This window comes from Mesorhizobium sp. BR-1-1-10 (assembly GCF_020165595.1).
Classification (GTDB): Bacteria; Pseudomonadota; Alphaproteobacteria; order Rhizobiales; family Rhizobiaceae; genus Mesorhizobium; species Mesorhizobium australicum.
Genome location: NZ_JAIUIL010000001.1, coordinates 286427 through 343554, shown reverse-complemented (window position 1 = coordinate 343554; position 57128 = coordinate 286427). Strand labels below are relative to the sequence as shown.

The window sequence follows — 57128 nt, the reverse complement described above, 5'->3', positions numbered from 1 at the left end:
GGCATGGCTTGCCGACGCTCTCGCTCACATCGCCGACATGCCGATCTCCAGGCTGGAGCAATTGCTCCCGTGGAATTGGGTGGCATCGTCAGTAAAAGCCGTTGCTGCGTAGGCTCAGCTGATGGCTCACAAAACCGACAGAGATCAGGCTGACAAAAACCGAGCTCTTGTTCGCGATGTATTGCTTCGCGATTGGGATCCGATCGGCATATCTGGCATTCCCGAAGCTAAGGACGAATATGACGGCTATGCCGACGTCGTGTTCGGGATGCTGATCAACGAAAACGCGACGGCAGAAGACATCGCCGGCTATCTCTTCAAAACCGCCACAGAGGACATGGCGCTGTCCGATCGCAAGATGGCGAAGCTGTGCGATAGAGCCGCAGAAGCGGTCGTGGCGCTCCGATCAAACTTTTAGGAACAGGTTCAAGCTACCTGCGGTCTTCACCGGATGGGTACCACGCAGCCTGGCCTCGGCTAGTTCCAGTTCGAAATGTCCAACGCTTTGGTTCCAGTCCAGCCTGCGAGTTCAAAGAATGCCCCCAGAGACACACGCCAGTAGGCTCAGCCGGAACAATAGTGTAGGCGGCCCTACAAAGGTGATGTGTCGGACGAGGTACTGAAATCTATCGGGGAAATGACCCCAGGAGCTTCGCACACGCGCGGCCCTTCCGGCCGCTACCAACTGGTATGGCCAGGCCCAGTCAGCTTCGACTGCCGAGAGTTTCCAGCCTCACGTTGACCCTTGGCAAGAATCCCGATCCGCCGCCAATTGTGTCGTTATAATACGCACATTTTGGCACCAGTCTTGCACGGCCACTTCATCTTGGGAGAAGATGAGATGGCTCTATCCAATCAGCTGCTTGACAAAAACCTGACCTTCCAGTGTCCGAGCTGCAAAACACCACTGGTCAGGAAAGGCTCCTGGGTCAAGTCCGTAACGACGTTCACCTGCAAGCGATGCGGCGAAAGGGTAAGGCTCTCTTACAGCGAGAAGCTTGAAATTTTCAAGGTGGGTGCCGCTACGCGCGACACTTGAACCTAACGCCGCGTGTCTTCTTTTGCTCGTGTGTTTGAACGACGCCGGCCAATGGCCACGATGCTAATTTCTCATAAGCTGGCAACCGTTGCCAGTTAGGCTCGGCGGTTTGCCCTGCGAGATCATGCCACCGAGCCGCCCTGGTCAAATGGGCCTTTTCACGCGGGCTGCAACATCTGGCTCCGCCGATGTTCCGGAACACACGAGGAACATCGAACTTCGGCGATGCAGGTCGCAAGGAGCAGAGACGCTCCGTGCGATACTTCAATGCGGCAGCTCACATTGATCCGATCAGCCCGCCAGCAATGCTGGCGCAAGCCACGCAGCCACTGCTGTCGGCGAGAACCCGCACCCTGAGCGTCAATCCCGAAAGGTCCAAGCGGGCCTGAACACCGCCGCAAGGATGGCAGCTGGAGGGACCCCTAGCCAGCAACTCGTCGCGGTCGGGTCCCATGACGGCGATCTGTACGCGGGCAATTCCCGCTGCCACAAGTTCGTCTGCGACTTTGTCGCTGCTTCGGCACGGGAGTCAAAGAGTCGGCTAAATGTCGGCGTGGTCGGCTGCGTTCTCCGGCGAAAGATTGTCGACAAAGGAGGCCGCGATAAGATCGTCGCCATCGATACGGCCTAGTCCGTCCTCCATGATCGCGACGACTTTCTGGAAGGCCATCAATTCGTGTTCAGTGATCTCGGCCGCCTGCATTCGGGCTCGAAGGCTGGCGACGCGCATCCCCAAGGCAGGGGATGTGACAGTTCCACTTAGCATCATTCTATATCCTTTGGCTGGCGGCGGGGAGGGCGGCGTTGTAATCGAACGCCGTGACGTGAACAGGCATCACTACGATGCAATCTGGCGGCTAGCGTGCTGAGCCTCAAGCACTGCCTCCTGCTCATGTTTGGCGAAGAGCGTGAGTTTGTCGGTATAGGTGATCCGAAACTGCTTTTGACATCCCTCGCAGCGGTGCGAGGAAACGACCTGAAACCAACTGCCTGCCCTTTTCAAAGCGAACCGCAATGAGGACATTCGAACGTCATGTTGCACATCAGCAATCGTCGAGAGAGTGCCATCTTCCACAAACACCGCACGTGACAAATTTTTTGGGCTCCGACCCAACATCACGCACAATCGAAAGTTCCGGATGCTGGTCTTCGGTCGGAAGCAACCCGGACCAAAGTCCGGTTTAGAATGCGCACGCTAATGCTCAAGCCTGTCCCAACAAACCCGATGGTCTAGTCGGAAAGGCTGTCGAATCTCGGGCCATCTGACGCGCTCGGCTTGTCCTTTCCACAACTTGATGGCGGTGGCGAGCAGTTCCCGCGAAGCTGGACATTTTCTCCATGTCCTTTGTTCGTGAGCACCGCGATGGCGCAGAAGAATGCTCCCTTTCAGATGAGTGCCGGTCCGGCGGCTCTCGCGGGCAGGTCAGCCGCGTTCCCGGAAACCATTGCCATCGACGATCGAACTGCCCGAAGAGCAGGGCGACCGACGCCGGTTGGGGGGGCGGGGAAACGTCGGTCGCCATCAAGGACAGGGACCATGGATTCAGCAAACTGCGTTGCGACTGGTCCTTGGAAGAGGAGAGCAGATTCGGACAGGAATAGCAACTGGCCCGTAGTGTTCACTGGAGCGGGATCCTCGTCGCGGCTCCCCGGGTGGCACAGCCAGGATGGTCATTCCCACCCTCCGCTCATGTCACTTGCGGTCATTGTGCCGTGCGTCGGACACTGTTCACGCAATAGTTCTGCACCTGAGTGAAGCGCGGCTGGAATTAGCTCGTTCCATCCACGTAAGCGGTATTGATTTGTACTCTTCGGGCTATGGCACATCGAGGCGATCCTGGGCGCGGCCGCTGCGGGTGCGCTGACGTGAGCGGCAGAGCGACGATTAAGCGTTTTCCCGAACTGGTGCCCGAGAAGATCACCGCACAAGCGCATTTTAAAGACCAGAGCACGCGGTTTGCGCGTATCGAGGAGCTTGGCGACTATGACGTCAACGTCCCGTTCGCTGTCAGGTCGACGCCGCGACATCTCCCCATCTGTCCATCCCCGCTTTGTCCTTCTGCGACGCTCCGGATGTGGCCCCATGCAGTGTCGCGGCAGCGGGCGTTGTGATCCGACGCTTGCGGAGCATTTAGATATACAGTATGTATAGTGGAGCAGTCGGACGCCTGTAAAAGCCGCATGGCCCCGCATCGTGCTGAAGGTCGTGATTTTGAAATGGGCGGCGTAGCAAACTGCTCCCGCGCCCGTCACAGCGGGACCTGACGTGCGGAGGATCATGAATCAGGAAAGGCCGCAATGCCCGCTTTATTGAGCCCACGATCGACGGTGCTGGTCGTAGGAGCGGGCCCCACTGGGCTCGCCTTGGCGCTCAGCCTTGCAACGGCAGGAGTTCCGGTCCGCTTGGTCGACAGCAAGGCCGCCCCTTCGACCACCTCTCGTGCCATAGGTATTCAGGCCCGCACCTTAGAACTGCTCGACCTGTTCGGCTTGGCTGAAGCCTTCGTCTCACTCGGCCTTCGTGCACGTGCCGGCAACATCTACGCACAGTCGCGCCAACTCGTTCATCTCGACCTTAGCTGCCTGCAAAGCCGCTATCCCTTCATTCTCCTGCTCGAGCAGACGGAAACAGAGCGCCTCCTGACGGAGGCGCTCGTTCGAAAGGGCGTGCAGATCGAACGAGACGTCGCGTTGCTGTCGTTCAAGCAGGACGACGGCGGCGTCGATGTGCAGCTCTCTCAGAGCGGGGCCGGACCAGTGGCCAGCCGCTACGCCTATATGGTGGGGTGCGATGGTGCGCACAGTATTACGCGACATGGTCTAGATCTCGGCTTTTACGGGAAAACGCTGCGCCAGAAATTCGTGCTGGCAGACCTCGATGTGCGATGGCAGCTGCCAAACGACCAATTCCATATCTTTACGGCGCCAGAAGGTTTGATGGCGATTTTTCCTATGCGCAGCGGCCATCGGCTGGTCGCGGAAACGCTCAAAGAGCCCACGACCTCTGCCAACCGTCCTACGTTGTCGCAGCTCCAGGACCTTGCGGCACAGCGCACGGCGGTCGAGATGACCTTGTCCAATCTGCGATGGTCGTCTTTCTTCCAAGTGAACAGTCGCCTCGCGACGAGACTGCGACAAGGGCGCGTATTCCTTGCCGGTGATGCGGCGCACATCCACAGCCCGGCCGGCGCGCAGGGCATGAACACGGGCATACAGGACGCCTTGAACCTTGCCTGGAAGCTGGCGTTCGTTCTGCGCGGCGACGCCGCGCCGGAATTGCTCGATTCCTACCAGTCGGAGCGATATCCTGTGGAACAAGGCGTTCTGCGGAAAACGGAAATCCTCACCAAAATGGTATCGCTTCGAGCGCCGCCGTTGCGGTATGTCCGCGATTTAATCGTACCGCCGCTCGCTCGCACCCGCTTGGTACAAAGCGTCGCACGCAAAACAATAAGTCAGATCGGCATCAGCTATCGGCGCGGGCGCCTTCTGGAAGGATTGGGGGCCGGGGACCGGATGCCGGATGCCGAGGTCGAATTGGAAGCTGACGGAACCAGGCCGCTCTATTCCCTGCTGGATGGAGCGCATTTCAAGCTCCTTCTGGTTTCGTGCAACGATGTGAGCAGCTTGGGTGCGAGCATCGCAGCGCTTGTCCCTAACCAGATTGCCCAACTGATCTGCGCACGGTGTGTGCACTCCCACGAGCACCAGGACTTGAAGGGATCTTTCGTCCTGATCCGGCCTGACGCCTATGTCGCGCAGGTCGGGCCGATCTCGCGGGTCGCCGAAGCAATCGATTGGCTGAGTGCTCATCTCCAGGTGAAAAGCCATTGATGTTGATGTGAGGCGTGGCGCCGCCGCAAGCGTTACCATAGCCGCGTGCCGCTCGAACCTTCCCGAATCCCCTTTTCGCCCGAAGATTTCTGCATCAGCGAGCAAACCGCTGCGCAGAGCACCCACAAGCGCGCCGAGGGACCGGCGAGGCTGCCCAGATCGCGGCGATCATCGTAACGACCGCCAGGATATTTGGCGAACCCAATGTCGCTTGCGATTGGCGCGCGGGCAGGCTGCGGCGCCACGTTTCATCCCCAACGCGGACAGCGGAAACGTTCAGCGGCCCGTGCGTACAGCAGCGTGCACCAACTATCGCCCGCCGCACGAGTACGTACAGCACCAAGTGCCGAACATCCCGAAACTCGTTACCCGTCTGGATAAAGGAGGTAAGGGTGCCCAAGTGGGGAATATCATCCGATCAAGGCAATCTTCGTCTTGATGACGAACGAGCTGCCATCAGCCATGCCAAAATTCGGACCACCCCACGGAAATCATCATGGTCAGACTCGCGCGTGGAAGTTTTACCTGGTCGCAAGGGCGAGTTGCAAGCAAGCCCTCCGAACGCGGCCGCAAAGCCGCGCCGCATCCAGCGCTGAACGGCAAGATTCGAAACGATGTGACGGCGCAGGTAAGCGGCAAATACGCCGTAGGCCGCTAAGACGATCAAGGTCAGCGCCATGAAGACAAGGCTGAGCTTCAACATCAAGATGATCGGGCTAGCTTCACGGACCGCGATGAACTGGGGCAGGAGGCCAAGAAGAAGATCGACAGTTTCGGTTTGAGCAGGTTTATGAGGATGGCCGAGACGATTACTTGCTGGTCGCTTTTGGCGACGGGAGCGCCGTCGATGCGCAAAACGTCACGTTCGCGGAACATGGACCAGGCCAAATAAAGCAGATAGGCGACATCGAGCCATTTGAGAATCTGAAATGCGGCGATGCTGGCGTGGAGTAGCGCAGCGAGGCCGCTGACCGCGGCGACGATATGCGGCACTGTTCCCAGCGTGCAGCCGAAGGCCGCCACGAGGCTGGCTCGCACACCGCCGGACAGGCCTGCAGCGAACCTGTAAATGGCCCCTGTGCCGTGGAGAGGCGAGGATCACGAGTGTGGTCAGGAAAAACTCGATGCTCATGCCGCCACCACCTTGCTTGGCGTCCACGATGCGAGGAGCGCAGATTTCAACTCTGCTATTAGGGTCGTGAGATCTCCAACTGCCGTCGAGTGCAAAGCCTCCGCGACGATAAAGGCGGTAGCTGTATCGCTATGAACGGCGGAATAGCCGCTTTGCCGGTTTGTCCAGCGCCTGGTGTGTGCGCGGCCGCCGTTGTCCGCGAAAATTATCTCGCCCGGCTCTGGTTCTCTATCTCACCGGAAAACGTCTCGTAGACTTCCTCGCCGGTCGCGGGTCGGACTTCAAGCACGCCCTCGATCCTGGCGGTGTCGAAGACCGCGATTGGGATCGCGTAAGCAACGGACGCGGCGTTACACAGGTGGAGGAGGGGATGGAGGCGCGGCAGACGGCCTCTTACGGAACCGGCGCAACAGGGCTTCAGACGCGCATCTATATTGCCTCGACTTGATTGTTGTGAAGAAGCCCCTCAAGCATGAGAAATACACACTCTTCGGTCTGCATGTGCTGTGCGGTGCCGGAGCAGGCAGTCACGACGGAGAAAAGCGATCGATATCGGCCTGCTAAAGCCGTACCGCGAACGACGGGATGGGATAGCTCAAAGCCCCTAGCTCGACCCTCCGTCATGTCGTGGAAAATGTTAGAGACGGTCTGCGGCTCAAAATAGAGCATCCGCCAAGCCCGACCGCCATCGCCAATGGGAGCGCCGTCGTGCACTTCGCCGGGGTTGGCGGTGATGACGTCGCCTGTTTCCGCTTCGACGACGCCGCGACCGCTAGGCGAGATCTGCGCGCCGCGGTTATCAATCCCACACCCCTGCGACAGCTCGTGGCCATTCGCGGATGATCGCCATCTCTACCCGCGGCTCGCGATCCCAGCACGGCGCATCACTGAGTTCGGCCCTGCGAAGCGCTGGCTGCGGAGTGGCCGCAACCATGACGGCCCTGTCCGGCTGCCCTTACGTGAGCCTGGCTGCGATAGCAGCGTAGATCAACTCGAACTCTCGGCCCAGTGCCACCAATTCGTCATGACCATAGCGATCGAACAGTAGCCCGGGGTCGGGCCATCTCACGGTAACCGCGTTTGCATCCTCCATCACCACGATCTTCAAGGGCGCCTCCAAGAGCGCGGTCGGATCTGCACCGAGCAGGCGAACCATGTAACGCGGATGAAAGAAAAGGATCTGCCGGGTGCGCGCGATGATGTAGCCGCCATTCTTCAGCAGCATCTGCGGATCGATCTCGTGGATGATCCAGACATCCGCCTCGCGCAGCACCATGCGAATGGTCTCGAGGACCGTTTCAAACGGCGAGTTCGCGGCAACCGCGTAATGAAACGCATATCCCTCTCGCGGCTGACCGTACACGACTTTAACCAAACTTGACGGTCCGTCGCTCATCGAAGCGACTCGGCGGGAGCGGACCCGGACTTCACCGCGACAGCGTCGAGTACGCGGGCCGAGTAGACCATTGCTGCGCCCGCGCCGAGCGCGACCGCCACAGCGAGCGCCTCCGAAATCTCATCTGGCTCAGCTCCCGCCTTGAGAGCCGCATCGGCATGCACGACGATGCAGCCGTCACAGCGCGCGGTGACCGCAACGGCGAGTGCAATCAGCTCCCGCGTCTTTGCCGAAAGCTTCTGCGTCGTTTCACGGGCCGCGCTGAGCGTCCTGTAGCCCGTAAGTGTATCCGGCGAGTGCCTGCCCAATTCGCCGATGCGGCTCAGCAGCTGCTTGTGATAACCATTCCAGTCAATCATCACGACCAAGCTCCGTCGTTGGTGGAAGAGATGATCCACACAAGCGGAGGCGCTGCGCAAATGAAATTGCCGATCCTTGTTTAGCCCCTATGCATTTTTGTGGGGGCGACCGCCGGGATCGAGACCGCAGGATTTCTTCCGGATGGCGGCGGCAAGAATCCGGGCTGCCGCTTGGACGCGGGGCGTGTTGCGAACGTCCGCGTGCATGCCCATCCAGATCTCCCGCGCTGGTACGGACAGGGGCGTCTCCACCCGAGCAACGCCTATCGTGTTGTCACCGATATAGCGCGGTAGGCAGGCAAGGCCGGCGCCGGCAACCGCAGCATGCGCCTGAGCTTCGCGACTTTCCGTTCGTAGCACGGTGCCCGCCGCGTAGGCGTTCTTTTCGAGCCAAGCAAGATCGGCAATCGCGTCCAGCCCGCTCCGCATCGCGATGAGGGCATGACCTTTGCAGCCTGCTCCGATGTCCGGCTCACCATGCCGGCTGAGATAGACCGGCGCGGCGTAAAGGCCAAAGGCCAAGCCACCGAGTCGCCGCCGGAGGACCTCACGTTGTTCGAAACGAGCGAAGCGAAAAGCTATGTCCGCCTCGCCGCGCGCCAGATTGGCCCGACGCGTCTCGCCCAGGAGCTCTGTTGTGATGCCGGGATGGGCCTCGGACAGTTCCGCACAGATGGGAGCCAAAACGCGCGCACAGAACCATTCCGCCGCGCTGACCCGGACGACGCCCTCTGCTCCCGCATCGCGCCCGGAGATCGTTCGCTCGATCGCCAGTGCTTCGGTCTCAATACGCTCGAGCCTTTCCAGGATCGCAATGCCGGACTCGGTGAGCGCTAGTGACCCGGGCATGCGCCGAAAGATTTGCGTGCCAATGTCGGCTTCGAACGCAACAACGCGACGACCCACCGTAGGCTGCGTGGTCCGCAGATGCCGCGCAGCTGCAGAGAGTGAGCCGTGCTTAGCAACCGCGAGCACAAATCTCAAATCGTCCCAGTTCAATGAACCAGCCACCATTCCGGCCGGTCGCATTCCGATCGAAACGACTTCTCGTTGGTCATTGGGCTCAGCCCAACCTCCTTCTGCACCGTCGCATAATCAAATTATGGAGTGCGGCCCAAATACGTATGATATTCGTTCTCTAGATCGACGCTAGCCGAATACGCTCACCGTTGAAGAGGTGCCGGACAGGGCTCTCGGACCGGACGGGCTCATACCCGCGCCGGCCGGCCTCTTAGTCTGGCCCGTCAGCGCTTGCGTTCCTCTGGATGCCGGCCGTGAGGCACTTCAGGTTGAGAGGAGCCTTCAGGAGCCGGACCCTGCTCCCGGTTGGCGTGCATTTCTCGCCTGTTGCTCGGCGGCTTTGTTGGGTAGTGGCTCGGCACCACGCACCTGAGCAGATGGCCGGCTGATCCTGGGCAACACGTCGCCGCAGCTCGGGCCGGCAAGCTATGTCGGCGAGCAGATCGCCGGTGTGCAGCAGGCGCCGGACAGGTCAGAAACCGCCGAGGTGTTCCTCAACAACCGGTTCCCCGCGAAAATGATTGGCGGCCAAAGAACCCGTCATCACTGAATTTCGTGCGATGCTGCTGATGATCGACCGGCGAGGCCTAGCGGGTTGTTTGCGGTGTTCGCGATGCCGACTTTCGGCGCACCCGTAGCATTCATCAACCGGCCCATGATGATTGCCGGCGAGCACGACGCGGTGACGACACCCAGCGACAGGGAGCTGGTCGCCGCGACTGTACCCTGCGCGAGCTAGTTGTTGTGCCCGCGGTGCACCTGTCGAACGACGAAATACCCCGTCCGAGTTCACGGAAGTGATACAGCATTCCTGCGGTGAGGAATAAGATCGGCGGGCGCCATCAGGCCAACAGGGTTCACAATCCGAACCGCGGCGGCCCTTAGGGCTGACATATCCGAGCAAGGCTGCCGCAGGCCAGAGCTCGAACCCAGGAATTTGCGGTGGCGCGGTACCTGCGGGTTGAGAACCGGGGGTTGGGGCTCGGATCAAGCCGCGCCTATCAGCCGGTCGATGGCGTTGTTGCAGGCGCCCTTGATGATCCTCGCCACTGCCCTGCTCGATCGTCCCTTGCTGAGATGCTCGTACATCGCGCAACTCGTCAGGCCGAACATTAGGTCGATCGCCTCGGCACGCGCCGTTTTGGCGGTACCCCCGTCCAAGATGCGGCCCACCAGGGTGGCCAGATTACCTCGGCGACGCTCGTTTCTCTCAAGCAATGCCTGCGCGAACTCGTCGTCAATGGCCATTGCGGCGTGAAGGGACGCTAAGGCGGGATCACTGCCCCAGAAAGCGCAGAAGATGTCGACGAGCTGTTCGACGCCCTTGCGGCCGTCCGGATTACCGGTAGCGACGCTGAGACGCGACAAACCACCCCGCTTGGCGATCTCATCGAATGCGGCCTCGAGCAAGCCTCTCCGGGAACCGAAGTGATTGTAGACGGTGAGCCGCGTGACGCCCGCCGCTTTCGCCACCGAGTCCAGCGAAAAACCGGCAATGCCTGCCTCCCGCAGCTGGCGCTGAGCCGCCTCGACCACGTAATCGCGCTTCTGCGCCGCCGCAGCTGCGCGCAACTCACTCACATAGGGCCTTCTCGTCATTCGCCAGTCCAGCTCCCTATGGATTATCCAGTGTACATGTTGTAAATGCAATTAACAACGAAAGGACGTCCATGCACCTTGCGCTCACGATCGCCACCTCGACCCATGTTCTCGCCGTCGTTTTCTATCCGGGTTCCGGCTTTGATAGCACGCAATGGCGGCGTTGGTGCGGAGGGCCTGCTCCCGCCTCAAATGGGCGCTGCGGCCATCGTGATCTTAGTGGCGGGTAGTTTCGAAGGCGCTGCACGAGGGGGCGTGAGGCATGATGGAGAAGTTTTTTGAACTGGGCGCCGCATGTGCGGTTCTCGCCCTCACGGCATCAGCCCTTCGAACCTTGCCGGCGCAAGGCCCAGAAAAAGTCGCCCGGCCGTCTGCTTCTCGCCAACAGAATCGTAGCGATCCTGCTCGCCGCCGCGATCGTCGCCATGGGGCCGCGCGATACGCCTGACAGCGCCAGAGAGGTTGAAGGCGGTCCTGCAGAGGGAAAGGGAAGGATCGAACGTGATTATCGTCCATCGTTTGGGCGCTTATCTCGGGATGCCCGACGGAAGTCCCTTCGTAATGCGCGGGATACTTCAGCTGCGCCGTGCAAGGCTTGGACGACCGGCAACGATGACAACGCGGTTCGGCTAAAAAAGCGTGGACGGCCTACGCTGGCGCAAGCAGCGACCTTATTATTAGCGTTAAGCTCGCCTCATAAACGCAGCACCCGGTCTCGTCGCGGACCCAGACCGCAAAATCGTTGAGGTCTGCCGGCAAAGGATGATGTGCCACGATTGCAGGCAGAAGCCGCTTCGCTTCCTCGCGCATGTCGCACGGGCTCATGTCGACACCCAGATCATCGCGGGTGATCTGCCCATTCTCGATCGTGTCGAAGAAGTACAGCGGCATAACGTTGGTGAACCTGCCGGCTTGAGCTTGGTTCCATCATGGTATTCTCCGGCACTTACCGCTTCGTATCACCGTCCGCTAGGATTGTCGGGTTTCTGACGGCCCGGTATTCCGATTCCCAAGGCAGCACCTCGAATTCGGGCTGGTATCCAGACGCTCTGTAAACGTCCTGCGATAGGTAACTGCATCTGGTCCCCTCTCTCACGCACGCAATGCTGGGACGCCTGGGCACCGGTAAAGGCCAACGATATACGAAACGAAACTCTCCATAGGTGTAGGCTTTCATAGCCTGCCATTGCCGTCTCCATCTATTTTGATGAAGCCGTGGTTCGCATGCGTTGAACCGCATCGAAGAACCGGACAACCTCAGTGCGCGCCTGGTCTGCGTCATCGCCGCGTTCAATCGCGACTGACAACAGATGCTTAGCCGTTTCGTTCCAAAGCACGGCCGCTTCGTCGTTCGGAAGCCGAGCTATTGCGTCGGCGACGATTTTAACGGAGGGACGCTCTCGGCTGACGGGAAAGGCAGACAATGACATGTGGCTGAACCGTTCGGGCCTGACACACCCCGCGCGGGTATTTCAGGTGGCGGGAGCAGGCTAAAACAACAGTCTGTGCCAGAACACCTCAGCTCGACAACTATCCACCGCTTTTCATCAGCCCCCTGCCACTTGGAGGCCTCCTCATGCTCAGCAACCGCCAGGCCCGCACCGAAAGGCATGCAGCGGCCGCTAACCCAATCGGTCCAGCCGGGATCATCGGCAGGCGAAGCCCGTGCGCGGCGTGCAGGATGTAGCGCTCGCTTCGCACACGTCCACGGGCCGGGCGATCACCGTGCGCTAGTGAGTTCCTGGATCGTGTTGTGAATCTTGGTCAACGGCGTTGGAGTTCCCGACCGCGCGGCTTGTGGCTGATGGGCTCGGGTGCTCGGCCTCACCGAGCGAGGAGGGAGAGACTTGCGATTTCACGCAACCAAGTCAGTTTGCCAGCATTGTGTCTTGAAACGCCGGAGGAGGCTTATGCTACATTATAGCGTGCCCCTGGAATTTGAGATCGGTGACGAGGTCGCATTGACGGGCACCGTCACCTCGATACTGCCTAGCGGACGCGCCCAGATAAGCATTCCGTCGTATGGGCAGCCCTACTCGGTTGATCCGCCACCCAAAACCCACGCTGGAGATGAGATCGTTCTCGTGGGGGATATCATCCGCGTCGACCACGGAGCCGACAAGTTGACGGTGCGGATTGACTGTGGGGGCATAATCACTGTCCGACACTCTGCGATCACCAGGTTTAGAAGACACCGTCGGCCATCGTCGCGCTGACGCCCGCAAGCTGCAGAGTGCCCGCACGATGAGCCGCGCCGGGTGGATCTGCTGGAGCGCCACACCGCGGTAATTTTTCGTCCAGCGTGACGCTCCATGTCGCTTGCCCATCAGTGGCCTGAGGTGGCCGCAGTCTGCAAGGCTAACTTTGTTCGTAGGGCTCACCAGTCTGTGCGCTACCCGCCTCGGAGAAGGAGCGGCGTCGCGGTTGCACTGATGGTGAAAGACGGGCCTGCTCACGGCCTATTTGTTTGCCGAATTTGTAGGCCAGACATAGAGCACCGAATTGAACGAGCAAGCGTATCATGGAGGTCTCCTTTCTCGCCATCAAACCAGCCCTGTGCGTTTAGGTTCCAGTTCGGATTTGCGGAGGACGGCCTCGCCGCGCCATCCTTCGTTGCCTTGAATCGGTGTCGGTATTAACAAGCGGGATACATCGGCATTGGCGGCGGGTCCGAAACGGGCGTGCTTCCAGGTCGCGCGCGTGGTCACGTCGATAGTTCATAGCCTGGACTCCGTGCTCGCACCAGGAACGACAATCCCGCACTTTTGCGATCTTCGCCTCGTGTCGGGTCGCTCTGCGGCCGTCACTCAACCCGTTGAGGCCTCACCCAAGCCGGCTTCCGTGTTCCAAAGAGTAGGCGTGAGTGAATTCGGCACCGAGAAGAAAAATCAGCGAGGAGTAGTAGATCCAGAGCAGCACAATGATCAACGCGCTGGCGGCTCCGAATGAAGACCCCATGGCGCTGCTACCCAGGTACAGCCCGATCAGGCTCTTGCCAACCGTGAAAAGCGCGGCCGTCACAAACGCACCGAACCACACGTCGCGCCATTCCAGATGTCGGTCCGGCAGGACTTTATAGATGGTGGCGAAGAGCACTGCTATCAGCAGGTAGGAGATCAAGACATTCAGCCCTTCGATCAAGACGGATCCGAACGGCAAAAGCCGATTGATCGTGTCGCCTAGCGCAGTGATGGCGGCGCTCACAGCAAGCGAAACGATCAGCAGGAAACCGAGGGCGATCACCAGTCCCAAGCTGGCCGTGCGCGCACGGAGCAAGCGAGAGACCGAGCCTCCCTGGGGTTTGGCTTTCCAGATCTCATTCAAGGCCGTCTGCATCTCACCGAACACGCCCGATGCTGTCAACAACAACGTCACCAGGCCTACAATGGTAGCGATGGCACCAGACGATGGGTTGGATGCACTTTGCAGTGCGCTTTGTATCACATCGGCGCTTTTAGGGCCCATCAGGCCCGTCAATTGTCCCGCGACGGCATTGCGCGCCGCGCTCTGTCCAAATACCAGGCCTGCTACGGCCACGACCAACAACAGAATTGGACCCAGAGAGGTCACCGCGAAAAACGCCATTGCGGCGCCATGACTGAAAGAGCTGTCACCGATAAAGCCGGCCACACTCGATTTCGTAATTCGCCAGGTCTTGTCCAGCATCTTGTTTCCCGCTACCGAATACGAAACCCGAGTGATCAGAAGTTTCGCCCCGCTCGGTGACCGTCTCCAGGCCTCGACCACCTATGGATTTGTTCCGCGGCAGCGCCAGATGGTTAACCGCGATGGCCGTCAAACAAGAAGGTCGGTTGATTGTTCCTGGCGTTAGCCCAGTGCGGTTCAATGGCGCCGGAGAATCCCATGGAGGGCGATCACGCCGGCGCGTCCGCGGGAGTGATACGGCGAGGCGTAGCTGCCAGGTTTCGACATTTTGCCAGTTCGGCGCTGACAAGATCAGGTCTGCGAGCCACCAGTTTGGGAACGCAATTCGACGAGCGGGTTATCAGCGAACGCTGCCCAGCGCCGTGAGCTCTGAGAACTCACAAAATTTCGGTGGTGACGACCAAAACGATACCGATCGCTGCTACGGCCATGATCAAGATCATTGCGGCCTCGAAACTTCCTCCGACCCGGCTTATGTGGTCCATCATTTTGAGGCTCCGCTACGGCGGCCTCTTTCTGTTTGCGACAAGCACGGAAAGCTGCTCCAGCGGAATCACCAATGTTAGCGCCTACGAAAAATCGGGCCGCACACGACTTGGCACTCGCTCACCGCGATCTACCGATCTCTTCGGATAGGGACCACGCCCTGAAGCCACTTCCGCAATACTGTGGGTACATCATCGTGGAGCCGTTGCACTGGCTTTGGTGAACGCCGTGAGGGCAGCATTGCCGGCACTGAACTTCTGACCCTGCCATTTTGCCACCTGGCCGCCGACCGGAGAGGCAAGAACGCAAGCAGGAGGAATTCGTTTCGGCTATAATTCACGTCTCCCGCCACCGCCGTTGAGAGGGTTGGAAGCGGATCTGTGTAGGCGGCGGCTGTTCGCAAGCTGCAAGAGACACGACTGGGAACATAGCGGGTCGGTTCCAGCCGACGAGCCGCGGGGCCTGGGCTTGCCGCACCTCGAGCGCACCGGGGTACTCGGTGTCGGTGCCTATGTCAGTTCATAGTAGAAATCGCAGATCAGGTCCGCCACCTTGACGGCTTCAAAGTCCGTCATATGGGCGGTCGTCTCGATGGCGACCGTTTCAATGTCGTCCTGGTCGGCGGCAAGAAGGTCCAAAATCCTGGCGAACTTGAACTTGAGCGCGCGGTCGCCCGCGAATTCATCGAGCGTGACATGCAAAACATTCAGGTTTGCGTCGATCAATCGTGTTTGGATGGGATCGGAAGAGGCGGCTAGCGTGCGAACTGCCGCGAAAAAATGCTCACGCGCATTGGCGTATTTGTCGTCCATTTTTCAAACCTTAAGGTTAGTAGATGCGCTCTGGACGTGGGCGGGAAAGCCGGCTTACGCTTTGGCTCGAACTGAGTCAAATGAGGCAGCACGGTGCGCCCGTCACCGGCAGACGCCGGTGGTGACCGCGCATGCGCGAACGAGGTCGGCTACCGCTCCACAGCATTCCCCGGGGTGTCACCGCTGTCCTCAAACCAGCCCGATGGCGGCAACCGAGTAGCGGAGCCCGGGTGCGCCGACGGAACGGGTGGCGGCTTCGTGTGTTCTTACTGACGGCAGACAAGGAGCGATGTCATGGCGGCACCCCGCGCGGTTTGGAAAGGCTTTCTGAAGGTCGGGTCGGTTTCGTGCGGCGTGAAGATCGTCGGTGCAACCAGCGAGGCCTCCAAGATCCATTTCAAGATACTGAACCGGAAAGATGGGCTGCCCGTCAAAAGCGCGTATGTCGACGAAGAAACCGGCGATATCGTCGAGGGCGAGGACCAGGTTAAGGGATACGAGGTGGACAAGGACCATTTCATCAAGGTCGAGCCGGATGAGATCAAGAAACTCAAGCTGACATCGGCCCACACACTTGAGGTGGATTCATTTGTCGCAATTGAGGAGGTTGACACTCGATATCTGGAAAAGCCCTATTATCTGATCCCGGCGGACGGCGCCTCGCTCGAAGCCTTTTCGGTTCTTCGTGACGCGATGGCGAACAAGCGCGTGGCCGCGCGCTCTTGCGTGGTGCTCTACCAGCGCGGGCGCGAGGTGCTGATCCAACCCTTCCAGAAGGGGATGCTGCTGACCGAGCTGCGCACTCACAACGAGATGACGTCGGAAAAGACGGTGTTCAATGGCCTGGAAAGCCCCAAATACGATGAAGACCTTCTTGAGATAGCCGGGCTGCTGATCGACAAGAAAGTCACCAAGTTCGATCCGTCAAAGTTCGAAGATACATACGAGGATGCGTTGATTGCCATGATCGACGCCAAGCGCAAGGGCAAAGCACCGCCCGAGCCGGCGCCGGCGCCAAAAGAAAACGTCATCGACTTGGCCTCGGTGCTTCGCAAGAGCCTTGCCAAGGAAGGCATTAAGGGCGGCACCAAATCCAAGGGCCGAAAATCGGGTAGGGATGCTGCGTAACGTGCGTAGCCGATCTGCTCTGTTGCCGTAGAACCTCGCAGGCCACCTACGGAACCGGGTCTGCCGCGGCACACGACAGACATTCGTCCGGCTCCAGTCATACGCGCCCCGAGCGACATTTTCATGGGACGGGTTCCTGCCGTGCGGAAGAGCGCGTCCGGATCAAAAGGCGAGCCGGTGGCCAACTCCGCCCGGAAGGCGACAATTTCAATCGCCGTCTTGTTCGGCCGGCCTCTCTCCGTGGGCTGTGCGGCGCAAAAGCTCGTGACTGGCGCTTATTCCATGTCTGACATCGGCGATGACGAAGAGGGTTGTGGCCGTAGTCGCCCAATGCAGGGTCCGCATCTCGGCTTCAGGCAATCACGCCGACATGCTTCGAGGCGAGCGCCTTGGCGATCCTAATCACCCGCTCCTCGCTTCGCTGATCAGTCGGGCCGTAACCGTGAACAGTTCTCATCCAGTCCGCGGTCGAATGCCACGACAACGATGAGTTTCGGCTCTTTCTGAGAAGGCGGATCGCAGTCGGACATCAATCCAACAACTCGATCGCCGCCTTTTTGGCATCATCCATATCCTCGTCCTGCACGGGAGCTTGATCGTCGTGACAGCACGCATCGCCCCAGTTTTGAACCGCGGACATCCCATTGCTCGGAGGAGATGCGCGCCGCCGCAAACATAGCTTAGCGGCCTCGATGGCGCGCGGCTCCACTGTTGAGGAACCTCCTTCGATCTCCAGCTGAAGCCTCATCGTTCGCCTTCCTGTCGCAATTGGGCCAGCAGTGAACGAAATAGGAACAAAAAGTCAGGATGGGCCTTGACGAGACAGGAATATATTCCTTATTGCTGGAAGCAGATGAGCAGGAGAGGCTTGTGCCGGGCGCCAAAAACGGCGGCGGCGAGGCTAGTTCGAAAGACGTGGTCGTTCGGACCGGAACTCCACCCTCCGGAACCCCACAGGATGTTCAACATGCACGACCTGATCGCCTTCTTCCAAACGAATGCCGCATTGGTCATCGGCAACGCCATAGCGTTTGCCACCTTTTCAGTGCTGTTCGGGAGCGGAGGATTCGTCGCCGGCCGCTACTTTCTGACCGAGCGCATCGCGAACTTGGAAAGCCGCATCACGAGGCGCGATGAAGAAATCGCAGCGCTGAAAACTGGAGATAGGAAAAAGGCTGAAGAGCCGTCGCTCATCCCAATAATTGGCACGTCGGTGATTGAGAGCGATGCAACGCCGCTGCTGGGAAAATGGCCGGACCGGCGCCAATCAGGGAAACTATCAGCGCCGCCACGGGAACGTCGTGCCTAACAATCTGGCTGATTAGGGCCCGTTTTAGATCAACGTTCAACCAGCGAGAAACCATGTCTCACTTCGTGAGACAGCCCGCCGCCGTTCCGCCGCAATGCCGCAGCACTTGGCGCGATCGGCCCTCGCGGCCTCAAGGAGGTTCCTCAGATGAGACTCAACAAAGCGGTTTTGGCTGTCCTGATGACGGCAGCTCTGGCAGGCTGCGAAACGCAGACGGAAGGCCAGCAGCGGGCAACTACGGGCGCTCTGCTCGGCGGCGCCGGCGGCGCCCTGGTCGGCCAGGCTATTGGCGGCAACACGAAGAGCACCGTGATCGGCGCGGCCGGCGGCGCGTTGCTAGGAGCAGTGGTCGGCTCCGCCACCACCCCGCAGCGTCGTGAGGATCAGCTCTGCCGGTACCAGGACCGCTACGGCCGAATTTACACCGCGCCGTGCGATGACCGGTACTACAACGGCAATTATTGAGAAGGCGCGGTAGGCTCGCTCGATGGTATGTTAATGCGCCACGCATCTGTGGCGGATGAACAGAGACACCGCTATGCCTATACAGGAGGGGCACATGCGAGGCGGTTGACTGGATATCTGGTGGGGATTTGCTTGGCCATTGTGAGCCAATCAGGTCCTGGGCCAATGCGATGTTACGATTTGCGCAAGGGGCCAGATCGAACTGAATCGGGACAACTCCGACGTCGGACGCCGGCCCGAGACCGTTCAGCGCCCGTCCCCGCCAGGTGAGGTCAGCAGCCAGGTGTTCGGCAAGCCATGGCGAAGGATTTCGAGGTGATGCCGGATCCCGCTTCCTGGCAGGCCGACGGGTTATGACAAAGTCCGTACCTGCTCGATGGCCTGGCGCAGACGTCGGATTCCCGCTTCGCTGTCGGCCTTGTTGCAGGCGGCATAGCCAAGCACGAGGCCATTCCCGGAGGATGACCAGTAATATTTCGAAAGCGGCGATGCGTTGACACCGAGTTTGTCGGCGCATTGCACGACCGCCCGATCGTCGCAACTTCCGTGAAGCGAAGCAACGACCTGGATTCCGGCTTCCGCCGCCGAAAGGGTCATGTGATCGGCCAGTTCGGTCTGGCACAATTCGTAGAAAAGCTTGCGGCGCTCGGCGTAGATGCGCCGCATGCGCTTCAGATGGCGGGTCATGTGGCCTTCATCGATGAAATCGGCCAGTGCTGCCTGCAGCAGGAGGGGCGCGAACTGCCCAGTGGTGCTCAGCGCATGCGGAATGCCCTCGCACAAGGCGGCGGGCAGGACCATGAACCCCAGCCTGAGCGCCGGAAACAGCAACTTGGCAAACGTACCGACATAGATGACCCGGTCCGCGCAATCCATGCTCTGTATGGCGGGCACCGGCCTTCCTTGAAATCTGTACTCACCGTCGAAATCATCTTCAATGATCCAGGAATTGTTGCGCTCGGCGATTTCGAACAGCCGCAGCCGCTGGTCCATGCGCATCGTGATTCCCAAGGGGTGCTGGCAGGCGGGCGTCACATAGATCAGGCGCGGTGAAATCTCGGGCTGGCTCATTTGCCATCCATCGCGGTCGACAACAAGCGGCACAATGTTGGCGCCAGCGACGGTGAAGGTTGCCTTGGCCGCGTAGTAGCCCGGTTCCTCCAGCCAGACTGTGTCGCCCGGATCGAGCAGCAGACGCGCCAGCAGATCGAACGCCGCCTGCGCCCCCGTCGTTACGACGATCTGTTCGGGAGAACATCGCACCCCTCTGGCCGAGGTCAGGTAGCCGGCAATTGCCTCCTTGAGCGCCGGCAGGCCGGTCACATGATAGGTGCCGAACAACATGTCGGCGCCAAACGTTGCCCGGCGTGCGAGCAGCCTGCCCCAGACGCCAAACGGGAAGTTTTGTGGGTCCGGCATGCCCGGATGAAAGGCGAAGCGCCCTGGCGCTCCATGATGGAAGGGTTGCTGCATCAGGCTCTCGCCGCGCCTCGAAAGCGGGCGGCGGATCGCCACGGCAGTGGGTTTGCCACCTTGATCGGTCGAGTTCACGGGCAGGTTGATGACCACCGGTCGCGCGCCCTGCCGGTTCGTAAGATAACCTTCCGTCGCCAGTTGGTCATACGCAGCCAAGATAGTATTGCGGGCGAGGCCCAGATCCTCAGCCAGCGCGCGCGTCGACGGCAATTCCGATCCCGGTGCCAGACGACGCTCACGGATCATCGCGGCAATCTGCCGGTAGAGCTGGCGATGAATCGGTTCATACACAGTCCGATTGATCATCAGCGCGTCCATCGGAAAGCCTTGGCGCTTACGCCTCGATAGCTGCATTGGAAAAGCCTCGCGGGATGAGAGCGGATCGAGCTTAGACGAGCGCCGCGCGAAGTGAAACTGGCACCCTCACTTCTCACCGAACTGGCTCTCGCGATGGAGACAGATCGGCGCTTAAATGAAAGGAAGAGGGAACAACGGGCCCAGACACCACGAGCCGACGCCTTCACCGACCTGGTTGGTTTTGATGAGGCACCGCCAGCAAATGGCCCGGCCTGTCCGATGAGGAACGATGATGGCTGTCTGCATAGGCATAAATCCGATTACCTGGAGCAATGACGACGTGCCCGAGCTGGGCGGGGATACCCCACTCGAGGTCTGCCTTTCCGAAACGGCCGAAGCCGGCTACGCGGGAACGGAACTCGGCGGCAAGTTCCCGCGTGCCAGCAAGGACCTCGCCGTGGCTCTCGCGACCCATGGTCTTAGACTGGTCTCCGGCTGGTACGATGGCCGGATCTGCGAAAAGGAGGTCGAGGAGGAATTCGACGCCATCCTGCCGCATCTGACGCTGCTGCGCGACCTCGGCGCCAAGCACGTCGTCTACGCCGATACCTCGCGTGGCCGCCATGGCGCCATTCACGATCCGATCTCGCAGCGTCCCAAGCTCGCCGACGACGAGTGGAGATCCTACGGCAAGAAGATAACGCGACTGGCTGAACGGTTCGCCGATTTTGGCGTTGGCATGGCCTTTCACCACCACATGGGGACAATCGTCGAGACGGATCACGAGATCGGCAGGCTGATGGCCGGTTCAGGGCAAGCCGTTGGCCTCCTCTATGACACCGGCCATTGCCTGTTTTCCGGCGGCGATCCCGAGACGTTGCTGCGGCGCCACATCGGTCGCGTCGTTCACGTGCATTGCAAGGATGTGCGGCCCGATGTGCTGAAGCGCGCTCGCGCCCTGGATATGAGTTTCATGGGCGCGGTGATGGAAGGCATCTTCACTGTGCCCGGCGATGGGTCCATCGACTATCCGACGCTTTTAGGGGTGCTGGCTGACAATGGCTATACCGGCTGGCTGGTGGTCGAGGCCGAACAGGATCCGAGTAAGGCCCATCCCCTTACCTATGCGACGATGGGCTATCGCAACCTGCACGACCTGGCCCTCAGAGCCGGTTTCGAGGTCAAGGAACGGGAGAACTGATACGCTTAGGGCGCGCTGGGTAGCGGCAATGAGTTCTGTCCTGTACCAAAGTGTGGTCAAGAACTACGGCGCGCTGAACGTCTTGCGCTCGCTTGACCTCGCAGTCCCCGACCACATGTTCCTGGCCCTGCTCGGTCCTTCGGGTTGCGGCAAGACGACGGCGTTGCGCATCCTTGCCGGTCTCGACATGCCGAGCGCCGGCAAGCTCTTCATCGGTGAGCGTGACGTGACCCGGCTGCAGCCGCGCGACCGCGACATCGCCATGGTCTTCCAGAGCTATGCGCTCTATCCGCAGATGACCGTCGCTGAGAACATCGGCTATCCTCTATGGATTCGCGGCATGCCGGATGCCTCGCGCCGCGCCAAGGTCGACGAAGTCGCCACGGTCCTCGAGATCGGCCACCTGCTCGATCGCCGGCCGCGCCAGCTTTCGGGCGGGCAGAGGCAGCGCGTGGCGCTTGCGCGCGCCATTGTTCGCGATCCGGCCGCTTTCCTGATGGACGAGCCGCTGTCGAACCTTGACGCACGCCTGCGCCTGACCATGCGCGGCGAGATCAAGCGGCTTTGCCAGCGGCTTGGCGCAACAACCCTCTACGTCACGCACGATCAGGTCGAGGCCTTGACCATGGCCGACCTCGTCGCGGTCATGCACGCCGGTGAACTGCAGCAGATGGCGCCGCCGGCCGATATCTACGACCGCCCGGCCAACCGTTTCGTTGCCACCTTCGTCGGCAACCCGCCGATGAACATTCTGCCGGTCGCGCTTGCTGAACAATGCATCGCAGTCGGCGGAGCAATGGTTCCGATACAGGCGCCCCGGCTGGCGACATGCCGCGCTGCCCGCGCGGTCGAGATCGGGCTGCGGCCCGAAGACATGAGTGTTGCAGCACCCGGCACGCGGGCCACGTTGCCCGGCGAGATCTATGTCGTCGAACCGATGGGCAACGAGACCTTGGTCAATGTCCGCATCGCCAGCGGCAATGTCTCGGTTCGTGCCGGCCGCGACTTCCGGGGGGCGGTGGGCGCCAACATCGGGCTCACTTTCGATGTGTCGAATGCATGCTTCTTCAATTCCGCCGGCCTGACGGCCGTCCACAGGGTCAACAGTGATGGAGAGTGAAATGACGCAGTCCAGCATTAGCAGACTTACTCGCCGTACCGTGCTCAAGGGGGGAATTGGCCTTGCACTTGCCACGACGGCCCTTACCGCACTGGGCCTGCCTGTCCCGGCGAGCGCCGCCGGGAAGAAGGTGATCATTGGGGCCTTCGCCGATGGCGGCCTGACGCCGTTCAAACAGAAGATCATCCCACTGGCCAAGGATGCCGGCTTCGACATTGAATTTCTCGAGGATGAATATGGCGTAACGCTGGAGAAGTGGTTCGCCGACGCCAAGAACAGCGCCGGCCAGTACGACCTCTATCTTCTCGATGATCCATGGGTGCCGCAGTTCGGCGCCGCCAATGTGCTCGAGGATCTTGGAGCGGCCGGCATCGATGGCGGCGACAAGGACTGGATCGGCTCGATGATCGACATGGGCTACTGGCCGCCTCAGAAAGGCCCGCGCGTGAAGGGTTTTGAAACCGCCGCGCCGGCGCTCATCTGCGTGCCGTTCGTCGGTGATCTGCAGACGCTGACTTACCGCAACGATGTCTACACAGGCGGCGCGCCGAAAACCTGGGACGAGGTGATCGCAAAGGGCAAGGAAGGCGTGGCGGCGGGCAAAATCAAATATCCGGTCGTCTTCCGTGGCGTTTCCGGTAATCCGATCGTGACCAGTTGGTACCCGGTCTTCCTGTCGTTCGGTGGTTCCTTCTTCGACGACAAATGGAACCCGGTCTTCAATTCCGCCGAAGGCAAAGCCTCGGCCGAATTCTTCGTCGGCACCATGAAGCAAAACGCGCCGAGCGGCGTCGTCGAGTTCGACTCGGACCAGGAAGGCGCGGCGATCCTCGGCGGCGAAGCAGGTGCTATCATCCAATATTCCGGCAATGCGCTGAAGGCCGACGATCCGACGCAGACAAAGGTGGCTGGCAAGCTCGACTTCGGAGTCGTGCCGAAGCAGACTGCGGCGATTGCCCAGATGGGTATCTTCATTGCCGGCATTCCGAAATCGGCGCCCAACAAGGCCAACTCGGTCGAGTTCCTGAAATGGTATGTCAGCGCCGGCGTCCAGGCCAAGCTGTCGGAAGCAGGCTCCATCCCGGTCAAACGGAGCGCCTTCGGCGTCGCCAAGCCCGGCAACCGGCTGATCCCCGTCGCCTTGCAGCAGCTCGACGCTGGCGCGCTGCCGAGGCCGCGCACGCCAGATTGGGCCAAGGTTGAGGAACTGCTCGGCATCGAGCTCAACAAGGCGCTCCAGGCTGGCTCGGGTGGTGGGGCCGCATTGGACACCGCCGCCAAGCAGGTCAAGGATTACCTGTCTTCGGTCGGCTATTACTGATGCCAAACGGCGGGACGCAGAATCGCAAATACCGTCTGCAGGGGGCGGGGCTCGACCTCGCCCTCCCTTATCTCATGCTGGCGCCAGGCCTGCTGATCGTGCTCGGCGTGCTCGTCTATCCCTTGTGGGACGGCCTGCGCGCCAGCACCAAGGCCTATCGTTATGGCTCGGTAGTCGCCGATGTCGGCATGGGGAACTACATCAAACTGTGGAGCGATCCCCAGTTTTTGAATTCGCTGTTGGTGACGGTTAAATTCGTCGCCCTGTCGGTCACCTTCGAGGCAATTCTGGGCTTTGCCCTGGCGCTGTTTTGCCTGCGCGAATTTCGCGGCATCCGCCTGCTGAGAACCATCTTGATCATCCCAATGGTGATAACGCCGGTCGTGGTCGCCATCGTCTTCCGGCTGATCTATGCCAGCGACGCGGGCATGCTGACGGCAGTCTCCGAGTGGATGGGCGGCGGCCAGGTGCAAATTCTCGGAAACCCCGTCAAGGCCTTCCTCGGCCTTGTCGTGCTCGATGTCTGGGAATGGACGCCACTGATGTTCCTGATCCTTTTGGCCGGCCTGCAGTCGCTGCCGCATGAACCCTTCGAGGCCGCTCGCGTCGACGGCGCCGGCATCTGGCGGGTGTTTGCCGATCTTACCTTTCCTATGATGCGGCCCGTGCTGGCGATCGCCATCGTGCTGCGAACGATCGACGCCTTCGGCACGTTCGACCAGGTGTTCGTGCTCACCCGGGGCGGACCGGGCGAGGCGACGCGGCTCGTCTCGATCTATGGCTACGACACCGCCTTCAAATTCCAGCAGACGGGCTATGCGGCCGCGCTGTTCGTCACGATCGGGCTGGTCGTGCTTGCGCTGGCCTTGAGCGCCGTGCGGCTTCTGCGCAGGGTCGATGCATCATGAACAATCGTCTGGCGCGGATCGGGTTCATGAGCGCCGTATTGGCCATCGTGCTCCTGCCCGTCTACTGGCTTGTCTCGACATCGCTTAAGTCCAATCGCGAAATCACCCAGGAAGGCACGCTCTATCCACATGTTCCGACGCTGGATAATTATATCAGGTTGTTCACGGAAAAGCAGTTCGGCGCCTATCTGACCAACTCGCTGGTGGTGACGTTCTTCTCCGTGACGATCGCCTTGGTCGGTGGCGCCCTGGGCGCCTATGCGATCGCCCGCTTTCGCTTGCCTTTCATGATGGAGCGCAAGGTCGGCTTGTTCCTGCTGACGCTGCGCATCGTGCCGCCGGTCGTGATCCTGATCCCTGTCTATTTGCTGATGCTCAAGCTCGGCCTGCTCGACAGCTGGTTGGGTTTGATCGCCACCTACACCGCCTTCAACATCACCTTCTGCGTCTGGATGATGGAGAGCTTCTTTCGGGAAATCCCCGTCGATCTGGAGGAAGCCGCCATGGTCGATGGCGATTCCCGCTTCGGTGCGTTCTGGCGCATCACGCTGCCGCTGGCAGCTCCCGGCCTCGCGGCGACCGTTATCTTTGCCGTGCTTGTCACCTTCAACGAATTCCTTTTCGCTCTGGCGCTGACAGCCACGCCCCGGGCGATGACGATGCCACGCGGCACCGCCACGCTGATCGGCCGCATCGACACCGACTGGGCTTCGATGTCGGCCGCCGGCGTTATCGGCGCGTTGCCGATCGTCGTCTTCGCGCTGCTGGTGCAGCGCCATCTGGTGCGCGGACTCACCATGGGAGCCGTGAAATGACGACCTGGCTGGGCAGCCGCTCACGTCAATCAGTCGCTGTCCCGGCCAGGCTAACGGCCGCCCCGGCACCATGCTGCCTTTTAGGAAAATCAAAGAGATGATCGATGTCTGTCTGTTCGGAGCGGGCCTTATCGGCCAGGTACATGCGGCCAACCTCGCGCGCCACCCGCGCGTGCGCCTGCGCTACATCGTCGATCCGAACCCCGAGGCTGCATCGAAGGTTTCGGCCCTGACAGGGGCCGAAATCGCCGACACCCAGACCGTAATGAATGACCTATCGATCGGCATGGTGTTCATTGCTTCGGCAACGAGAACGCATGCCGACCTGGCCATGGCCGCGGCCGCCAAGGGCAAGGCGATTTTCTGCGAAAAGCCGATCGATCTCGATCTCCAGCGCACCGATCAATGTCTGGCGGCTGTCGAGAAGTCAGCTGTGCCCTTTCAGATCGGATTCAACCGTCGGTTCGACCCGAGCTTTCGGGCGCTGAAGGCGCGACTTGCGCAAGGCGAGATCGGTGCCGTCGAACAGGTCATCATCACCAGCCGGGATCCGGAGCCGGAAACCGAGCAAGCGCTGGCGGGAGGAGGGGGGGTCTTCCGGGAGATGACCATTCACGACTTCGACATGGCGCGAAACCTGTTGGGCGAGGAACCGGTCGAGCTCTTCGCGACCGGGTCGTCGCTTGTCGCGCCGCAATATGCCAAGCTGGGGGACTACGATACCGCGATGTTCGTGCTGCGCACGGCGTCGGGCCGGCAATGTCACATCAATAACAGCGTCAGGGCCGCCTACGGCTACGACCAGCGCATCGAGGTGCATGGCGCCGACGGGATGCTGCGGGCCGGCAACAGGGTGCCGACATCGGTCGAAATGTCAGGCGCGAAGGCGATATCGCACGACAAGCCCTATTACTTCTTCGTCGAGCGCTATGCCGAGTCCTACGCGGCCGAGATCGATCATTTCATTACCTGCGTCGAAACGGGGCGACGGCCCGACGTCACGGCAAGCGACGGCCGCAAAGCGATGATCCTATGCGAGGCAGCGCTTGCCTCCGCCAAGTCGGGCAGGTTCGAGACCGTCAGGTTTTAGATCAACCAAAATGAGGAGCTTCCGATGAAGATCGGCATGATTACGGACAGCCTCGGCGACCTCTCATTCGACGAGATGTTAGCCGCCTCCGCCGAGCTTGGGCTTCAGACATTGGAGTTCGCGTGCGGAAACTGGTCGTCGGCGCCCCACATCGACCTTCAGGCCATGCTCGCGAGCGCTGCCGCGCGCAAGGAGTTCGTCGCCAAGATCCGGGATCACGGGCTGACGATTGCAGCGCTCAATTGCTCGGGCAATCCGCTGCACCCAGGCCCGCAGGGGAAGGTCCATCATGGAGTGACACAGGACACAATTCGCTTGGCCGGCCTGATGGAGATCGACCGTGTCGTCATGATGTCAGGCCTGCCGGGCGGACCGGGTGACGCCAACCCGAACTGGATCGTCACCGATTGGCCGCCGGAATGCCTCAAGATCCAGCGCTATCAGTGGGAGGAGCGCATCATTCCGTACTGGCGCGACCTCGTGGCTTTTTCAAACAACCTTGGCATTCACAAGCTATGCGTGGAACTGCATGGCCACCAGGCCGTGTACAACGTCCAGACATTGTTCAAGCTGCGTGACGCTGTCGGAGAGACGGTCGGGGCCAACTATGATCCCAGTCACCCGCTGTGGATGGGGGCGGATCCGATTGCCGGCATTCGCACGCTCGGCTCGGCCATCTACTATGTCCACGCCAAGGATATCCGGGTCGAGCCCATCGTCGCAGCCATGGACGGCACACTGGACCCGCGCCCACCACACCTCTATGCCGAACGAGCCTGGAATTACATCACACTCGGATACGGTCACGGTGAGACCTGGTGGCGGCAGTTCTGTACCGCGCTCAAGCAGGTTGGCTACGACGACGTCTTGTCAATTGAGCACGAGGACATGATGCTGACCCCTATGGAGGGTATGCGAAAATCCGTTGCGCTGCTGCGCAACGTCGCAATCAACCTGTCCTAATCGGCGACTTGCCGAAGTTGGCTGCAAGCGCATCGGGCGCGACCTCGTCATTGGAACTGACCGCGATGGCAGCTTCCACGGCCGCGATTATGTCATCGGGGTTGGATGGCTTGCCGAACGCAATGCCGCGACTGAATACTTCATCCTGGCCCAAGGGGTCACTGCCGGTGTGGACAATGAACGGCACGCCGCGAGCTAACGAGCGTCTTTGCCAAGGCGGAGCATTCTCCGTCCTTCAACGAGACATCCAGCACGGCGGCGTCTGGTCTGGCTGCCGCCAAAAAAGTTTCACCTTCTGCGCATGACGCAGCACAACCGCGCTGAAGCCACCGTCATTCAGCGCGGACTCGAGATCCAAAGCGATAAGGGCCTCATCTTCCAGGATGAGGACGACGGGTTTTTCCGAAGGCATCCGTATCAGGCAGGCAGGGATTGGTTAATCGAGTTCTGCACAGTCTTGGTTGCCATTTTTCCCGCATAATCCCCATAACAAATGTTAGTATCCAGTTCTCCCGCAGACAAGGAAGATGGTTGTTCGTTTCCAGCCGAGCGCGGCTGCGGGAACCATCGGGCCAATGCACTTGGGGGGTTATCGCCGACCGCTCTGGCAGGGCATCGCTTGCACCAGCCTTGCAGCCGTGCGGACCGGTCAATGATAATTGCCGCGTAGAGGCCGCTCCGGCAGTGCTCGGCACCCGTGCGACCTCATGCGTGACCGAAGCGGCACGATTCCTTACCGCGCCGGAATCGAGGCGGCCAGGGCAGCAAAATCGGACAGCACTGCCACAGCATGCCGCACTGGCTTCACCTCAGGCTGCTTTCCTGACGACTGCCTTGAACGGGTGATCCATGGTGAAGGCGTCTGGACGCACCCCCCGTTCAACCTGGCCCCATGTCACAGGGTGTGCGATGGGAAATCCGAGGCGTGCTCGTGGAGAGAACGCGCCCACGGCCGTGTTGCCTCTCCCGTTGCGAAGATAATCGATGAAAATACGTCCCGTTCTCGCCGCCGGGGCTGCAGACAGGAGGTAGCGGTCGGGATGAGCGTCAGCGAGGCACCGGGCAAGCGATTTGGCGAGTTGCCGGGCGTTGTCGTGGGTCATCTTTGTCTCAAGAGGGGCCATCAAATGGATGCCCTTGCCACCGGTGACCTTGGGCCAACTCTTCAGACCTGAAGCCTCCAGGATATCGCGAAGCGCCAGCGCCGCTTCAATCACCTGCTCCCACTCGACGCCCTCGCCGGGGTCGAGGTCCAGCACGACGCGGTCGGCCCGCTCGATGTCATCTATGGTGGCGTTCCACGGATGAAGTTCGACAGCATCCATCTCGACCAGCCCGAGCAAACCGGCGAGATCATCCACCCACACCCGCACGCCCTCCCCACCCTCGCGCTTCTGGACGCGCAGCTGATGCACGGCGCGCGGAATATCGGGCAAGGGACCCTTGTGATAGAAAGTGGTCCCGCTCGCGTGGCGGACCAGCTTCAGTGGTCGGTGGCAGAGATGGATCAGCGCCTGCTCGGCAACCTGTCCCCAGTAGCGCATAAGGGCTTCCTTGGAAGGCGAGATCGCGTCCGGCAGCAGCTGAAGAACGTTCTCACGGGGCACTGCGTGTCCCTCGGCCCTGTTCCGCCGCTTCGATGCGGCGGGCGGCTTTGCGGGGATCGTGACGAGATCTTCACGAAGGCCCTTGAATACCGCTTCGCGCAAGATGCCACGGTCGGTGGCGCTGCTGAACTGCACCTCGGCCAGAACCTCCGGCCTAACCCAGGTGGCCTTCGGCTTGTCGATCGGCTCCGACAATGGCGAGTTGTCGACAATCAGCGGGTCCAGTCGCTCCCGGACCTGTCGCGCGATGCTCAAGCTGAAGCCACTCTGGGCTTTGCCGGCATAAAGCAGCCGGTCGCCTTCGCGCCTGCCGATGTACAGCGAGGCGATCCGGCGCGGCCGAGCGCCAAGCTTCTCGACGAAAGCCACCACAGGAAAGGTGTCGCTCTTGATGCATTTGACCTTGACCCAGCTTGTCTGGACGCCGGAGCGATAGGGGGAATCGGCGCGCTTTGACACTATGCCTTCCAAGCCCATGCGGCAGGCGTGGGCGAACATCTCCATGCCGCTCACCTCGAGATGTTCTGCATAGGTCAGCGTCGCCGCTGAATTCATGAGCAGCTTCTCCAAGGCAGCCTTGCGTTCCAAAAGCGGTTGCTGCCGAAGATCGCTGCCGTTGAGGTGAAGCAGGTCGAACGCATAGAAGATGAGCCTCGGCGAACGCGGATTGCCCAGCTCCCGTTCCAACGCTTGGTAGTCCGGAAGGCCTGTCTCGCCCAGAACAACAGCCTCGCCATCAATGATCGCGGACTTTGCCGGCAAGCTCGCCGCGGCCTCAACGATTCTCTTATACCGATGTGACCAATCGTAACCCCGGCGCGTGAAGGCTCGCGCTGTTCCGCCCTCCACAATGAGTTGGGTCCGGTATCCGTCATACTTGATCTCGTGAAGCCAGTTGCCGCCGTCAGGAGCTTTCTCGACCAGCGTTGGCGATTGGAACTCGATGAACGGCAGCCGGTATTCGGTCTTGCTCATGCGCACGCGAACTCCTGGAATCGGGAGTCAAAACGTGGGACGGCGATCAGTTCCGATAATTTTAGCGAAATTGCATATACCCGCGGTGGCGATGCGTCCGCTGAGAGACAGGTTGGGCGTCTAACCTAGCCCCGCAGTTTCACCAGGCGCTTGTCCCGATCGACGAACCGAGACGCGGATCGGTCGATCTGAAAAGCTGTTGACATTGTGGTCTCAGATGCCTGCCCGTGGCTGCCGCCGCATCGTCCAGCTCTCGCCGGTTTTCATCCTAGGCGTCGCCGGCCTGACGCGTCGGCTCCGCGGCGATACAGCGACCCCGGACAAGCCTGCCGGGCAGGGCACGCGCGGGCCCTTGTCGCGCAGGGCCTTTTAACGGTCCAGAAGTGTTCATCGCTTATAGCGATCTCATGAAACTGCTGCGACATTTTGCCGAACCGACCCGTCGTCTCTTCCTGATGCGAACGGCTTTGCCCGTCATTGGGCTGACACTGCTCATTGCAGCAGCCGCGGCAGGTCTATTGCTTTGGTCCACGATCCAGACTGACCGCGTTGCCGCGGCGCGGCAGAAAAGTCTGGTTGGACTGATCACGTCAAAGCTGGAGAGCGCAGTAGCGCACGACCAGGAGAGCGTCACGGTTTGGGACGACGCGGTCAACGCACTGCGCAGCGGCGATGCGAAATGGCTCGATACCAACCTCGGCAGCTGGATGCACACCTATTTCGGTCACGACCAGGCTTATATTCTCGATGCCAATGATGCGCCGGTCTACGCGTTCACCGATGGGTCGACGGCTGACCCGGGCAGCTACCGCGCCATACGCGCGACCACCACGCCCCTGGTCCAGACTTTGAGGGCAAGGTTGAAGCGAGGCGATACCGAAGGTGTGACGGAACAGGTGCTCACCATAGGCGCCTCCGATCTGGCCGTTGTCGCCGGCCATCCCGCGGTCGTCAGCATCAAACCCGTGGTTTCCGACAGTGGCCACATCGCGCAGGTGCCAGGCCAGGAATTCCTGCATGTGGCGGTTCGCTATCTCGACGGCAGTTTCCTCACCGCCTTGCGGCAGGACTATCTGCTCGATGGCGCCCGATTCTCCTGGGACAGTAACCTTGCTTCCGGCGAGGCTTCGTATCCCGTTGTCGACCGATCTGGACCTATCGGCTTCTTCGTTTGGCGGCCATACCGGCCCGGAGCATTTGTCCTCTTTCAACTCGTGCCCGTTCTCGTCCCTCTGTTCGGCCTGGTGCTGGCGGGCGTCATCATGGCCCTCGTCGGCTTTCGCAGGCGGACACTAAAGCTGATCGAAACCGAGGATCGGATCTACCACCTCGCTCATAACGATCTGCTTACCGCTCTGCCCAATCGCGGTCAGTTCAACGAGCGTCTGGCAGATGCGCTGGCGCGCCTGCCGTCGACGGACGAGCAGCTCGCGATTCTTTACCTCGACCTCGACCGCTTCAAGCAGGTTAATGACAGTTTTGGCCATCCGGCGGGTGACGAGCTGCTCAGGGAGTTCGCGGACCGGCTAAGACGGCTCACGACTGAAGCCGACACCGTGGCGCGTCTCGGTGGCGATGAATTCATCATCATCCGACGCTCGGTTGGCGGCGAGAATGACGTCAAGGCGCTATGCGAGCATTTGATCGAGTCTGCCCGTCGGCCCTTCGAGGTCGCCGGGGTGCAAGTCTTTGTCGGCGTAAGTGTCGGGGTAGCGGTTGCACCCAAGGACGGGGTGGACACGGTCGAGTTGGTGCGGAAAGCCGACGTGGCGCTCTACCATGCCAAAGCGGGCGGCCGGAGCAGCTACGCCTTCTTTGGGCATGAGATGGATCTGACGCTGGCGATGCGCAAAGGCATGGAACAGGACCTGCGCAACGCGCTGAATGCAACCGGTCGAATCCAGGTCCACTATCAGCCGCTATACGACGCTGACACAAACCGGATGACGGGTGTCGAAGCGCTGGCCCGCTGGTCTGATCCGGAGCGGGGCTGGGTTGCACCGGATTTGTTCATACCGCTATCGGAGGAAACAGGTCTGATTGAAAAGCTTGGCGAACTGGTTCTCAGGCAGGCGTGCCTTGACGCGGCGGACTGGCCCATCGAGACCGTGGCGGTGAATGTGTCGGCCCTGCAGCTGAACAATCCCAGTTTCGCCATGCGGGTGACCAGTATCTTGTTGGAGACGCACATGGACCCGCGGCGGCTCGAAATCGAAGTTACCGAAAGCGCTCTGTCGGAGCGCCGGAGCGAATGCCGAAACAACATCGAGGCTCTGCGCAGCATCGGGGTGCGCTTTGCACTCGACGATTTCGGCACCGGATTCTCCTCCTTGGGAAGACTGCAGACGCTGGAAGTGGACAGGATCAAGATCGATCGCAGCTTCGTGCAGGGCTTTGGCCGCTCCAATGGCGACGAGGCCATCGTTCAGGCGATTATCACCCTGGCTCGTGCGACGGGACTTAGCACCACTGCCGAAGGGGTCGAGACCGAAAGCCAATGCGATTACCTGCGCAAGCTCGGCTGTGACCAGCTCCAAGGCTTTCTACTGTCAAGGCCACTGCCCAAGGGGGAGCTTCAAGAGCTTCTCGGGGTCGTCTCAGCGCGCGCCTCTGCCTAGGAGCCTAGCCGGGCCGAGCCATAGAAGCTGCACCCAGCGGCTGGATGTCTGACCAACGCGCAGCTTAGCGTTCGTTCCAGCAATCGAAACGGCACTCTTCGCCGGGGGTAGTCTGTCCCGCGTCCCGCCTGCGGCGGCGCCCTGCTGACGCTCCTTAGGCTACCCTTTTAACCGGTCTCGTCGTTGCAGTCGGTCCCGCGTCGCGCCTGCGGCGCCGCAAGGGCTGACGCTCCTACGGCTGCCCTTGCATCCGGTGGCCGCTGGCGAGCCCGAGGTGATCGACCTCGCTGGACCCCGCTGGCAGCGCGTAGCCGATCCGCTTGAGCTTGAGCAGCGGCCGAGGCGTCAGTGCTGCGCATTGCGACGGAACAACCAGGTCGCTGACGTTCTGCATGGTTCAACACAGAAGCGAGCCGCCTGTGTCCTAAACCCAATTCGGCTGGCGCGCCAATGTAACCGGCCCTCAGCAGCCCTGGACCTTCAGTGATTTGACCATGCGAATGATAAGCGGATCATAAGGAACCTTCTCGGTGCGAGCATAGTTGACGGTAAACAATGCAGCTCTGTTCCCGCAAATCGCGATAGCCCGGACATAAAGGATCTGACCCTCCTTCACTCCTGAATAGCTGGCCCATTGCGGCGTCACTCGCTTATAGGTCACCTTCCATCCGTCGTTCTCGTTCACGGCAATGCGATGCTCGATCTCGGTGCGAAAGCTTGCCTTGCCGAGTTGCGCCCCCCAGACGGCAAGAAATGCTTTGTGTCGGCCTTCGAAGGCTGCCCCTTGATCGGTGCGTTGGGCAAGTACAAACCCCGGGGGAACGTCGAATACGAATCCGAGATGCTTGATGCCAAAGCCCTCCCATTGTGCCGCACCCAGCAGTGTTGTGGGGATCATCATGGCGCCGAAACTGAGCAGAAAAAGGGGGAGACGTTTCATGGGTGTAATCCTGTCGTCGTGTGGCCTGCGCCTGACGGCGCACCCCGGCCGGCCCTGGCGGAGGGCAGCCACCCGCGGCTCCAAAGCCAGCGGACCTTTTCAAATCTGACTTGGCGCTCTTTGTTCCATTAGGAATCAAGAATATGCCGGGCAGCCGCGTCGGCCCTAATGGGGCGCGTCTACAGGGTAGCGCTGCGCGCCAGCACCCGGTAGCGCGAGGATAGGGCCGGGTTGCCGCGCTACGCCAAGGTGGCCGCTCAGGAGCCACGGATCGCACTGCGGCGAAAACAGACATCGCCAGTCAGTGTGCAGCGGTTGCTGACCAGGAGTGCTGCCGAAATCATTGGTCATCGCTGCCGCTTGCGTGCTGCGCCCGGCAAGGGAAGCGGCGCCGCGGTCTCGTCTGCCTCGCAAACCCGGCACAAATGCGCATCACGCCCGCGCCCTTGCCTGCCTTGCTCTTCGCGGCCTCCGGTCCCTGTCCAGAGAATATTGGGCGGACTCGAAACAGGGAGCGCGACAAGGTGCGCGAGCGAAGATGGAAAAAGTAAAGCTTGAAGAGCTGAAGGACAAGGTGCCCTGCGCCGCCGTGCTTGAACACGCGGGCTTCGCCCTCGATCTCAAGGAAAGCACGCGCAAGGCGATGAAATATCGCCGCGACGCATCGATAATCATTGTGATCCACGAGGGCAAGGGCTGGTTCGACCCGCTCTCGGATGCCAAGGGAGATGTCTTCGGCCTGCTTGAGCATCTCGAGGGCATCCCCTTCGTCAAGGCGATCAACGAAGTCGCGGACCTCGTTGGTGTCGCGGCTACCACACCGGTGTGGCAGCGCAGCTTCCGTCAGCGGCAGCCCGAACCGTCGATAGCGGATCGCTGGCAGGCCCGGCGCAAGCCATGGCTCGGATCGGCGACTTGGCGCTACCTGCGAGACCGTCGCCATCTCCCCGAGCCGATTCTGCGCGGCGCGATCATCGCCGGTCTCCTGCGCGAGGGGCCGCATGGCAGCATGTGGGCGGCGCACACTGATGCAGACGGCTCCGTCACCGGCTGGGAAGAACGGGGACCGCACTGGCGCGGCTTTGCCACCGCCGGGGCCAAGGTACTGTTCCGCTTCGGCCGCCCGGAGGCGTCCCGCCTCTGCGTCACCGAGGCGGCTATCGACGCCCTAAGTCTCGCTGCGCTGGAACAGCTTCGTCCCGACACCCTGTACCTCAGCACGGCCGGTGGCTGGTCGCCGGGCACGCACGCAGCGATCCACGCGCTTGCTGTTAGGGCAGGTGTCAAACTCGTCGCCGCCACCGACAACAATGCCCAGGGCGAGGTCTATGCCGGCAGGGTTCTAGCGCTCGCCGAGGCGGTCGGATGCAGCGCCGAGCGGCTGCGCCCGGAATTAGACGACTGGAATGCCGACCTGACATGAAGGCGCAAAAGGAGGGGAGGAGCGGTCTTGACCCCTCCGGTCGCGGTGGCAGCCGCAGGAAGCTGTCCGGAAGGGCCGAAGAAGATGGTGAGCCATAGGGGATGTGCCTGCATGAAGCCGGCCATGAGCCGCGGAGTCGTCGCGATCCGGGTCCGCCGCACTGTTCGCCAGGCCCAGCTCTGCGCTCCACCGCCATCGAGCGCCCCGAGATCGATGCGGGTCTTCGACCGGCCCGGCGACTATGTCGAACTCGTTCATATCGGCCCCGCGTCGCGCAGCCGCCAAGCATGGCTTTGGAGCTTGGCTATCCGATTGTGTGACCACAGCGTCTCGTCGGATTAGGCCCGCCGTCGAGGCGGCGTTGCGCGCCCCGTTCACACCCTTCCTGGCGGAGCGGCAGCCGGAGCTTGACGCGTTGCCGCGGCTAGCTGCGCGGCGGACAAGCAATCGCCAAGAGTTGTCGACCTGCAGGGCGAGGCGGCGATATCTGCGAGCAGGTGGGGCGATGCTGTTCTTAGCGCGAGCCCGTGCTCGCTGCCAGCGATACCGCATCCGTCAAGCACACCGGCACCGTCTTGGTAAGGGTGACCGCGTCAACGATGGGACAGGTCCAGTCCGCTGGTCTGGCAAATGGTCTTGCGCGCCTGTCCTTCCCTTTCCGTTTCGATAACCAGGCCCGTGCCGGTCCTCCCCGGGCTTGAGGCGGTCCTGAACCGGCGGTCGTTCACTTCAAGGCCGCGTTCCGCGCCGCCCCGCGGCCGGGCCGATCCAGTCTCGGCATAGCAGCCCCGCGTCCCGCGCGAGGGCTGGGAAGGAGCCCTGCTTGGCCGCAAACCTGCCCTGCTCGCCTCGGTCCCCCCGGACCTTGAAGCGAACGTCGCTCGGCCGGTTCTGTGGGTCCGCGCCCGAGGGCGGGCCGGCACGGAGCCGGTCTGCGCTTCGGAAACCGAAGAAAGGACGTGTCATGATCAAGAAAGCTGCCAATCCTCGCTCTACCGCTCGCGTGGTGCCGCTGCGCAAGGCAACCACCTTGCAGATGGTGCGGTTCGCCTGCCCCGATGCCGCGCAGTGCTCTCTCGTTTCCGAGAGCTTCGGCCTGCCTGTCCTCGACAGCGACGGCATCCGCGACCTGCACGAAAAGCTGATCGTCGACACCGCAGCAGCGCTGGACGAGGGGCTTGGCGAGCGCGCCATGCAGATCCACCTGCAGCGCGTCGTCGGGGCCTTCGTCGGGTCCGCCTACGGCTCCGGCCAGTTCTACAGCCGGGCGGTCTCCCAAGCTCGCGACGCAACAGCCAAGTCCGCCTGTGACGATCGGGACGAAGATGTCGGTGGTCCCGTTGGTTTCGACAGCGCCGCCCAGCGCCAGCGGGAGTTCGCTGCGGACATGGCACTCCAGGCCCACGCTTTGCGCATGGCCGCCGAGGGGGCCATCATCGCCTACGAGCACGTTGTTGGCGAGGTCTGGAAGCCTTTCGAGCGGTCGGTCGAGAACTCTGGCCCCACAGTCGACCGCAAGGCGGCCGAGCTGCAGATGGCAGCTCTCGGGTAGGCGCCTTCAGGGCGGGGCTCTGCCCCGCTCGTCGCTTGCCGCGCCCCAACTTCTCCCGCCTGCCTCGGCGGGGGAGGTCTACTGAACCCGGGACCCGCCAACTCAACGGATGGTCCTAGGGCGACCCGTTGGCTCGAGTGTTGGTGGCGCATGCGGATTTGCCTCAAGGATCGATAAAGATGGGTCAGGCACTACACAGCCGTTGAGAGATCACGTTGCCGCCGCAATCCCAACGCTGCTCAGCTTGGGTCCGGCAGGTCTCCCGGCCGCGCCAAATGTCCGACAGAATGGCCGCCGCGGTCACGCTGCCGATCCATGGAGCCGCCTTCAGGCCAGTGACATCGGATGCGACCGAGCACTGCCGGCCCGGACTTGAGCAATCCAATCCCGCTCTTTCGTGATGGCTTTCCTGGTGCGGCGCGGTCTTCCACGATCAACCCGCAAGGGGTCCGCTAGCAAGCTGCGGCCGCTCGGCTGTCGCCTTCGCGATGATCGCGCCCGCCGCCGCACCCCGACGCAGCCATTGAGCGGGGATTGGCCCGCTCCAAGATGGAGCCCTCAGATGTCGCACGATCTCACTCTTGCCCAGAAGGCCGCCTGGCACCTCGCCCGCACCCTCATGGCCCCAGTCGTTCTCTTCCAGGTCGACGCCGAATTCGGCATCCTGCCCGCCGACGAGCTCGATGACGCAGAGGTCGAAATCCTCTGCGAATACGATCCCTACCGGGGCGGCCGTGCGATTCGCTGAGCCGACCCTTCTTGCGAGACGTATCGAGGCGGCGCCCAGCGCCGCCTCTTTCGCGCCCCGTCTTTCCCCGCGGTCCTGGCGCAGCAAGACAGTCAGCGCAACGGCTGCGCCGTCCTTCGCTGGCGCTATGGCCCTGCGGGTGCGCTGCCCGTCTTCCTTCGCCACCGGCGGACCGTGACGGGGCCGCGATCGGCGCGGCCTCCAAAACCAGAGGTTCAGAGAGATGAGCAGAAAAGAAGGAAGAGGGCCGCGCGTCGACATCTATGCGCGGATCACCGATCGGATTGTCGCCGATCTCGAGAGGGGCGTCCGCCCCTGGATGCAGCCATGGCACTGCGCCACCGCCGTCGGTCGGGTGACCCGACCGGTACGGCATAACGGCATGCCCTACAACGGCATGAACGTGTTGTTGCTGTGGTCAGAGGCAATTGCGCGGGGCTTCTCCAGCCCGATGTGGATGACCTTCAAGCAGGCGCTCGAGCTCGGCGGGGCGGTGCGCAAGGGAGAGTCGGGCACCCTGGTGGTCTTCGCAGGCCGCCTCACCAAGACGCAAATCGACGCCTCGGGCGAGGAGTTCGACCGCGAGATCCCGTTTCTCAAAGCCTACAGCGTCTTCAACGCCGGCCAGATCGAGGGTCTGTCCGACCACCTTTATGAGCGGGTTGAGCCGGTTCGTGAGCCGGTCGAGCGTATCGTTCACGCCGACCGCTTCTTTGCCAACACCGGTGCGGTCATCCGACACGGCGGCGATCGCGCTTACTTTTCGCCTGCGACCGACCATATCCAGATGCCGCCGCTCCAAGCCTTCCGCGATGCGGCGGCCTATGTCGCCACGCTCAGCCACGAGGCCACACATTGGACATCGGCGCCGCAACGGGTGAACCGCGACCTCAGCCGATATGTCAAGGATCGCAGCGAGCGGGCGCGGGAAGAGCTCATTGCCGAACTTGGCAGCTGCTTCCTGTGCGCGGATCTGGGCATCGCGCCGGAACTCGAGCCGCGGCCGGATCACGCGAGCTACCTCGCCTCCTGGCTTCAGGTCCTTGCCAACGACAAGCGGGCGATCTTTTCCGCTGCCGGTCATGCACAGCGAGCCGCCGCCTTCCTGCACGATCTTCAGCCCGCGCCCTCAATGCCACCGGACTGAGCCATCCCTTCGCGGCCCCTCCGAGAGACCCGCATTTATCACCGCGACACTTGCCGGGGCCTCACGATCGCGCCTGGACATAGGACATCGCATCGCCAGCGGCGGCTTTGGCCTCGCCGAGGGTCCTCTGCTCCACGCAGTTACCAGAGGAGCGCCCACTACGGCCTTTCTTGGTGGCGTATCTCACACCGCGTCCAGCTGCTGCGCAGCCCGACTTCGATCCCGCAACAGCCCATGCCGACCTTCTTCCCCGCCGTGCTGCGCGCGGCTTCCTCGCGCGCCAAGAAGCTCGGCCCTGCGCTGCCTTCCACCCGCGTTCCAGCCCTACGGGTGCGGGCCGGTCGCGCGGTGCCCTGCGACCGCCATCAAGGCCGCGATGGTCGCGACCTGATACAGCAAGGAGAAAACCCATGGCTCAGATCGGCACTTTCACTCGCAACGAAGACGGTTCGTTTGCCGGTGTTATCAAGACGCTCAACCTCAACATCAAGGCCCGCCTGATCGCGGCCGAGAAGGAGAGCGATAAGTCGCCCGACCTTCGGGCCTTCGCAGGGACCATCGAGATTGGCGCCGGCTGGAAGAAGACGGCCAAGGAAACCAGCCGAGAATACCACTCCGTCAAGCTTGATGATCCAAGCTTCCCCGGTCCGATCTACGCGAGCCTGGTCGAGAATGACGAGGGATACGCTCTCATCTGGTCGCGCTGAGGCGGCCAGGCGTTGGACGCGGCGCTCCCCGGGGCGCCGCGATCCTGCGAAGGGACAAGGCGAGAACTCCGGCGGCGATGATCAAGCTCGACCGCAAGCCTGCTCATCCGACGGGTCGCGAGCCCTTTGTCGGCGAAGGGTCACCCACGGCGCTCAAGCCAACAGGGTCCCCGACGATCCGGGGCGTCAAGCTCAACGATCGTCGCTTCAGCGGCCCAATGCGCCAACCTGTTGGGGACAAGGACGGTAAAGGTTTTCCCTGTTCCGTTCTCAATGGCTGGCACGGCAACCGACCGCGCAGCGCCCCCCGAACAGGCCGGGGCGCTTGGCGCAAAGGCGAGGCATGAGGTCATCTGGAATTGCGCGCAGCATCGATGCGCCACGCCTGCATACTTATTTCCTGCCGGGGGTCGTGGTGATCACCTGTGATCCCTTTCCGGCAAACGGCACCGGCTGGCACGCCGGATCGGGCGCACCTGCCGGGGAAACCTCACGGGGATTGCCCGAATATCCCCGATTGGACTTTTGCGCGGCCAGCCGCCACAGCGCCGCTGCTGCTTGCAGCCATCGTCGAAAAATTCCACTTTCTGACGCCCACGTGTGCCAATGCGGCCCCATTGCCGTACAAGGACACGTCGCCGAACAGCGTGGGTTGCAATGCCATGACATAGTACCGCGCCATGGTGCGGGCACTGTTTATGCGCGCAGGGATAGTGGATGGGTCGCGTGCTTCATGCATTGGATTATCTGCGCTCGCCAAATACCGTCCAATGCATTTTTTGAATCGGTGGTTCGAGACCGATTCAAAACTTTGATCGAATAGCGGGCTTTCGGGCCGGGCCAGTTGCGGCCGGCATGAGCAGGTTGCCGCCGGCCGGGAATCGGGGATAGGGCGCGGCGATCGCATCATCGATCGCGCGGATCGTCTCCGGCATTTGCCCCGGCGAGACCCTCGACAAGGTTCAACAGGCCTGATGCCGACGAAGCCGGCATATCAAGCACACGCAAAATCAGTTTCAGCTTATCGTCAGCTTCTTGCCGGTTCTGGCCAAAAAAATGCGGGGCAGCAAAATGGATCATTTCGATCGGTGAGCAGTCGAGTATCTCGCAAACATGAACGAGTCTCGTGGCATGCAGCTTCGAAAAGGCCCGCTCATAGCGTGCAAAGATAGTCTCATGCAGGCCGACCATGGTTCCCATCTGGGCGCGATTGAGCCGCCTGGCTTCTCGGCGTTCGCGCACGAACCGACCGAAGGCCTTCTCCATATCGCCGAAGCTCCGTACGCCTTCGAAGCCGGGTTTCCTGTAGACCGGCTTTTCGGATTCGGCGTCTTCCGTTTCGGTGAGTCCGTGCTCGTGAATGTACTTCTGGAGGTCCTTGATTGCCATTTCGAGGGCTTTTGCCAGCTCCTGTGCGTGTCGAGGAAGCACGTCGATAGGACGTGCCTTTCCACCTCAAATTGCCCGATGTGAGAAAAATCAGAGCCAACTTGACCGCGAGTCTAGCAGGGGAAGGGGCTGACATCAAATTCCGATCCGCCAAGGAAGAAACCCGTGGCTGGAGTCATAGGCCTAGCTCGTCCAAATACTTGACGATCGCCGCTTCCACGATTGCCTGCATAGTTGTGTCGTCATGGAAGGCTGCCAGTTTCAACCGGCGCTTGGTTGGCCGGTCGAGGTTCACATTGACAAAGCAGCTTTGCCCCTTAACGCGCTCTCGTTTCATCCGGCGCAAGGCTTTTCGGGCCTCCTGTCGAAGGTCGCTCCGGTCCGGCGACGTGCGGTCTGAGTTAGGGTCAGTGCTGACTAGATCCGACCCACGATCTTCATCACCTCTCACCGCTTGCTTCCTGGCAGCGAGCGCGAACTCGTCGAGCGGCAGGGTATCCCTGCGGCTCATCAAGCGGGCCCCGCTTCGGCGCCGGAGCTCAGCAGCGCATCGATTTCGCTCACGATCTCTTGGGTCTCGCGCCGCGCTTTGGCGACAGGCTCGGACAGCGTCTGCATCTGGAGAGTGCCGATGCCGTTTTGAATGTCCTTGTACACGTTACGCTCCATAACCTCGGTACGAAACAGATACGTTCCGACCGTGTCCTCGATGATGGGCCTAATCTTGCGATAGAGCTCTGTCTGGCGAACCGTCATCGAGATGCGGGTTCTCAAAACACCATGCCGGCATGCGCTGGCGCGAGCCTCGTTGATCCTGAGTACGGAGTGAAAGCAGTCGATCGCGCCAAGGACCTCGCGTTTAGACGGCTGCACAGGAGATATCACCAGGTCGGACCAACCAATCACCGGATCGATCGTGGAAATATCCTCTCCAGGCGTGTCGATGAGGAGGTAATCGAAACGGTGGCCATGGCGCTCAACGAACGCGTCCAAGGACTTGGCGGTCTTGTGGCTGAACACGCTGATGCCTTCCGGCTGCGCGTTCTTGTCGTGGCACTCGCTCCACCATCTGGTCAGATTGCTTCTCCCGTCCATGTCGACCATGGCCACGGCTGAACCGCGCAGTGCGTACTCGCCAGCAATGTTCATCAAGGCGGTGGTCTTGCCGGCGCCCCCCTTGCCATTGATGGCGGAGATCACGACCGGCATGAGCGAGCTCTCCTCATAAATGTGTGTTCCTACATCCACTTGAATCCAGATCTGTTCGAATGTGGACCAGTGGACAGACGGATTTCCATCAATATAGAAAAACACAGTCGAGACGGCAAGGAGAATTACCTAAATGGCGGGTAAACAGGGAAATTCAATGTCAATTCGGTTGGCAGGATACGGAAAAACGTGATACGTTTTTTCTGACGATCGAGGGACGGGCCCTCGATCCGCGGCTTCGGCCGCGAACAAGGCAGAAGCGTAATGACGAGAGCCGGCGCAGCTATCGCAAGACGGCCGCCGAGGCGGGAGAGAGTCGCGCATATCCGGTTCGCCTCGGATGAGCTTGCCGTTATTAAGTCGGCCGCGAATGGCGCCGGCATGTCAGTGTCCGCCTTCATCCGCACGCTCGCCTGCGAGGGGGCGGGCATCCGCCCGTTTCTCAATGATGCCGATCGCGCGATCCTACAACTCCTCGCTGCGGATCTGAGTGCTGTCGCCAATGCCCTCAATCAAGCCGTACGCGCGCTCAACACGGGGCGGTTAAGCACGGTTTCGGATATCGCCGCAGCTGCCGACGATGCCCGCGCCATTTCATTGACGGTCGCTGCAGAGCTGTCCCAGATGACGAAACGCGCCGGCGCGGCGCGGCGCTCGGGAGCTGGCTAATGGAATTTTTCCTGGGGGCTTTCGAACGGGAGTGGGAACGGCGTCGCGCAGCCCTGCTTCATGAAATGCAGCGGGGGCGCGACGCGCATGACTGGGACTGGCGGCGAAGGGGCGGGGTGGCGTTCGCACCGGACGAAACGACAAGGCGAGGGGACAGGGCGCGCGCTGGCCACAACGCCAGCCTGCGTTCCTGTCGCACCGGAGCTGTCGCGCCGAACCGATCGATGCGTCAACGGTTCACAGCCGTGGCTCAAGGGAGCCAGCCTGCGGTGGTCAAGCTCACGTCCTATGGTCGTGGAGCGCGTATGGGTGCGATGGTGAGCTACGTCTCCCGGAATGGCGAACTGGCCGTCGAAACCGACAAGGGCGAGCAGATCATCGGCAAGGCGGGCCTGCTGCAACTTCGCACCGAATGGGAGCATCTTTTTGACAATCGTGCCTCGAGCCGGGACGTTGGTCTGTTCCAGGTGACGGTGAGCACAAAGGCAAACGATAGCGATCGTGACCAAATGCTTCGCCATGTCCTGCGCGCCGCCTTCGGCGAGCGCCGGTTCGTTTATGCAATCGAGCAAGCGGACGGCGAGCGTTTGCGGGTGCAGGGGGTCCTGCTCCTGCGCGGGCCGGATGGCGAGCGCCTGACCGGCGACGCGAAGGCCGCGGCAATCGCCCAAGAACGGTTGAACAGGAGCAAGATCGGCAGCAGCGTCCAGGCACGCGTTCTGTTCCATGCTCACGGCAATGGCGTCGCCTTCGCAACGAGCCGGATTCGCCAAATGGTGGAGCGCTTCGCAGGGCGGGTCCGCGATGATACGGACAGCCACATCGAGACTGTCAAACAAGCCGGCGAGCTCGTCCAGAAAGACTGGCGCAAGCAGATGCAAAGCCGCACAGGACGCGACGTCATGCATCTGGTCGCCTCGGCGCGTGCGGGCACCGATCAAGCGGCATTTCGAGATGCCGTGCGGGAGTTCCTTGGCGATCAATTCGCCGGGCATCGGTATGTTTATGCTATGCACGATCCGTCTGACGACCCAAAAGTGGCGGGGCAGGGCGGCAAGCGGCCCCATGTCCACGCCCACGCGATCGTCACCATGCGTGCGGAGACAGGAGAACGCATCGAGACGAGCCCCCGGGCGTTTCGGGAATGGCGCTCACTGATAGCTGAGAAGGCGCGGGAGCACGGAATCCGCATGGAGCTGACCGATCGTCGCGAGTTTGCAAGTGCGCCGGCCTATGCTCGTACTCAGGTGCGTCCTGTCAGCTATGTCGGCAGAAGCGAGCATGAGGGCACCAGCCGGCCGGCACAGGCACGCTATGTAGCCAAGCGTTCCAATCTCCGTCACGCGGCGAGGTCCGTCCGCAGTACCACATACTTGACCGAGGTTGGTCAGGCATGGAGCGCACTTGCGCGCGATAGCCAAGAAAAGAAGGTGGCCGAGTTCGCCGCAGGTCAGCTCGAACGAATCCGGGCCGCGTCACGTTTCACCCAGATCGCGACTGCGAATGAATTCTCTCGGCAAACACCGGGCGGGAACGATCCGAAAGTCGTTTTGGCTCGGGAACTTTTTGGAGGCGAGGAAGCTGCCATGCTTGCAATGACACGTCCTGAGTTCGAGGCGTACGAAAAACGGATAGCGACTATTCTGGCGAATATTGAGCGCTCTGTCGAGCCATGGGAGCGCAAACAATTCAACGAAGTCGTTGAAGCCGCGCGCGAAGTGATGACCGTCCGCCGGGAAAACCTCCGCATTTCGGAACAACAGCTTGCCGCCATCGAAGCTGACCACAACATCCCAGTTCGCAGTGGCGAGCTTTCGCAGTTGTTTGAGAGCGGATCTCGAACTCCTCAAACCACGTCGAACTCAAAGCACGAGCCGATTTCAGGGAATGCGCCTGTGGTCCGCAGCCGGGAGGTTGCCCACGAGGATCGGCTGCGCGGCGCCCATCAAGCTCTTGATCCCCTCGATCTACGTGCTGGTGAAAGGACGGGATTGCCCAGGAAAATAGCGGGTCAACCAAGAGGGCTGCCGGAGCCGAGTTCGCCACGACAGGATCCACACCAGCAACCCGCGCAGCGTACGCCAGGATTGGAGCAGGAAATCCAAGAGAGGCACCCGCGTGACCGCAACGAGCGCGAGCGCTAGACCAATGACACCTTCGCGCCTGTAGAGCGGAGATGTTAGACGGCTGCTCGTAGGTGTCGGATTGGCCTTCCAGGTGAAAGCGACTGCGCGGCTCGCGCGATGCTTTGCGCGTCAATTCCATGGTGCCGATAAAGGTCCGCGATCGTGCCCGACTGGCCGAAATGCTCCACGCCCAGTGAACGGGTCTTGTGACCCTCGACGGATCCGAGCCAAGCAAGTGTGGCAGGATGGCCATCAAGCACGGTGATGAGCCCACAATGTGAGGGGACGCTGGCAAGCAGTCGCTCAACGGGGCTTTGCGCCTGGGCGACGCCGTGCTCCCTGGCGCGCTGCGCGGCCGTCCATCCCGCATTCAGGCGATCGGCAGACGTCACCGCCAAAAGGCCCACATCGCGGCGATCCTCTGCGATCAAACCAATTGCATCAATGGCTTCGGGTGCAACCGCTCCCGTATAGGCGATCACAATCTGGGCATTTGGCCCTGGCTTTCGCATCCAATAGCCTCCATTGAGGATGTCTTCAGCCAGCGTCTGGTCAATGACGCGTTTGGGTTGTTCAATCGGCCGCGTCGACAGTCTGAGATATACCGAGCCTCCAGTGGCATCCCTGAGCCAGGTCACGGGATCGGGTTGGGTGTCTCCATCGCGCTGGATGTAGTCGAATGAAAATCGCAGAACGGTTGCAAGCTCGTCGACGAAGGCTGGCTCAAAGCTGGCGAGCCCATCCTGAGCCATGCCGATAAGTGGAGTTGCTATCGATTGATGGGCGCCGCCTTCAGGCGCCAAACTGATACCGGAAGGGGTGGCAACGACAATGAAGCGCGCATCCTGGTAGCAGGCGTAGTTCAGCGCATCGAGCCCACGTTCGATGAACGGGTCATAAAGGGTCCCTATCGGCAAAAGCCGCTCGCCAAATATCGAATGGGAAAGCCCCAGAGCCGAGAGGTTTATAAACAAGTTCATCTCGGCGATGCCGAGTTCGATATGCTGGCCTTTGGGTGAGAATTGCCAGTTGAAGGTCGACGGGATCCGCTCCTTCTTGAACAGATCCGCCTTCTCTTCCCGGGCAAAGAGTCCCCGACGATTGACCCATGCGCCGAGATTGGTTGAGACGGTGACGTCCGGCGACGTTGTGACGATCCGTCTCGACAGATCAGTCTCCGTCTTGGCGACCTCGTGCATGAGAATTCCAAAGCCGTGCTGTGTGGAGACAGGAGATTGCACCTCGATGGCAAACGCCTCAGGGACAGCGATTTTCGGTGCCTGCTGGCGGCCACGGCGCCGGGCATTGAATGGAGCTTCCTTGAGGAAAGCAGCCAGCTCAGCGGCGGGGAGCTGAAGACCTTCAAACAATTCCCATTCGCAGCCCGGCCGTATCCGAAGACGAGCGCGCAGGTCTTCCGTCTGCGCGGTGGTCATCAACCCTGCATGATTGTCCTTGTGGCCCGCCAGCGGCAGGCCGAATCCCTTGATCGTGTAGGCGAGAAAGCAGATCGGCCGGTCATGCTTGCGGGCCTCTTCGAAGGTCCTCAACAACAGGGGCAGATCATGACCGCCAAGGTTTGTCATTAAGCGCGCAAGGTCTTCGTCCGAACGGTTTTCAATTAACCTGGAGATTTGACCCTGGTCACCGATCTCATCGAGCAGGCGTCTGCGCCACGCTCCCCCACCTTGATAAGCCAGAGCCGAATAGAGCTGGTTGGGGCAATTGTCGATCCAGGCGCGTAAAGCCTCGCCCCCAGGCTCCTCGAAGGCTTGCTCGAGCAGGGAGCCGTATTTGAGGATTACCACCTCCCAGCCGAAATCGCGAAACAGAGAGACGAAGCGCTCCCACAAGCCCTCCCTTACGACCGCGTCCAAGCTTTGGCGATTGTAATCAACGATCCACCACGTGTTGCGCAGACCGTGTTTCCAACCCTCGAGAAGAGCCTCAAAAATGTTACCCTCATCCATCTCGGCGTCGCCAATAAGCGCGACCATGCGGCCTTCCGGACGGTCCTTGGCCATGCCTTTTGCTCGAAGGTAATCCTGCACCAATGAGGAAAACAGGGTTTGCGCGACGCCCAGTCCGACAGACCCGGTCGAGAAGTCGACATCGTCCGTATCCTTCGTCCGTGATGGATAGGATTGCGCACCTCCATAAGCGCGGAAGGATTCCAGTTTCGACCGTGTCTGGTTGCCGAAGAGATACTGGATGGCGTGAAAGACCGGACTTGCATGCGGTTTCACCGCGACCCTGTCTTGTGGATGCAATACCGCGAAGTATAGCGCAGTCATGAGCGTGGTGAGCGATGCTGACGACGCCTGATGCCCTCCAACTTTGAGCCCGTCGTCATTCGGCCGAAGGTTGTTGGCGTTGTGGACCATCCATGTGGAAAGCCACAGTACCTTGCTTTCGAGTTCCTTGAGGCACGCGAGTTGAGGATCGTTCATTTTATAACTCCACCGAGAGGAGGCGAGGATAGGAAAATCCAGCGGGCGATTGCGGCTAAAAGCGCGATAAGCTAGAGCCGCTTCGGCCAGACTCAGCCAATTTTCATGCGGGAAACGAAAACTTATGCCAAAAGGTGTGATTGACGATATCGATCGAAAGTTGCTGGCTGCACTTCAGTCGGATGCTCACGCAACAACGGAAAATCTCAGCGAGATCGCCGGGCTCTCTCCATCGCCTTGCGCGCGCCGAGTGCGGATGCTCGAAAAATCAGGCGTGATCAGAGCCTACGTGGCAATCGTTGATCAGGTGAAGGTTGGATTGCCCGTTAGCGCCTTTGCTTCCGTCAAGCTTGAGCGACAACGGGAGGAAGAGCTCGATGGTTTTTCGAGCGCGGTCCGTCGTTGGCCGGAAGTCGTCGAATGTTATTTGATGACCGGAAAAATGGATTTCTTGCTGCGTGTCGTCGTCAAGGATCTAGAGGCATATGAAACCTTCCTGAAGCAGAAACTCACCAGGCTCGACGGCGTGGCCTCGATCGAATCCAGCTTTGCGTTGGGCCAGGTGAAGCATGCTCACGGGTTGCCTATCGGCGTCTGACAGCCGGCCTGTAAATCTCGCGGGCGACCAGGGCACGGTAAGCCTATGGTGCCAGATATCGAACGAATCCTATCGGGCTACGATATTGGCGACGTCGATGCCGGCGCCGTTTCGTATTTGCGCTATTGCTAATATTAGTTCATGATCCTTCTGCCCGGGGGGATCGCCGGCATGGCCCGGTCGCGGACCTTCAAGCCCAAATCAACCCCTCGGTAGCCGGGCCGCTCATCATCAATTGGTTGACGAAGGCCGCCGCACAGGCCCGGTGGTATTCCAATGGATGACTCGCTTCCTTCCCTGTCGATTCCCGCATAGACTTCAACAGTCCCTCATGCGGGGTCCGCAAGGGCTCAATCTGGAATTCCCAAGTCTGCGTTTTGCTTCGAAGGGCCACTTTCATAAGCGTGGTCCAGCATGGCAAGCAGTTTGCGGGCCGAGTCATTGCAACAGGAATAGTGAACTATGTTGTCACGGTCGCGGCGGACGCGGACCAAGCCGAGTGCGCGTAACTTGGCCATGTGCTGTGACAGTGCCGACGAGCTAAGCCCCAGTTGCTCTCGAAGCGCCTCAGCCGGCAATTCGCGGTCGAGCACGAGGTGCATGATCAACAGGCGTCGAGCATTGGCCATCGCCGTCACAAATCTTGCAGCCTCTTTAGCTTTAGTCCCAATTCGTTTCACGCGCGCCCCTGCCGAGCGAAGTTCGGCGACCGATATGCCCATGTCACGTCGGCGGGCGCCCGTCTTTGAGCCCTGTAGCCACGCCATAGGGGTCCGTCGGGGAGCGCGCGGCGGCCTTCCTGAACGCTGTTTCATCGCGGTACGCGTAAGGGCTGGACGCCTTGCCCATGAAATGCTGGTCGATGTTCCCCTACCCACTGGCGTCCTACCCACTGGCGTGCCATTGGGGCGAAGGGGACAAGGAAGTCTAGGTTCACGATTGTTCTACATTGGCTTACGGTGAAGGCATGTTCGGCAAGCATGGACCCGACGGATATGATCAGGAGCGGCGCGGTCCAAGTCCAGAAGGAATGCAAGGCGAAAAACGCCAAGCCGGCGACAGCGGCCGAAACCGCAAAGATCGCGAACCGGATCATCTGGGCCATCGTTACTCCCCGTCCAATTAGCATGATCGAGGATTAATGCAGCAAGGGGTTGCATTAGCAATGATTAAAGCAAGCTGGAAGGCCGCAGGAGCGTCATCTCAGTCGCCGAGCTGACACAAAAGCTTTTCGCTGACGCCAAAAAGGTCGGCATCAGCAGCACTGAGATCGAGGAAGATACTGGCAGCCCTCACTTGGCAGTCGGGCACGACTTACAGGCGGCGACCAGCTCAACTCTCTATCCAGTTGAATCTAAACGACAATATTCGGTTCCATAATGTATGTTATGCCGCAAATAGTTATTGCCGCAAAATAGAAATGTCTTGATTCCGCAAAGTAGGAATGTCGCCCTGCTCGTCGATGAGCGAGGGAGACGGCGGGTTGGGACTGATTTTGATGAGCGAGCGCGAGCTGCAACGCATCGAGGTGCTGTCGAAGGTTTTGGAGCGGCGCATGACGGTTGTCTCGGCCGCGCATGTCCTGGATATGACGACGCGTCAGGTCCAGCGTCTGCTGAAGGTGTTCCGGGCCGAAGGCGCCGCAGCACTTCGGCACAAGGCTCGAGGCCGACCGTCGAACCACCGATATGTCGCCGGCATCGGCGATCTGGCGGTTCAGTTGGTTCGAGAACGCTATGTCGACTTCGGGCCGACCTTGGCGGCCGAGAAGTTGGCGGCGAACCACGGCCTGGTCGTGTCGCGCGAGACACTACGCAAATGGATGACGGAAGCCGGAATCTGGACTTCGCGCCGTGAGCGGAAGCGCCAACTGCATCAGCCGCGCGGTCGGCGTGACTGTCTGGGCGAGCTCGTGCAGATCGATGGCTCTCACCATTGGTGGTTCGAGAGCCGCGGCCCCAAATGCGCCTTGCTCGTCTATATCGCGACGCGATCAGCCGAGGCATTAAGGGGGTTCCCGTGGGAGCATCTGTTATGCGCTTCCTTGGAAATTGCGTATATCCGACTTAGCAGATAAGTTCAGGATATTCGATCTAACACATATTTACAAAATATAGAAGCTGACGCATAATTCGAGCATGGTCCTCGCCCGTACCCCTGAGCAAATCGGAAATGCCATCCGCCGCGCTCGCAAGCAGAAAGGCCTCAGCCAAGCCGCGCTTGGCGATCGTGCCGGTATGCGGCAGCCCTCCGTTTCCATTATTGAGAGCGGGAACCCAGCCGCCCGACTTGACAGCGTGCTGGCTTTGCTGGCAGCCCTCGACCTGGAGTTCCAAGTCGCGCCGCGCTCCAAGCGGTCCTCCTCTGAAATAGAAGACCTGCTCAGCTGATGGGTCGGCGGCCCCTTCACGTGCCGTTGCGGGTCTATCTGAACAACCGCCTTGTCGGCCAGCTCAGCAAAGAGTCCAGCGGCGCCGTTCGCTTCCGCTACGAGGATGACTGGCTTGCGCGGCGGGGCGCGTTTCCGGTCTCCCTCTCCCTGCCTTTGCGCGAAGATGCCTACCGGGGTGAACCCGTCAACGCCGTTTTCGAGAATCTGCTGCCTGACTCGGACGCGCTGCGCCGCCGTGTGGCCGAGAAAGTCGGCGCGCGGGGTATAGACGCCTACAGCCTGCTGGCGCGGATTGGCCGCGACTGCGTGGGCGCACTGCAATTCATTGCCGGAGACGATGACTTACCAGATATCGAAGCTATCAGCGGCGAAGCCGTCGATGACAGCGAGATTGAGAAACTCCTCAAGAACCTGGCACAGGCTCCGCTCGGCTTGAGCCGCGATGATGACTTCCGCATCTCTGTCGCCGGCGCTCAGGAGAAGACGGCCCTGCTCCGGCATGACGGACGGTGGCTCAAACCGCACGGCACCACCCCCACCACACACATCTTCAAGACGCAGATCGGCACGCTGCCTAACGGCATCGACCTCACCAACAGCGTCGAGAACGAGTTTTACTGCCTGGCGCTGGCCGAAGCGTTTGGCCTGCCCGTCAACACGGCGCGCATTGCCACCTTCGGCAAGACCAAGGCGCTGGCCATCGAACGCTTCGATCGACGCTGGACCGAGAGCGGACGCCTCATCCGCCTTCCACAGGAAGACTGCTGCCAAGCCCTCTCTGTGCCGCCGACCCTCAAGTACCAACACGAGGGCGGGCCAGGCATGGCGGCAATCCTCAATCTCCTCAAAGGCAGTGATACGCCGGCAGAAGACCAGAAGACCTTCCTCGCCGCCCAGATGTTGTTCTGGATCCTAGGCGCGACTGACGGCCACGCAAAGAATTTCAGCGTGTTTCTGGCGCCCGGTGGCGGCTACCAACTGACCCCGCTCTACGACATCCTAACCGCTCAGCCGAGCCTCGACTTGAACCAGATCACGCGCAAGCAGATGAAGCTGGCAATGGCAGTGGGAACGAACCGTAACTACCGGATAGACCAAATTCACCCGCGGCATTTCCTTCAGACCGCCGCCGCGGTCAAACTGCCGGCCAGCGTGGTGAATGGGGCCATGGCGCATATCGCAGAGCGTGGCGAACGCGCCTTCACCCGGGTAACTGAACTCCTTCCTCGTGACTTTCCCGAAGCGATCCACGCCAGCGTCAGTGCCGCCGCCCTACCGCGGCTGAGGGCGTTTGAAGAGGCGGTCCTGAGTAGGACAAGAACCACCCCGGATGGATAACAAGTTAGCTCGTGCCGAAAGTTGACGGGCCCTGACTGCATGCATCGTCTTCCTGCCCGGTCGGATCGTCAGGCACGATCTCATCAAAAAGCGCGGACCAATTCCGCTTTGCCTTGCCGCTGGATCTCTCGGATGCCGTGGTGGTCAGTTGTTTCAGTTTTCGAGCTGCAGCAACAAAGCGCGCCTCTATCGCAGCTCCGGAGGGAGGCGTAGGCGGATGAGCTGTGCCGAATGCTGCAATGCGGCGATCTTCGGACGCGCCCGACTGGGAATAGGCGTCTGTGAGCGCGGGTATCGCAGCCCGCGGCAGCAGCTCCGTCGCTGGTACATCGGGGGTAGTGGATCGCGAGAACCGCTCCATTGCCTTGAATGGAGAAGTCGCAAAAAAGCGCAACTTGTCTGCCAAAACAGGCGCCTGCCCTTCTACGAGGATGACCATCTTGTCGGCGGGCATTTGCCTGACCTCCTGAGGCATCATCAGATCGCGTTCGCGCACCTGTTCGACTTTGGTGCGGCGATGCAGCCCCATCAGTTCGATCGTTCTCGACTCCGTCCTGTAACGCACTGTCTTCTTGCCCAGTCCCCTTGAAACGCTCTCGGCCGTGACCTGGTCGTTTGCGCCAAGCACTAGCTGATATCCGCAATTGCCCATAAGCGAATGGCGGGCGGTTTCGCCGTAGATCTCATCCAAGTTTTTGAGGTCTTGGATGATGAAGGCCATTTTTATGTTGTAGCCGGCCACATAGGGCAGTTTGCTGGTGATCTCGGAGACTTTTCTCAGCTGCCGAAACTCGTCCAGCAGGAAGTAGATGGGCAGCGAATTCTGGTCCTGGGTGAGCAGCAGCGTGTCCAGCGACTGTTGGACAAAAAGCGATAGCAGCGGTTTCAGCATCGCCACGTCGGTGATGTTGGGCGCCAGGTATATCGAGATCGGTCGATGCTTCAGCGCACGAAGATCCATGTCGGTGACCTCGGTGGCTGCGACCACGCGCTCGTTGCGAAAGGGACGCAGGGCCTTCTGCACGTCGAGCAGCGCGGACGCAGCGGCGCGCTCCGACAGCGCGATATAGGCGTTGAAGCTTTCGAGCGTAAAGCGCGACAGGTTCGGCTCCTTTTCTTTGATGAGGCTCATCAGGGCCTGCAGATCGACGCCGCTGTTGAAGAATGAAATCACCTCGCCAAGATTGCGGCGGCCGCGATAGGAGTCGCTCTCGTTCACGTAGCTGATAGCCCCAGCCAGGACCAGCTGCGCGGTGGCCTGCCAGATCGCGTTCTCGGAATCGGCACTCTCGGGGACGAGAATGCTTGCTATGTTCAGAATGTCCGTTGTGCGATCGCCCCGGTCGGGCCTGATGAAGTCGAGCGGATTGTAACGATGTGTTCTTTCGCTGCCCGGCGCGAACAGGAAGACCTGGTTTCCGGTTGCCTTGCGATACCCGGCCGTTGAGCGAAAGATTTCGCCTTTCAGGTCGGTAACGATCATCGACCCTTGATGAGTGAGTGCGTTCGGGATGACGTAGGAGGTCCCCTTGCCCGAGCGCGTCGGACCGATGACCAGGTGATGGCGCTCGTCTTGGACGCGAAGGACATGGCGCCCGTAACGCCCCAGAATGTGTCCGTGGCGCCGGAACCATCTGCCATGCCGCAGCGAGGTCGTATTTTGGAAACGAGCATTGCCAAGCGGTTCGGAAGCACGCTTCAAACCGAGAGAGGCGATCGCACCGGCGATGAGGACCGACACGGCGGCTGCCCCCAGACTGGTCCGCTGCAACACGGCGTTGTGAGGGTAACGGGCAAGCTGCTGGAGCGCTGCGAACGGATTGGTTGTCGCGGTGACCTGCAAGATGCGGCCGTCGCCATACAACAACTGTAGCACCACCCCGTAGGCGAGCAGCCAGACGACAAAACCAATCGCGAGGCAGAAAACGAGATAGGTGATGCGGAACGTGCCGGTCATGATCGATCCATTCTTGAGAAATAGATCTCCGACACGCCACGACGTCCGCCCTCGCGCCTCAGCTGGACAACGATCGGAATGACGCTGCGAATGTAGGAGATAAGGTCGGCTTTCGAGTAAGCTGCCGACAGACCCGATTGCGTCACCATCATGGCGAGCTGCTCATAGGCGCCGCGAGGCGTGTCGGCGTGGACTGTCGACATCGAGCCTGGATGGCCCGTGTTGATCGCACGCAGGAACGAGAACGCCTCACCTCCCCTCACTTCGCCCACGAACAGCCGGTCCGGGCGCATGCGCAACGAGGCCTCCAGCAGGTTCTGGATCGTCACACTCGCCGTGCCTTGGTCGCCTTTGGATGAAAGCAGGTGCACGGTGTTGCGGTGGGGAGGAAACAGCTCGCGCGTATCTTCCAACGTGATCAGGCGTTCGCCCTCGTGGACGGCCTTGAGGCAGGCGTTCATGAATGTGGTCTTGCCACTTGAGGTGCCACCACTGATTAGGATGGAGACGCGGCTGAAAATGGCGCTACGGACAAAGCCATAGGCGTCGTCCCTCCGCAAAAGCTCCGTCAAGCCGCGATCGGCATCGTTCATGCCGCTGGTGGCAACGGATACCTTATTGAAGGCGCCAGCGTCGCGATAATCCTCGAGCGTGAACTCGCCAACGACTTGCTTGCGGATCGAAACCGCGCCCCCCTCGGGCGCTGCCGGCGGCAGCACGAATTGTATGCGCTCCCCAGTTGGAAGGGCTGCGCTGAGGATCGGGTTTGCGGGACCAATGAACTGATTGGTGGCAGCCGCGACCCGTTCGCCCATATGGACGATTTCGGAGGCTGTCAGCTTTGGAATGTGATGGTATTCCATGTGACCGGCACCAAGGCGCTCGACATAGACATGGCCCGGTTTGTTGATCGAGATCTCGACAATCTGTGGATCTGTCAGCAGCGGCTTGAGCGGTTCGAGAGACCGGTGAAGGAAATAGTGCCGGTCATTGTTGCCAGGCTCGATCGAAGCCGTGCTCATGACGAATTTCCTCCAATGCCTCTGAAACCGGATCGTCGTAGACGGCGGAAAAGTCGAGGTCCTGGCGCACGAAGACGAAGATCCGCTCGCCTTGCGGCACGCTGATCGTCGGCGGGATTTTCAGGCTCTCGCCAAGCGCCTGGTTGGCCATGTCCGAGAACGTCTGAGCAATCGTCGAGCGTGCGATATCCTCAGCGCGCCTTGCCTCGTCGCTGCCTGTCGCGGTCTGGCTGCCGTAGCCGGTCAGGTAACTGGCGCCGCCGCCGACGATCGAAAGCAGGATGGCCGCGCCGAAGCGCTCCCGAAACTTGGTGTCGACCCGGCCGGTAAGCCCGGAGCGGCCAAGACTGTCGGCGCCGATCGAGTTCAAGCGGACGCTCACACCGTCATCGCGAAGCAATCGCGTCCAGATCACGAAGATGCGCTTCTGTCCGCGGGTGATTTCGGACTGGTATTCACCGATCAGCCGCGTGCCTGTCGGGATCAGTACACGACGGCCGTCGAATGAATAGACGTCCTCGGCGACGATGGCGCGGATCTGACCGGGAAGGTCGCTGACAACCGCGGTCTCAAGAATGCCGGGAAGGAGCGTGCCTTCCGCAATCAGTGCATCGACCCGGGCGATCTTCCTGGCCCGTGCCGAGCGATCGCCGACGTTAGCCGCTGCAGCGAGAAACTTGCTGTTACGGTCTTCGCCGGCAACGGCGCGCGCTTGCGCATCGCCGGCCGAGGCGCCTTGCTCGTCGCTGGTCGCCCCCTTTTCGTCGAAGACGATCATCTTGGAACGAAAGCGTTTGGGAAACTCATCGCCTCGGGCTGCCGGGGCGTCGGGAGCGGATACAGGCGCTGGGGGCGGTGGCACATCGAAAGGCGTGACATTGGGACTCGGCACTGGCGGCGGTGGTGGCGGTGGCGGCAATTCGATCACTTCGGGCGCGGTGGGCTTCGCCGGCTGTTCTCGCTCACGCATGAACGAAGGCGGCCGAAAACTGGTGGTCGAGAACTCCTCGTCACCGGCTGGCACGTGGCCTTGCAACGGTTGACGCCCAGCCAAGGTAAAATAGCTCGCCACAACGCCCAGCAGGATCAGGACGGCACCACCGGCAAGCTGCTTGCGACGTACGGACCCGTCCGCAACAGCGGGGTCGTCATTGCCGGCCAAAGCCTCCAGTTCGGGACTTCGCTGGATCAATTTCCGCTCCTCCTGCGGACCGTTGCCATGTCGTCCCGCACTGGCGCCAGCGCGTCGGCATCGGGCGCGCCGAAATCGGGCTTTCGAAGATTGAAGATGCACAGCCACTGATTGCCGTCGCGCAACGTGTATTGGGCGGCGACACCGTCGACGACGATGTACTCGCCTTCCTTGCGGAAGTTCCTCAGCGTCTCCGAGAAATCGGAATTGACGGCGAAGATCGCCGCGGCACGCCGGCCGAAACGGAAGAAAGTCTTTGTGCCGTCATCGAACACCAACGCCGGCTTCAGACCCGCATCGCCGGAAAATGAATAGTCGATGTTGACATTGGCCTTGTCGATCGCGGCGATGTTGGGCCAGGCCGCGCGCTGCTCAGCTTCACTCCTCAGCGCGGCGTCGCGGTCCTTCTCCGGATAAGCGAAACGAATGCCGAACACCTGCCGGCCTCCTGCGGGAGCACTATCGTTCAGCTCCAGAAAGTAAATGCGCCTGCTGGTCACGACGTTCATGTTCGTCGTCACGTTCCTGGCGATGGGCTTGACGAAAAGGATGTTGCCCTGCTCAGCCGGAACGACCTGCCAACTTTCGCTGTCGCCGAGCGATATGGTCTGAAATTTCTCCTCTTCGTCGAAGACGATCATCGTCGATATGCCATAGCTTGCATGCACTTGGACGACGTTGTTCTCCTGATAGGTGACGCTGGTGATGCGCGCGTCCAGGCGACCGGCCTTCGGCGTCTGCGCGCCGAAGGCCACAGCGGTGAACTCGAAGACGATCAGATAAGCGACCACGACCAGACCGCGTGCCATCATTCGGAACCGCCCGGTGTCACCGTTTCCTGGTCCCGGCGGTAGCTGTAGACCTGGAAGCCGAGCGGATTTTCGAAGCGCCATTCGTTCTTGAGCGGGCTCTCGGTGTAGCGGAATCTCACCACCGAGATCCAATGCCTGTCGATGGCTTCCGTCTCGCTCTTTTCTGTGGTCGAGAAGCGCACGATCGCCGTACTGGCGTTTGGGAAGGTGACGGACTTGATATCGACAAGCACCCGCTTCAGCCGGCCATAGATCTTCGCCGGATTTTGCGCGTTGGCGGCGCTGAACTGCATCTGCAGGTCGCGCGCCGCCTCGTCGGTCGACAAAAGCGCTGCGATCCCGAAATATTCGTCGATGGCAAAAGGATCATATCCCTCGCGGTTGCGGATGTAGCGAACGACATTGGCCTGGGTGACAGCCTCCTGATCGGTGAGATCAGAAGTCCTCGTCAATCCCGACTTGACCTCGACATAGCCGGTGTTCCTGTCGACCTCGACCACATAGGGCTCGAAGCTCTTCAGCGGCACCATCAGCACCAGCGCCAACAGCGCAAGGGCCGCGATCGAGGCAAATAGCAGCGTGAAAAACCAGGCGATGCGGCTGGAGCGCATGGCGCGCTTGAAGATCTCGTGCTCCCAGACGTCACCGTCCTGAAAGTAGGATCGCAGCTTTTCGTCGAGGGGTTCTGCCATTGGACGTCGCGGAGCGTTGGAGGACAATTCTGTTGCGTTTTGGTGTTACCGCGTCTGCGCATTGGCGGTGATGGCGCGCTGCATGGCCTCGCGCGAGGGCGTTTGAGGGCTGCGCAATCGAGCCTGCAC

At 60.9% G+C, this 57128-nt stretch carries 51 protein-coding genes and 3 pseudogenes (2 of these 54 running past the window's edge); 25 read left to right on the top strand and 29 right to left on the bottom strand.

Going from position 1 to position 57128, the window contains the following annotated elements:
- Both tnpC and LB555_RS01505 read left to right on the top strand, forming a co-directional pair.
- Window positions 1–112 (top strand): IS66 family transposase gene (gene tnpC / locus LB555_RS01510; protein ID WP_411970739.1) (it extends 1521 nt beyond the left edge of the window). Within the gene, window positions 1–112 belong to an annotated coding region that runs on past the window's edge; the region does not span the whole gene.
- Between the two features lie 9 nt (window positions 113–121).
- Window positions 122–418, top strand: coding sequence for a hypothetical protein (locus tag LB555_RS01505; protein ID WP_224682177.1), 297 nt, complete (start codon window positions 122–124; stop codon window positions 416–418).
- 1162 nt (window positions 419–1580) lie between these two features.
- On the opposite strand, the gene LB555_RS01500 is transcribed toward LB555_RS01505, so the two are convergent.
- A complete protein-coding gene (locus LB555_RS01500) occupies window positions 1581–1742 on the bottom strand; it encodes a hypothetical protein (RefSeq protein WP_318012973.1) in 162 nt (53 codons plus the stop codon).
- Window positions 1743–3337: 1595 nt separating this feature from the next.
- Between LB555_RS01500 and LB555_RS01495 the strand changes: the two genes are divergently transcribed.
- A complete protein-coding gene (locus LB555_RS01495) occupies window positions 3338–4873 on the top strand; it encodes an FAD-dependent monooxygenase (protein WP_140877407.1) in 1536 nt (511 codons plus the stop codon).
- Between the two features lie 532 nt (window positions 4874–5405).
- On the opposite strand, the pseudogene LB555_RS01490 reads toward LB555_RS01495, so the two are convergent.
- The 11 genes and pseudogenes from LB555_RS01490 to LB555_RS01440 form a co-directional block, all read right to left on the bottom strand.
- Window positions 5406–6005, bottom strand: a pseudogene (locus LB555_RS01490) (LysE family translocator); the annotation flags it as partial.
- Window positions 6002–6472 (bottom strand): annotated as a pseudogene (locus LB555_RS01485) (phenylalanine--tRNA ligase beta subunit-related protein); the annotation flags it as partial. The pseudogenes LB555_RS01485 and LB555_RS01490, both read right to left, overlap by 4 nt.
- The gene (locus LB555_RS01480) at window positions 6435–6788 is read right to left on the bottom strand and encodes an AraC family ligand binding domain-containing protein (protein ID WP_224682240.1); all 354 of its coding nucleotides are present in this window, start codon (window positions 6786–6788) and stop codon (window positions 6435–6437) included. The gene LB555_RS01480 and the pseudogene LB555_RS01485, both read right to left, overlap by 38 nt.
- Before the next feature lie 172 nt (window positions 6789–6960).
- Window positions 6961–7401, bottom strand: a complete 441-nt coding sequence (locus LB555_RS01475; protein ID WP_140877409.1) for a DUF302 domain-containing protein — start codon at window positions 7399–7401, stop codon at window positions 6961–6963.
- Window positions 7398–7760, bottom strand: coding sequence for a carboxymuconolactone decarboxylase family protein (locus tag LB555_RS01470; RefSeq protein ID WP_140877728.1), 363 nt, complete (start codon window positions 7758–7760; stop codon window positions 7398–7400). Before LB555_RS01470 ends, LB555_RS01475 begins: the two co-directional genes overlap by 4 nt.
- Window positions 7761–7847: 87 nt before the next feature.
- Window positions 7848–8759 carry a LysR family transcriptional regulator gene (locus LB555_RS01465; protein WP_181174055.1) on the bottom strand — a complete coding sequence of 304 codons (912 nt, stop codon included), beginning with the start codon at window positions 8757–8759 and terminating at the stop codon, window positions 7848–7850.
- A gap of 1008 nt (window positions 8760–9767) precedes the next feature.
- Window positions 9768–10361 (bottom strand): TetR/AcrR family transcriptional regulator, encoded by a 594-nt coding sequence (locus tag LB555_RS01460; protein WP_224682176.1) that lies wholly within the window; start codon window positions 10359–10361, stop codon window positions 9768–9770.
- A gap of 666 nt (window positions 10362–11027) precedes the next feature.
- Complete coding sequence (locus LB555_RS01455) at window positions 11028–11270, bottom strand: DUF6894 family protein (protein ID WP_140877415.1); 243 nt, start codon at window positions 11268–11270, stop codon at window positions 11028–11030.
- Between the two features lie 308 nt (window positions 11271–11578).
- The gene (locus LB555_RS01450; protein ID WP_140877417.1) at window positions 11579–11809 is read right to left on the bottom strand and encodes a DUF6074 family protein; all 231 of its coding nucleotides are present in this window, start codon (window positions 11807–11809) and stop codon (window positions 11579–11581) included.
- 1393 nt (window positions 11810–13202) lie between these two features.
- The gene (locus tag LB555_RS01445) at window positions 13203–14045 is read right to left on the bottom strand and encodes a YihY/virulence factor BrkB family protein (protein WP_140877421.1); all 843 of its coding nucleotides are present in this window, start codon (window positions 14043–14045) and stop codon (window positions 13203–13205) included.
- A gap of 995 nt (window positions 14046–15040) precedes the next feature.
- A complete protein-coding gene (locus LB555_RS01440; RefSeq protein ID WP_140877438.1) occupies window positions 15041–15343 on the bottom strand; it encodes a hypothetical protein in 303 nt (100 codons plus the stop codon).
- Window positions 15344–15637: 294 nt separating this feature from the next.
- Between LB555_RS01440 and LB555_RS01435 the strand changes: the two genes are divergently transcribed.
- Window positions 15638–16471 (top strand): Ku protein, encoded by an 834-nt coding sequence (locus LB555_RS01435; protein WP_140877440.1) that lies wholly within the window; start codon window positions 15638–15640, stop codon window positions 16469–16471.
- A 529-nt stretch (window positions 16472–17000) separates the two neighbouring features.
- On the opposite strand, the gene LB555_RS01430 is transcribed toward LB555_RS01435, so the two are convergent.
- Window positions 17001–17219 (bottom strand): hypothetical protein, encoded by a 219-nt coding sequence (locus tag LB555_RS01430; protein ID WP_140877442.1) that lies wholly within the window; start codon window positions 17217–17219, stop codon window positions 17001–17003.
- A gap of 219 nt (window positions 17220–17438) precedes the next feature.
- Here LB555_RS01430 and LB555_RS01425 point away from each other — a divergent pair, with 219 nt between their 5' ends.
- Window positions 17439–17780: a hypothetical protein gene (locus tag LB555_RS01425; RefSeq protein ID WP_140877444.1), complete on the top strand. Its 342-nt coding sequence runs from the start codon at window positions 17439–17441 to the stop codon at window positions 17778–17780.
- A gap of 147 nt (window positions 17781–17927) precedes the next feature.
- Window positions 17928–18245, top strand: a complete 318-nt coding sequence (locus tag LB555_RS01420; protein WP_015316698.1) for a YMGG-like glycine zipper-containing protein — start codon at window positions 17928–17930, stop codon at window positions 18243–18245.
- Between the two features lie 351 nt (window positions 18246–18596).
- On the opposite strand, the gene LB555_RS01415 is transcribed toward LB555_RS01420, so the two are convergent.
- The gene (locus LB555_RS01415; RefSeq protein ID WP_224682175.1) at window positions 18597–20039 is read right to left on the bottom strand and encodes a PLP-dependent aminotransferase family protein; all 1443 of its coding nucleotides are present in this window, start codon (window positions 20037–20039) and stop codon (window positions 18597–18599) included.
- A gap of 271 nt (window positions 20040–20310) precedes the next feature.
- On the opposite strand from LB555_RS01415, the gene iolE reads away from it, so the two are divergent.
- From iolE to LB555_RS01380, 7 genes are all read left to right on the top strand, one after another.
- Entirely contained in the window at window positions 20311–21219 is a 909-nt protein-coding gene (gene iolE, locus LB555_RS01410) for a myo-inosose-2 dehydratase (RefSeq protein ID WP_140877448.1), read from the top strand.
- Between the two features lie 28 nt (window positions 21220–21247).
- On the top strand, window positions 21248–22339 hold the full coding sequence (locus LB555_RS01405; protein ID WP_140877449.1) for an ABC transporter ATP-binding protein: 1092 nt from the start codon (window positions 21248–21250) through the stop codon (window positions 22337–22339).
- 1 nt (window position 22340) lies between these two features.
- A complete protein-coding gene (locus LB555_RS01400) occupies window positions 22341–23660 on the top strand; it encodes an extracellular solute-binding protein (RefSeq protein ID WP_015316702.1) in 1320 nt (439 codons plus the stop codon).
- Complete coding sequence (locus LB555_RS01395; protein ID WP_140877451.1) at window positions 23660–24568, top strand: carbohydrate ABC transporter permease; 909 nt, start codon at window positions 23660–23662, stop codon at window positions 24566–24568. Before LB555_RS01400 ends, LB555_RS01395 begins: the two co-directional genes overlap by 1 nt.
- A gap of 26 nt (window positions 24569–24594) precedes the next feature.
- The gene (locus tag LB555_RS01390) at window positions 24595–25383 is read left to right on the top strand and encodes a carbohydrate ABC transporter permease (RefSeq protein WP_224682174.1); all 789 of its coding nucleotides are present in this window, start codon (window positions 24595–24597) and stop codon (window positions 25381–25383) included.
- 97 nt (window positions 25384–25480) lie between these two features.
- Complete coding sequence (iolG, locus tag LB555_RS01385; RefSeq protein WP_140877455.1) at window positions 25481–26473, top strand: inositol 2-dehydrogenase; 993 nt, start codon at window positions 25481–25483, stop codon at window positions 26471–26473.
- A 24-nt stretch (window positions 26474–26497) separates the two neighbouring features.
- Window positions 26498–27436, top strand: coding sequence for a sugar phosphate isomerase/epimerase family protein (locus LB555_RS01380; RefSeq protein ID WP_140877457.1), 939 nt, complete (start codon window positions 26498–26500; stop codon window positions 27434–27436).
- A gap of 809 nt (window positions 27437–28245) precedes the next feature.
- Here the strand turns inward: LB555_RS01380 and ligD are convergent.
- A complete protein-coding gene (gene ligD, locus LB555_RS01375; protein ID WP_140877458.1) occupies window positions 28246–30018 on the bottom strand; it encodes a DNA ligase D in 1773 nt (590 codons plus the stop codon).
- A gap of 407 nt (window positions 30019–30425) precedes the next feature.
- Here ligD and LB555_RS01370 point away from each other — a divergent pair, with 407 nt between their 5' ends.
- Window positions 30426–32636: a putative bifunctional diguanylate cyclase/phosphodiesterase gene (locus tag LB555_RS01370; protein WP_140877460.1), complete on the top strand. Its 2211-nt coding sequence runs from the start codon at window positions 30426–30428 to the stop codon at window positions 32634–32636.
- Window positions 32637–32868: 232 nt separating this feature from the next.
- Here the strand turns inward: LB555_RS01370 and LB555_RS01365 are convergent, their stop codons facing one another.
- Together LB555_RS01365 and LB555_RS01360 are read right to left on the bottom strand one after the other, a co-directional pair.
- Window positions 32869–33030: a hypothetical protein gene (locus LB555_RS01365; RefSeq protein ID WP_181174058.1), complete on the bottom strand. Its 162-nt coding sequence runs from the start codon at window positions 33028–33030 to the stop codon at window positions 32869–32871.
- Between the two features lie 69 nt (window positions 33031–33099).
- Window positions 33100–33576, bottom strand: a complete 477-nt coding sequence (locus LB555_RS01360; protein WP_140877462.1) for a hypothetical protein — start codon at window positions 33574–33576, stop codon at window positions 33100–33102.
- Between the two features lie 538 nt (window positions 33577–34114).
- Between LB555_RS01360 and LB555_RS01355 the strand changes: the two genes are divergently transcribed.
- The 5 genes from LB555_RS01355 to LB555_RS01335 all read left to right on the top strand — a co-directional run bounded on the left by LB555_RS01355 (window position 34115) and on the right by LB555_RS01335 (window position 39153).
- Window positions 34115–34999 carry a DUF3991 and toprim domain-containing protein gene (locus tag LB555_RS01355; RefSeq protein WP_140877464.1) on the top strand — a complete coding sequence of 295 codons (885 nt, stop codon included), beginning with the start codon at window positions 34115–34117 and terminating at the stop codon, window positions 34997–34999.
- Between the two features lie 964 nt (window positions 35000–35963).
- Window positions 35964–36551 (top strand): hypothetical protein, encoded by a 588-nt coding sequence (locus LB555_RS01350; protein WP_140877466.1) that lies wholly within the window; start codon window positions 35964–35966, stop codon window positions 36549–36551.
- A gap of 562 nt (window positions 36552–37113) precedes the next feature.
- Window positions 37114–37299 (top strand): hypothetical protein, encoded by a 186-nt coding sequence (locus LB555_RS01345; RefSeq protein ID WP_140620436.1) that lies wholly within the window; start codon window positions 37114–37116, stop codon window positions 37297–37299.
- Between the two features lie 223 nt (window positions 37300–37522).
- Window positions 37523–38446 carry an ArdC family protein gene (locus LB555_RS01340; RefSeq protein WP_140877468.1) on the top strand — a complete coding sequence of 308 codons (924 nt, stop codon included), beginning with the start codon at window positions 37523–37525 and terminating at the stop codon, window positions 38444–38446.
- 410 nt (window positions 38447–38856) lie between these two features.
- Window positions 38857–39153, top strand: a complete 297-nt coding sequence (locus LB555_RS01335; RefSeq protein WP_140877470.1) for a DUF736 domain-containing protein — start codon at window positions 38857–38859, stop codon at window positions 39151–39153.
- Between the two features lie 419 nt (window positions 39154–39572).
- Here LB555_RS01335 and LB555_RS01330 read toward each other — a convergent pair whose 3' ends face one another.
- The 4 genes from LB555_RS01330 to LB555_RS01315 form a co-directional block, all read right to left on the bottom strand.
- A complete protein-coding gene (locus tag LB555_RS01330; RefSeq protein WP_224682239.1) occupies window positions 39573–39761 on the bottom strand; it encodes a hypothetical protein in 189 nt (62 codons plus the stop codon).
- Between the two features lie 298 nt (window positions 39762–40059).
- The gene (locus tag LB555_RS01325) at window positions 40060–40542 is read right to left on the bottom strand and encodes a helix-turn-helix domain-containing protein (protein ID WP_140877472.1); all 483 of its coding nucleotides are present in this window, start codon (window positions 40540–40542) and stop codon (window positions 40060–40062) included.
- 175 nt (window positions 40543–40717) lie between these two features.
- On the bottom strand, window positions 40718–41053 hold the full coding sequence (locus LB555_RS01320; RefSeq protein WP_224682173.1) for a hypothetical protein: 336 nt from the start codon (window positions 41051–41053) through the stop codon (window positions 40718–40720).
- A complete protein-coding gene (locus tag LB555_RS01315; protein ID WP_140877476.1) occupies window positions 41053–41751 on the bottom strand; it encodes a ParA family protein in 699 nt (232 codons plus the stop codon). The genes LB555_RS01320 and LB555_RS01315 overlap by 1 nt, the downstream gene beginning before the upstream one ends.
- Window positions 41752–42015: 264 nt before the next feature.
- On the opposite strand from LB555_RS01315, the gene LB555_RS01310 reads away from it, so the two are divergent.
- A complete protein-coding gene (locus LB555_RS01310; RefSeq protein ID WP_140877478.1) occupies window positions 42016–42420 on the top strand; it encodes a plasmid mobilization protein in 405 nt (134 codons plus the stop codon).
- The gene (locus LB555_RS01305; protein ID WP_140877480.1) at window positions 42420–44564 is read left to right on the top strand and encodes a relaxase/mobilization nuclease domain-containing protein; all 2145 of its coding nucleotides are present in this window, start codon (window positions 42420–42422) and stop codon (window positions 44562–44564) included. The genes LB555_RS01310 and LB555_RS01305 overlap by 1 nt, the downstream gene beginning before the upstream one ends.
- 35 nt (window positions 44565–44599) lie before the next feature.
- Here the strand turns inward: LB555_RS01305 and LB555_RS01300 are convergent, their stop codons facing one another.
- Window positions 44600–46996, bottom strand: a complete 2397-nt coding sequence (locus LB555_RS01300; protein WP_140877482.1) for a 1-deoxy-D-xylulose-5-phosphate synthase N-terminal domain-containing protein — start codon at window positions 46994–46996, stop codon at window positions 44600–44602.
- Between the two features lie 124 nt (window positions 46997–47120).
- Here LB555_RS01300 and LB555_RS01295 point away from each other — a divergent pair, with 124 nt between their 5' ends.
- Window positions 47121–47594 carry an Lrp/AsnC family transcriptional regulator gene (locus tag LB555_RS01295; RefSeq protein WP_140877484.1) on the top strand — a complete coding sequence of 158 codons (474 nt, stop codon included), beginning with the start codon at window positions 47121–47123 and terminating at the stop codon, window positions 47592–47594.
- Window positions 47595–47944: 350 nt separating this feature from the next.
- Here the strand turns inward: LB555_RS01295 and LB555_RS01290 are convergent, their stop codons facing one another.
- Complete coding sequence (locus tag LB555_RS01290) at window positions 47945–48316, bottom strand: ArsR/SmtB family transcription factor (RefSeq protein WP_140877486.1); 372 nt, start codon at window positions 48314–48316, stop codon at window positions 47945–47947.
- A 761-nt stretch (window positions 48317–49077) separates the two neighbouring features.
- Here LB555_RS01290 and LB555_RS01285 point away from each other — a divergent pair.
- From LB555_RS01285 to LB555_RS01275, 3 genes and pseudogenes are all read left to right on the top strand, one after another.
- Window positions 49078–49578: pseudogene (locus tag LB555_RS01285) on the top strand (helix-turn-helix domain-containing protein); the annotation flags it as partial.
- A gap of 154 nt (window positions 49579–49732) precedes the next feature.
- Window positions 49733–49984 (top strand): helix-turn-helix domain-containing protein, encoded by a 252-nt coding sequence (locus LB555_RS01280; RefSeq protein ID WP_140620410.1) that lies wholly within the window; start codon window positions 49733–49735, stop codon window positions 49982–49984.
- A gap of 20 nt (window positions 49985–50004) precedes the next feature.
- Window positions 50005–51324 (top strand): type II toxin-antitoxin system HipA family toxin, encoded by a 1320-nt coding sequence (locus LB555_RS01275; RefSeq protein ID WP_411970737.1) that lies wholly within the window; start codon window positions 50005–50007, stop codon window positions 51322–51324.
- A 4-nt stretch (window positions 51325–51328) separates the two neighbouring features.
- Here LB555_RS01275 and LB555_RS01270 read toward each other — a convergent pair whose 3' ends face one another.
- The 6 genes in view from LB555_RS01270 to LB555_RS01245 are tightly spaced (at most 45 nt apart) and all read right to left on the bottom strand, a layout consistent with a single transcriptional unit that may run on beyond the window.
- Window positions 51329–53281 carry a type IV secretory system conjugative DNA transfer family protein gene (locus tag LB555_RS01270; RefSeq protein WP_140877490.1) on the bottom strand — a complete coding sequence of 651 codons (1953 nt, stop codon included), beginning with the start codon at window positions 53279–53281 and terminating at the stop codon, window positions 51329–51331.
- Window positions 53278–54303, bottom strand: a complete 1026-nt coding sequence (gene virB11 / locus LB555_RS01265; RefSeq protein WP_140877492.1) for a P-type DNA transfer ATPase VirB11 — start codon at window positions 54301–54303, stop codon at window positions 53278–53280. The genes LB555_RS01270 and virB11 overlap by 4 nt, the downstream gene beginning before the upstream one ends.
- A complete protein-coding gene (gene virB10 / locus LB555_RS01260; RefSeq protein ID WP_140877732.1) occupies window positions 54269–55492 on the bottom strand; it encodes a type IV secretion system protein VirB10 in 1224 nt (407 codons plus the stop codon). Before virB10 ends, virB11 begins: the two co-directional genes overlap by 35 nt.
- Window positions 55492–56304 carry a TrbG/VirB9 family P-type conjugative transfer protein gene (locus LB555_RS01255; RefSeq protein ID WP_224682238.1) on the bottom strand — a complete coding sequence of 271 codons (813 nt, stop codon included), beginning with the start codon at window positions 56302–56304 and terminating at the stop codon, window positions 55492–55494. The genes virB10 and LB555_RS01255 overlap by 1 nt, the downstream gene beginning before the upstream one ends.
- On the bottom strand, window positions 56304–56999 hold the full coding sequence (locus LB555_RS01250; RefSeq protein ID WP_140877494.1) for a virB8 family protein: 696 nt from the start codon (window positions 56997–56999) through the stop codon (window positions 56304–56306). The genes LB555_RS01255 and LB555_RS01250 overlap by 1 nt, the downstream gene beginning before the upstream one ends.
- Window positions 57000–57044: 45 nt before the next feature.
- Window positions 57045–57128, bottom strand: partial view of a type IV secretion system protein gene (locus LB555_RS01245; RefSeq protein ID WP_224682171.1) — the final stretch only. It continues 918 nt past the right edge of the window; the window shows 84 of its 1002 coding nt (coding positions 919–1002); its start codon lies off the right edge, out of view; it ends in the stop codon at window positions 57045–57047.

Excerpts from the sequence above, each read along its gene's own strand:
- LB555_RS01505 (WP_224682177.1), top strand. The coding sequence starts at position 122 with ATGGCTCACAAAACCGACAGAGATCAGGCTGACAAAAACCGAGCTCTT.
- LB555_RS01500 (WP_318012973.1), bottom strand. The coding sequence starts at position 1,742 with ATGCAGGCGGCCGAGATCACTGAACACGAATTGATGGCCTTCCAGAAA.
- LB555_RS01495 (WP_140877407.1), top strand. The coding sequence starts at position 3,338 with ATGCCCGCTTTATTGAGCCCACGATCGACGGTGCTGGTCGTAGGAGCG.
- LB555_RS01475 (WP_140877409.1), bottom strand. The coding sequence starts at position 7,401 with ATGAGCGACGGACCGTCAAGTTTGGTTAAAGTCGTGTACGGTCAGCCG.
- LB555_RS01470 (WP_140877728.1), bottom strand. The coding sequence starts at position 7,760 with ATGATTGACTGGAATGGTTATCACAAGCAGCTGCTGAGCCGCATCGGC.
- LB555_RS01455 (WP_140877415.1), bottom strand. The coding sequence starts at position 11,270 with ATGCCGCTGTACTTCTTCGACACGATCGAGAATGGGCAGATCACCCGC.
- LB555_RS01450 (WP_140877417.1), bottom strand. The coding sequence starts at position 11,809 with ATGTCATTGTCTGCCTTTCCCGTCAGCCGAGAGCGTCCCTCCGTTAAA.
- LB555_RS01445 (WP_140877421.1), bottom strand. The coding sequence starts at position 14,045 with ATGCTGGACAAGACCTGGCGAATTACGAAATCGAGTGTGGCCGGCTTT.
- LB555_RS01440 (WP_140877438.1), bottom strand. The coding sequence starts at position 15,343 with ATGGACGACAAATACGCCAATGCGCGTGAGCATTTTTTCGCGGCAGTT.
- LB555_RS01435 (WP_140877440.1), top strand. The coding sequence starts at position 15,638 with ATGGCGGCACCCCGCGCGGTTTGGAAAGGCTTTCTGAAGGTCGGGTCG.
- LB555_RS01430 (WP_140877442.1), bottom strand. The coding sequence starts at position 17,219 with ATGAGGCTTCAGCTGGAGATCGAAGGAGGTTCCTCAACAGTGGAGCCG.
- LB555_RS01425 (WP_140877444.1), top strand. The coding sequence starts at position 17,439 with ATGCACGACCTGATCGCCTTCTTCCAAACGAATGCCGCATTGGTCATC.
- LB555_RS01420 (WP_015316698.1), top strand. The coding sequence starts at position 17,928 with ATGAGACTCAACAAAGCGGTTTTGGCTGTCCTGATGACGGCAGCTCTG.
- LB555_RS01415 (WP_224682175.1), bottom strand. The coding sequence starts at position 20,039 with ATGGACGCGCTGATGATCAATCGGACTGTGTATGAACCGATTCATCGC.
- iolE (WP_140877448.1), top strand. The coding sequence starts at position 20,311 with ATGGCTGTCTGCATAGGCATAAATCCGATTACCTGGAGCAATGACGAC.
- LB555_RS01405 (WP_140877449.1), top strand. The coding sequence starts at position 21,248 with ATGAGTTCTGTCCTGTACCAAAGTGTGGTCAAGAACTACGGCGCGCTG.
- LB555_RS01400 (WP_015316702.1), top strand. The coding sequence starts at position 22,341 with ATGACGCAGTCCAGCATTAGCAGACTTACTCGCCGTACCGTGCTCAAG.
- LB555_RS01395 (WP_140877451.1), top strand. The coding sequence starts at position 23,660 with ATGCCAAACGGCGGGACGCAGAATCGCAAATACCGTCTGCAGGGGGCG.
- LB555_RS01390 (WP_224682174.1), top strand. The coding sequence starts at position 24,595 with ATGAGCGCCGTATTGGCCATCGTGCTCCTGCCCGTCTACTGGCTTGTC.
- iolG (WP_140877455.1), top strand. The coding sequence starts at position 25,481 with ATGATCGATGTCTGTCTGTTCGGAGCGGGCCTTATCGGCCAGGTACAT.
- LB555_RS01380 (WP_140877457.1), top strand. The coding sequence starts at position 26,498 with ATGAAGATCGGCATGATTACGGACAGCCTCGGCGACCTCTCATTCGAC.
- ligD (WP_140877458.1), bottom strand. The coding sequence starts at position 30,018 with ATGAGCAAGACCGAATACCGGCTGCCGTTCATCGAGTTCCAATCGCCA.
- LB555_RS01370 (WP_140877460.1), top strand. The coding sequence starts at position 30,426 with ATGAAACTGCTGCGACATTTTGCCGAACCGACCCGTCGTCTCTTCCTG.
- LB555_RS01365 (WP_181174058.1), bottom strand. The coding sequence starts at position 33,030 with ATGCAGAACGTCAGCGACCTGGTTGTTCCGTCGCAATGCGCAGCACTG.
- LB555_RS01360 (WP_140877462.1), bottom strand. The coding sequence starts at position 33,576 with ATGAAACGTCTCCCCCTTTTTCTGCTCAGTTTCGGCGCCATGATGATC.
- LB555_RS01355 (WP_140877464.1), top strand. The coding sequence starts at position 34,115 with ATGGAAAAAGTAAAGCTTGAAGAGCTGAAGGACAAGGTGCCCTGCGCC.
- LB555_RS01350 (WP_140877466.1), top strand. The coding sequence starts at position 35,964 with ATGATCAAGAAAGCTGCCAATCCTCGCTCTACCGCTCGCGTGGTGCCG.
- LB555_RS01345 (WP_140620436.1), top strand. The coding sequence starts at position 37,114 with ATGTCGCACGATCTCACTCTTGCCCAGAAGGCCGCCTGGCACCTCGCC.
- LB555_RS01340 (WP_140877468.1), top strand. The coding sequence starts at position 37,523 with ATGAGCAGAAAAGAAGGAAGAGGGCCGCGCGTCGACATCTATGCGCGG.
- LB555_RS01335 (WP_140877470.1), top strand. The coding sequence starts at position 38,857 with ATGGCTCAGATCGGCACTTTCACTCGCAACGAAGACGGTTCGTTTGCC.
- LB555_RS01325 (WP_140877472.1), bottom strand. The coding sequence starts at position 40,542 with ATGGCAATCAAGGACCTCCAGAAGTACATTCACGAGCACGGACTCACC.
- LB555_RS01320 (WP_224682173.1), bottom strand. The coding sequence starts at position 41,053 with ATGAGCCGCAGGGATACCCTGCCGCTCGACGAGTTCGCGCTCGCTGCC.
- LB555_RS01315 (WP_140877476.1), bottom strand. The coding sequence starts at position 41,751 with ATGCCGGTCGTGATCTCCGCCATCAATGGCAAGGGGGGCGCCGGCAAG.
- LB555_RS01310 (WP_140877478.1), top strand. The coding sequence starts at position 42,016 with ATGACGAGAGCCGGCGCAGCTATCGCAAGACGGCCGCCGAGGCGGGAG.
- LB555_RS01305 (WP_140877480.1), top strand. The coding sequence starts at position 42,420 with ATGGAATTTTTCCTGGGGGCTTTCGAACGGGAGTGGGAACGGCGTCGC.
- LB555_RS01300 (WP_140877482.1), bottom strand. The coding sequence starts at position 46,996 with ATGAACGATCCTCAACTCGCGTGCCTCAAGGAACTCGAAAGCAAGGTA.
- LB555_RS01295 (WP_140877484.1), top strand. The coding sequence starts at position 47,121 with ATGCCAAAAGGTGTGATTGACGATATCGATCGAAAGTTGCTGGCTGCA.
- LB555_RS01290 (WP_140877486.1), bottom strand. The coding sequence starts at position 48,316 with ATGGGCATATCGGTCGCCGAACTTCGCTCGGCAGGGGCGCGCGTGAAA.
- LB555_RS01280 (WP_140620410.1), top strand. The coding sequence starts at position 49,733 with ATGGTCCTCGCCCGTACCCCTGAGCAAATCGGAAATGCCATCCGCCGC.
- LB555_RS01270 (WP_140877490.1), bottom strand. The coding sequence starts at position 53,281 with ATGACCGGCACGTTCCGCATCACCTATCTCGTTTTCTGCCTCGCGATT.
- virB11 (WP_140877492.1), bottom strand. The coding sequence starts at position 54,303 with ATGAGCACGGCTTCGATCGAGCCTGGCAACAATGACCGGCACTATTTC.
- LB555_RS01255 (WP_224682238.1), bottom strand. The coding sequence starts at position 56,304 with ATGGCACGCGGTCTGGTCGTGGTCGCTTATCTGATCGTCTTCGAGTTC.
- LB555_RS01250 (WP_140877494.1), bottom strand. The coding sequence starts at position 56,999 with ATGGCAGAACCCCTCGACGAAAAGCTGCGATCCTACTTTCAGGACGGT.